Genomic DNA, 57,671 nt, shown 5'->3' with positions numbered 1-57,671 from the left:
ACGGACTGTTCCTGGTAGCCGCGCGTGTTCATCAGCGTGGTGAGCTCGTCGAAGGCGAACATGATGTCCGCGCCGAGCTTGTGCTGGATGCCCATGGAGATTTCGGCGGAGAAGCGATGCTGGTCACCGTTGAGCGGCGATTTGAACGTTACGCCGTCCTCATCCACCCAAGCCATGCGCTCCTTGCCTTTGGCGATCACATCGTCCGATTTCATGCCGGAGATATCCATGGCGAGCGTTTTCTTGAAGCCCACGCCCAGCGACATCACCTGAAAACCGCCGGAATCGGTGAAGGTCGGGCCATCCCAGTTCATGAATTTCGCCAGTCCACCGGCCGCGTCGAGCACGTCTTCGCCGGGACGTTCGAACAGGTGGAATGCGTTGGCGAGCAGGCATTGCGCGCCCAGATCGCGCATCTGTTCGGGCAGGACGGCTTTCATGGCGGCCTGGGTACCGACCGGCACGAAGGCGGGTGTACGGATATCGCCGTGCGGGGTGTGGATGATGCCGGTACGTCCGTAGCGTGCACCGTCGCGCCCCTTGCCGTCGGCCGCGTCGGGCAGGCGGGTGATGGTTTCGAAGGAGAATGCGCTGCGGTCGCCGGGCTTGCCGGGTTCAGCGCCCAGAGGGTGTTCCACGAGATCAGTCATGCGTTTCACTTTAGGCGAATGGGCGATACATTGGCGTGGCAGTGGGTTCGGGGGTATTGCCGTCGAGCTGCGATACGGTGCGTGACGGGTTGATTTTCCAGGGTTTTCGTGATGCGGTTCCGCGTTCGGAGAATGCCGTTGCGATTGTCGTAGGATATCGGCCGAGTTTTCGAACGTGGTTTACAACAAACGTTCAGGAAACATCCAGAACAGGTATCTTTACTCTTAGGTAGCAAACGCGTTGGCGATGAAACTGCTGAAGGTCAGCAGCGGCCAATCGCATCGTCAACCTTCTAAGGAGCGAACATGGCTGAAGAGCAGAACTCCCCGAACATGCAGGATGATCCTCAGGCCACGCAGCACATCGAACCTGCGGAGCCAACGCACGACGACGCATCCGTCGCACGTACCGAACCCATCGCGCCGGTGAGAGAGCCGGAAGGCGATATCGCACAGACGAAGACTTTCGAAACCACGCAGGAACCGGCCTCCGCCGCACCGGCCGCCGCATCCGCCGAAGCGCCGGCGCAGAGCACCGAACAGCCCGCCGCGCCGGCATACGGCCAGTACCGTCCGGCTCCGGAATACGGCGCCTACGGTCCCGCACCGACCCAGCCGATCCCGTCCCAGAACGCGCCGACCCAGCCGACTCAGCAGACTCAGCCGATCCAGCAGGGTCAGCCCGTGCAGCAGAACCCGAACAACGGCAACCCCTTCGGTATGCCGAACCCGTTCGCCGCGCGTTCCAACCAGCAGCAGGGCAATCAGGGCCAGCCCAACCAGCAGATGCCGAACGGCCAGCCCACGCAGCGTTTCGGCATCTTCGGCGGCCCGGTTCCGCCGGTTCCCCCGCAGAACGGCCAGAACGGTCAGAACGGCCAGCCGAACATGCCCGGCCAGCAGCCCAACGGCAAGAAGAACAACTCCACCACGACCACCGTGCTCACCGCGGTCATCGCAGCCGCCCTGTCCGCGGCATTGTGCCTCGGCCTCGGCTATGCGGCGATCACCAGCGGCGCGGTGAAGGTGCCGACGACCAGCTCCATGGCGAACATCAACTCCAGTGAATCCGGCTCCGGCTCCGCCACCGCGAAGACCGGTGAAGCGCCCGACTGGCAGGCCGTCGCCAAGGAAGTCTCCGGTTCCGTGGTCGCCATCCAGGCCACGCTGAGCAACGGTGTGGCCAAGGGGTCCGGCGCGATCCTCGACACCGAAGGCAACATCGTCACCAACAACCACGTGATCTCCGGCGCGCAGAAGATCCTCGTCACGCTGAGCAACGGCCAGATGTACTCCGCCAACGTCGTGGGCACCGACACCACCACCGATCTGGCGGTCATCAAGCTGGAGAACCCGCCGAGCGACCTGAAGGCCGTGAAGTTCGCCAACTCCGACAAGCTCGCCGTGGGCGAGAACGTGATGGCGGTCGGCAACCCGCTGGGCTACGACGATACGGCCACCACCGGCATCGTCTCCGCGCTGAACCGCCCCGTCACCGTGATGGACGACGATAACAACAACATCGTCACCAACGCCGTGCAGATCGACGCGGCCATCAACCCCGGCAACTCCGGCGGCCCGACCTTCAACGCGGCCGGCGAAGTGATCGGCATCAATTCCTCCATCGCGACCGCCGGATCCTCCGACTCGTCCAGCTCCAGCTCCGGATCCATCGGCATCGGCTTCGCCATCCCGTCGAACCTCGTGAAGCGTGTGGCGGATGAGATCGTCAAGGACGGTTCCGTCAAGCATGTGGCGCTCGGCGTCACCGTGAAGACCGACACGGTCGAAGCGGACGGCGTGACCCGCGCCGGCGCCCGCATCACCTCCAGCTCCACCGGCAACGCCGTGGTCAAGGGCGGCCCCGCCGATAAGGCAGGCCTCAAGTCGGGCGACACCATCGTGGCTTTCGACGGCCATGCGGTGAACAGCACGGCATCCCTGCTCGGCTTCGTCCGCGCCGCCGCCCTCGGCGACAAGGCGACGCTCACCATCGTGCGCGACGGCAAGACCATGGACGTGGACGTCACGCTCGACCAGCAGGAAGACAAGGTCAACGGTTCCAACCGCACCGAATCCAACAGCCAGAGGAACCAGAGCCAGAACGATCAGAACGATCAGAACCAGTACCAGTACCAGAACGGTGACGGTTCCGATGGCTCCGGCGACTCCGATGGTTCCAGCGGTTCCAACGGATTCCCGTTCAACCTGTGGTGAACACGCTAGCCTCGCAAGCCCGTAGCGCCCGGCCCCACCGAACCTGCGAAAGGCTTGCAGGAGAGCTGTAGAAGAGCCACGGAAGAGCCGGAAATACCGCTCGCACGCGCCCCGCACGACTTCCTCGGAAGTTGCGCGGGGCGCGTTGCGTTGGTACGCTGAAACGAACAAAACCAAAACTGAAGAACAACTGAATATGGCAATCTTTACGCCGTGTATCGGGAGCGCGCGGGCCATGTGCCGGCAATGCAGCCGATGGGTTAACAAGGCGTGACGCAAAACATTCGCGTTCGCGTACCGGTTTACCGATCGTCCCGCCGTCCGATTCGTACTGATTCGTACCGTTTCGTACCGGCTTCGGGTGATCGCATCCCAGCGAACAGCGGAACCGATGCAGCGTAAGGAGCAATGATGAAACGCATATCGTCATTCTTTACCAGACTCTTCCAGGCATGCAGACTCGTGCCGATGCTTCCCGTCACCGTCATCGCGGCCATTCCCATGGCATTGCTGTGGAACACGCGCCCGTGGAAGCATTTCTTCTGGAGCGCGAACCCCTCGCTCGGCCAGTGGATCGTGATCCTGCTGGTCGTCTACACCGTGTTCGATTCGCTGAAAGGCATGATCGAAGACATCCGCAAAGGCTACGTCGGCGTCGACGTGCTGGTGATCGTCGCGATCCTGTCGACCATCGCGGTGCACGAATATCTCGCTGGTTGGGCGATCGTGCTGATGGTGTATTCCGGTGAGGCGATCGAAGAATACGCGCAGGATAAGGCGAAAGGCAACCTGACCGCGCTTATGGAAGCCGCCCCGGTCATCGCCCACGTGGTCAACCTCCCCGGCATCGGCTCGAACGCCGAACACGTCGGCGGAAGCGCGAAACAAGGCGATTCGGCCGGCGAATTCCGCGCGGTGAGCGAATCCGAAATCCAGAAGATCCAGTCGTCCGGATCGCATTTCGAAACCGTGCCGGTCGAAAACGTACGCATGGGCGACGTGCTCGTCGTACTGCCGGGCGAAACCGTGCCGGTGGACGGCGAACTGCTGTCCGACTCCGCCACCCTCGATCTGAGCAACATCAACGGCGAACCGGTGCCGCGCGAAGTCTTCGCCGGCGCCCGCGTGCTGTCCGGCGCCATCAACGGCTCGTCCACGCTCACCATGCGCGCCACCCAGCTGGCACGCGACTCGCAATACCAGCGCATCCTGGAACTCGTCTCCTCCGCGCAGAACTCGCGCGCCACGGTCGTGCGCGTCGCAGACCTGCTGGCCGTGCCGTTCACCGTGGTCGCGTTCCTGATCGCCGGTTTCGCATGGATCTTCTCCGGCGTGCCGATGCGTTTCGCCCAGGTGCTCGTCATCGCCACCCCCTGCCCGCTGCTCATCGCGGCACCCGTCGCCTACATCGCCGGCACCGGGCGTCTCGCCAAATCCGGCATTCTGATCAAAGCGCAGGAAGTGCTGGAAACGCTGGGCCGCGTGAATCACATCTTCTTCGACAAGACCGGTACGCTCACCGTCAAGAAGCCGCAGGTCGTGCGCGTGGACATGCGCGGCGGCGTGCAGACCGACGGCGTGACCGGCGATTCCGGCCTTGACGAGGACGTGATCCTGCTGTCCGCAGGCGTGCTTGAAACGTATTCGGTGCATATTCTCGCCCAAGGCATCGTGCAGGCCGGCAAGGGCGCGATCAAGCGCCTGTCCGAACGCTACGCCGACAACGGAAAGCACCTGCCCGGCTCTGACTGGGACGGCCACGACATCGAACACCCGGTGGTCAAGGGTGTCAGCGAAGACTCCGGCAAGGGCCTGAGCGGCATGGTCAACGGCCGTATGATCCGCGTGGGACGCTACGCGTACGTGACCGACGGCGAACACGGCGTGCCGAGCAACCCCGCCGACGTGTTCACCACGCCGCTGGCCGCCGACGAAATGGCCACGTTCGTGTCCGTCAACGGCAAGCTGGCCGCGCGCATCGTGATGAAGGACATTCCGCGCGAGAACGCGAAGGAATCGCTCGAACGCCTGCGCGCCCTCGGCGTCAAGCGCCTGTCCATGCTGACGGGCGACAAGGCCGCATCCGCCAACATCATCGCCAAGGAAGTCGGCATCGACGACGTGCGCGCCGAACTGTTCCCCGAAGACAAGCTCGCCGCCGTCAAGAACGCCTCCGCCGAGGAACCGCCCGCACAGCCGTGGTGGGATCGCGTGATCCAGCGGCTGACCGGCGAATCCGTCACCCGTTCCATCACCATGATGGTGGGCGACGGCGTGAACGACGCCCCCGTGCTCGCCTCCGCCGACATCGGCATGGCGATCACCGACGGCACGTCCACTGCCGCATCCGAATCGGCGCAGGTGGTCATCATGAACGACGACATCGCCTGCGTGCCGCGCGCGATCGCGATCTCCCGCCGTACCAAGCGCATCATGCTGCAGTCCGTGATCGGTGGTCTGTCGCTGTCGATCATCGCCATGCTGTGCGCCGCATTCAACCTGATTCCGGTGGTGGTCGGTGCGTTCCTGCAGGAGGCGATTGACGTGGTCAGCATCCTGTGGGCGCTGACCGCACTGTTCGATAAGGACTGATGGCGGGGTTTGTTTGCCGGTGCCTGTTCGTTGCGGGTACCGGCTCGCAGGTGCAGCGGGCGCTGCGGACGCTCGCTCGCAGGCGTCTGATATGAACGCGCGGGGGCGCGGCCGTTTCGATGAACGGTCGCGCCCCCGCGCGTTTGCTACGAGTTGTGCCGGTAAGTTGTGCCGGTGAGCGGTATTGATGAACCGTGCCGGGCCGTCACAAAGCGGAAGCCGGCGAAATCTCACCTGCGATGGACCTGGTCATCCAATCCGCGAAATCACGCCCCTCCACGCCCTGCGACAGCAGGAACATGATCTTCGCATACGTGGCCTCCAACGTCATATCGCCCGAACCGATCGCACCCGCACGCGCAATCGCATCACCCGTCTCATAATGACCCAGCAGCACCTCCGCCTGCTGGCACTGCGACGCGATGATCACCGGCACGCCATCACGCAGCGTATCGGCGATCACATCCGTCAGACCCGGCTCATCGCTCGGCACATTGCCCACGCCATACGCGCGCAACAACACCGCTTCCGGGCGCGGCGTCAACATCGCCTCAAGACGCGCGGCGGTGATACCGGGAGCCATGTCGATCACGGCCACATCATGCCGCTGATACGGCTTCGGATCGCGCCAACCCTCACCATTCCCATCCGGTGCATACCAGTGCCACGGCGTGCCGGTGCGGGCCAGCGGGCCGGTCGACGGCGCGGAGAAACCCTCGAACGCCCACGACGACGACTTGCTCACACGATTGCCGGAAAACAGATGATGGCCGAAGAACAGTCCGACGCCATGCATGCGATCGCTCATCGCCGCATTCAACGCACCGGTCACATTGGCCGTCGCATCCGATTCGATCTTGCCCAACGGGTGCTGGGAGCCCGTGAAAATGACCGGCTTGCCGAAACCGGTGAGCGCATACGACAGGGCGGCGCTCGAATAGCTCATCGTGTCGGTGCCATGCAGAACCACGAACGCGTCCGCATCGTCACGGTGCGCGTTAAGATCGTCGATCATGGTCTGCCAGTTTTCGGGCGTGGCGTTCGACGAGTCGATCAGCGGATCGAGCTCGGTGAACGTGAACAGGCTGCTGTCCATATGCGCGTCCTCCAGCAGACGGAACAGCCAGCCCTTGGTGTCGGCGCCCGGCACCAGGCCGTTCGGCGAATCGATCATGCCGATGGTGCCGCCGGTGTACGTGATGTGAATGCGCAAAGGTCTACCTCCTTGAAGTCCTGATTCCGCGGTTGCTGGGCTGCGGGTTGTGATTGTGTTTGTGCTGGGTTTGGTGTGTTTGTGCTTGTGTGGGTTTCGCGGGTTCGCGTGGGTTTCGCGGGTTTGGTGGTTTCGGTTTCCGATGCCCACTGTACCGCCGATTCGGACGTTCCGTTTTCCGCGGCCAGTGTTTTACGACGCCTGTTTTCGGATGTTTCGACTCGTGCGGTGTGGCGTGGCGTGGGTGTTGCCGTGGGGCGTTGCCGTGGGCGTTCGGTGATGGCTTCTCCATATCGCTACGCTTGTGGCGCCCCCAGCGTGCACAGACGGCGGAACCGTCGCCAACCAGCTACGCTGAGCGCTCGCCAGCGTAGCCGAATGCGGACCCCTCTTCATCCGTCTACGCTGAGAGGCCGCGGTGCGGGGAACCGGGAAGAGGAAAGCCGAGACGCGGCTCAAAACAGAAACGAGTGTCCGATTCGGGCGAATCGGACACTCTGGCCAGTCAGGAAGAACCGTGAGTGTCCTTTTCTGGAGAATCGGACACACGGGCTGACTGGAGTGGGCTGGAGCGGGCTGGGATGTCTTTTTCTGGAGAATCGGACAACCTGGATGGGCCGGTAGAGCTGGGAGTGACCGATTCGGGAGAATCGGACACTCACGGTGATGGGGGTGGGTCGCGAATGACCGATTCGGGAGAATCGGACACTCGTGGGGCACACCGGCCTATCCCGGACCGTCTGTACAGCTCAGTCCTGCTTGCCGGGAACTTCCGTGGTCTCCAGCACGTCGGGCACGTCGTTGCCGTTATCGTCCAGCATTTCGTCCATCAGATTGCCGTTGATGCGACCGCGCACGCAGAACCAGCCGATCACCATCGCCACCGCGATCACCGCGAACATGGCCAGCGTCCAACGTCCGGACACGCTCGTGAGATTCGACAGCACGACCACGGCGAAGAACAGCAGGGAAATGTAGTTCGTGTACGGTGCGCCCGGCATACGGTACGCCGGACGGGTCTCCTCGCCGGCCTTGACCTTCTTGAGGAACGCCAGATGCGTCACCAGAATGGCCGCCCACGTTCCGGCGATGCCGATGCCGGCCAGGTTCATGACGATTTCGAACGCGTCGGCAGGTAGTACGGCGTTCAGCGCCACGCCGATCAGACCAAGCGAGGACGTGATGATGATGCCGCCGTACGGCACATGATGCTTGTTCATGCGCGAAGCGAACTTCGGGGCGGAACCGGCCACGGCGAGCGAGCGCAGCGTGCGGCCCGTCGAATACAGGCCGGCGTTCAGCGACGAGAGCGCGGCGGTGAGCACGACGACCTGGATCACGTCGCCGGCGTGCGGAATACCGATGCCGGAGAAGAAGGTGACGAACGGGGATTCGTTGGCGGAGTAGGCGGTGTACGGCAGCACGAGGGCCATGAGCACCACGGATCCGACATAGAACACGAAGATGCGGATGATCATCGAATTGATGGCCTTGGGCAGCACTTTGGCAGCATCCTTGGCCTCACCGGCGGCAACGCCGACCATTTCGGTGCCGCCGAACGCGAACACCACGCCGAGCGTCAGCGCGAACACGGTGGTCAGACCCTTCGGGAACAGTCCGCCATGTTCGGTGATGTTGGCGATGCCGGCATGGGAGGAGCCGACCGGTGCGCCGGTCACGATGGCCCAGATGGCGATGACCATGAACGCGATGATCGTGGCGACCTTAATGGCCGCGAACCAGAATTCGGCTTCGCCGAACATTTTCACGCTCATCATATTGAGCACGAACACGACCGCCAACGCGCACAGCGCGAGCAGCCATTGCGGCACGTTCTGGAACGCCTTCCAATAGTGGAAGTACACGGCGACGGCGGTGATATCGGCCATCACGGTGACGGACCAGTCCAGGAAGAACAGCCAGCCGGTGACATACGCGCCCTTTTCGCCCAGGAATTCGCGTGCGTAGGAGACGAACGCGCCGGAGGAGGGGCGGCGGATGGCCAATTCACCCAAGGCGCGGACCATCAGGAATGCGAAAATGCCGCATACCGCGTAGGCGAAGGCCAGGCCGGCGCCGCCCAACGACAGTCGGCCGCCCGCGCCCAGGAACAGGCCCGTGCCGATCGATCCGCCGATGGCGATCATCTGAATGTGGCGCGGCTTCAGATCCTTGGCGTATCCGGAGTCGCTCTTGTCGTGTTTGACCGCGTTGTGCGGTGTGGTTTCACTCACTGTGGGATGCTCTCTTTTCTCTATACTCTGCGTTTTGCGCTATGCGCTGGTGTTTTGCGCTTTGTGCATTTCTGGTGCGGTTGTTCGCGCCCCGTTCCGCGCGGTTGGTGTGCGCGTGGTGTGCGGTGTGCGCGTGGTGTGCGCGGTCGCATGGCTGCGCACCTGCTGATCTGCGGATTTGCTGATTTGCAGGTCGGCAGGTTGACGATGCGGGAGGGCGTCAAACGTTTGCACCATAGGTATGACAGGCACATTATAGGGAAGACGTGTAACCGGGCCGATTTTCCGCCTTAGGGGAGAACCGCGGCAGCGCGGGAGCAGGGTTGGGGTTGGGCTGGGATTGCACCATGAGTGTCCGATTCGGGTGAATCGGACAGTCTGGGTGTGTGGGTTGTGCCGTGAGTGTCCTTTTCGGGAGAATCGGACACTTGGGGTGGCGGCGCAACATATGTGGCGCTCGCTTGACAGCCGGGTGCGGGTCATGCTTACTGTCACTTGTTGCCTGAGTATGCGTTGGGCGTATCGGTATGCGTCAGGGTATGTCAGGGATGGAAGTCGGAGAAGGTTCGTGGCAGCGAGGATCTGGTAGAGGAGCTGGTATGGGAGCAGGGAAACCGGGCGACGGCATGGCCGTGGCGGGGGACGGTCGGTTCGTATGGCCGTTTGGGTTGAGATGGTCGGAACGGTCCGGCCGCATCAAACAGTCCGACCGTTCTGGTCAGCCTGATCATCCAGATCAGCCCAATCACCTCAATCACCTTAATCGGCCGGCCCACGCAACCCTCGCGGTCGCAACCGGAACCGAATCCGTCAGGCCCGCAACAGGCTCCGCAACCGGTCCGACGCGAACCGAATCGTCCCGCATCGCTAAAACCGTGTCGGCGCACCCGATCCGCCGCCATTGGCGCTTCATCGTATTCGCCTTGTATCTTGCGGTGACGGCGCTCCTGATGACGTTCCACGAACCGTGGTTCGACGAAGCGCAATCCTGGCTCATCGCACGCGACGCCTCGTTCCGCGACATGCTGCTCGTGCGCCCGCATTATGAGGGGCATCCGCCGCTATGGTGGCTGATGTTGTCGATTCCCGCGAAACTCGGCGTGCCGTACGAAATCGGGCTGAAAAGCGTGCAGTTCGTGTGCGCCGCGCTCATGGCGTGGATGCTGGTGTTCCGTTCGCCGTTCCCGCCGCTCGCCGCGGGTCTTCTGCCGTTCACGTATTTCATGTGCTTCCAATACGGCGTCACGTCGCGCCCGTACGCGTTGATGTGCGCGGCCATGTTCCTGACCGCCGAATGTTGGAACAGCCGGGATGAGAAGCCGTGGCGTCTGACATTGAGCTTGATCCTGCTGTGTTGCACCAGCAGTTACGGCATTGCCCTGGCGTGCGCGATGGCGTTGGTGTGGGTTGTGCGCGTGCTGCGGGAGTCGCGGTCCGTCCGATCGCTGATCGCGCGTCCCGAGCGATTCGTCGCATGGCTGCTGCTATTGGTCGTGGGTTTTGTGCTGACCGTGAGCATCCTGCCATACCCTGATACGTTCGGCATGACTCCGGGCTCCGGCGGCAATTCGGCCATCATGCAGTTCCTGATGTTCTGGCTGATCATGCCGTCCGAAGCGTTGTTCACCTCGTTCGCCGGCGACGTTTCGCTGCACGGTCTGCGCATGGGCGTCTTCCCGATTGTGCTGTGCGTCGTGCTGTCCGCGATGGTCTGGTATGCACTCGGCAGGCTGGCGCGCCGCCGCGGCGACCTTGACATTCTGCTGCTGCCGTACGTGCTGTTCGCCCTGTGCGCGACGAAATATTTCAGCCTGCATCATCTCGGCATCCTGTTCGCGCTGTTCGTCGCCGACCTGTGGATTCTTGTTCGTGATCGGCCGATCGAGGCGGATGATGCGCCGGAATGGTTGCGTCGATTCGTGCGGGCGTGCGTCGGGCGCGTTGCGGGAAAGCGGGTCGGGAAGTCCGGCCACTCCGGCGACTACCCTGCTGCTCAACCCGCTGCTCAACCTGCCGCTCGCCCCACCCAGAGTGTCCGATTCGGCCGAATCGGACACTCGTGCCGTGCCGCGACCGCATCCGACCCTGCGCATCCCCGCGGCGCGATTGTGCGCAACTGTGTGATCATCCTCCTGCTGCTGCCGAGCCTGTGGTGGAACATCGCCGCCGGCCTGTGCGATCTGCGGTACGACTATTCGGGGTCGCGTGCCGTGGCATCGTTCGCCGAACGCAACGATTTCACGCATAACCGCTGGGTGTCGGTCTGGCGGTATTTCCCCGAAACCACGTGGTCGGACGGGAGTCACACGCCGAGGCAGGAGGATACGCATCGGTACGCGTGGGCGGCGATCGCCGCGGACCCGTATCTCGGTCGCGGAGTGTGGAGCGTGACGGAACGCGGGTCGGCGCGTGCGGCGGAACGCGGACTGTTGGACTGCACATATCGCGGTCGATCCTTTGAGCCGAATCAGGTGCCGACCGCAGCGCAGATGAACCGGGAGATCGCGGCGTGCGCGGCCAAGGGCGAGCCGGCGTTCGTGACCGGTGAGACCGATTTTCCCGAATACTATTTCGGCAGGCTCGGGTATCGGATGCGCGATTATCGCAAGATTACGATCGCGACGAAGCGCACCCCTTGGAAGAACTGGATTACGACCACCGACATCACGGCGTATGTGCGTTCCGACGTGTTCCGCACGCTGCGGTAGCGGCGGATGCCGTGTGTTATGTTCCGTGCGGCCGGTCTGATGGTTTGACTTGATGCGGCTGGCTCAGCGTAGTCATCCGACGATGCCATCTCCATCCGTCTACGCTGACGAGCCGTTAGCGTAGCCGTTTGGCGGTACCGTCGCCGTTTGCCCACGCTGACCGGTTTCTCAGCGTAGCCAGTCGGCGATACCGCCTCCATCCGCCTCCTTCCGCCCACCTTCCGCCCGGTCATTCCAAGCCGGATTGCCTCTTTTGCGTTTCGACGGTTTGCGTTAGGCTAGAGCGCGTGACTGAGACTACTGAACTTCGTATTGCTGTTATCGGCGCCGGCCCCGCAGGCGTCTATTCCTCCGACATCTTCCTGCGCCAGCTGAAGAAGCTGGGCGAGGAACTCGGCCTGGGCACCAAGGCCCGCATCGACCTGTTCGAAAAGCTGCCGGTTCCGTTCGGCCTGGTGCGCTACGGCGTGGCCCCCGATCACCCGTCCATCAAGTTCATCGCCGACGCGCTCGAAAAGACGCTCGACAACCCCGACATCCACTTGTACTGCGACGTGGAATTCGGCAAGGACGTCACCCTGGACGAGCTGCTCGCCCGCTACGACGCCGTGCTGTTCGCCACCGGTGCCGTCGAAGACAAGCCGCTCGGCCTGCCGGGCGCCGACCTCGACGGCGTGTACGGCGCCGCCAAGTTCGTCGAATGGTATGACGGTTACCCGACCGGCGCTCGCGAATGGCCGCTGGACGCCGAAAACGTGGCCGTGATCGGCGGCGGCAACGTGGCCATGGACGTGGCTCGCGAACTCATGCGCAACGCCGACGACCTCAAAGCCAAAACCGATATTCCGGACAACGTGTACGAAGGCATCAAGGCCAACAAGGCCAAGACGCTGCACCTGTTCATCCGCCGCGGCGTGGCCCAGGCCAAGTTCAGCGTGCAGGAGCTTCGCGAAATGGAGAAGCTGCCGGGCGTGCAGCTCATCATCAACGAGGACGATTTCGACCTGGATGAGGAAACCATCGAAGTCGCCGGCGAAAACAAGCTGACCCGCCAGATGGTCGAAGAGCTGTTCGCGATCCGTGAGATGGCCGAAGATATGGAAGACGACGGCGACGTCGACTTCGAAGGCAACCCCGCCGACCGCAAGTACTACGTGCACTTCAACTCCGCGCCCACCGAAGTGCTGGGCGAAGACGGCAAAGTCAAGGCGATCCGCGTCGAAAAGACCGAAACCAGCGCCGACGGCAAGATGACCCGCACCGGCGAATTCGTCGACTACCCGGTCGAAGCCGTGTACCACGCCATCGGCTACAAGCCGGCCACCGCGCCCGGCATCGCCTACGACGAAAAGCACGCCCACCTCGCCAACGCGAACGAGGACGGACGCATCACCACCGAAGCGGACGGCGGCGAAGTGCGCGAACGCCTGTACGCCACCGGTTGGGCCAAGCGCGGACCGGTCGGTCTGATCGGTTCCACCAAGTCCGACGCGCTCGCCATCGTGACCAACATGCTTGAGGATCTCGCCAAGGCCGCCGAAGGCGGTCGCGTGGCCGAGGATCGCGACCCCGAATCCATTGACCGTTTGCTGGCCGAGCGTGGCGTCAAGCCGATCGACTTCGCCGGTTGGAAGAAGGTCGACGCGTACGAGCGTGCCGAAGGCGCGAAGGAAGGCCGCGAGCATAAGAAGGTCATCGAGCCCGAGCAGATGCGCGAGCTTGCACACGCCTGATCGTGCGGTTGATCGACCATATGACGCCTGATTGCGTGATCTGATTCGAGGGGGACGAGCGGAAGTTCGTCTCCCTCTTTCGTTTGCGCTCCGACGTTATGCTTGTGCGAGCTTCCGCTCCGATTCCGCGACTTTCCGTTCCGCCCATTTCCCGGATACATCCAGTAATCATTCAGGGTGGCATTTTAGGCTGAAGCCATGAATGCCAAAATGCGTGTACACGGCCATTGCAACGGCCTGAAAACAACGCTGCTCTTCGCGTTGATGTGGGCGATCATCATGCTCATCTGGCTGTGCACCGGTGCCAGCCGCAACACCCTCGGTATCTACATCTTCATCGGACTGGCGACCACATTCGGATCGTACTGGTTCTCCGACAAACTCGCCATCGCATCCATGGGCGCGCATGAAGTCAGCGAACAGGAAGCGCCCCAGATCTATCAGATCGTGCGCGAACTTTCCGCCAAAGCCGGCAAGCCGATGCCCCGCATCTACATCGCGCCCACCGAAAGCCCCAACGCCTTCGCCACCGGACGCAACGAACGTCACGCGGCGGTCTGCTGCACGCAAGGCATCCTGCGCATCCTCAACGGACGTGAACTGCGCGGCGTGCTCGGGCACGAACTGATGCACGTCTACAATCACGACATCCTCACCTCCGCCATCGCCTCGGCCATGGCATCCGTGATCTCCTACCTGGGGTATTCGCTCATGTACTTCGGCGGCGGCGATCGCGATCGCGAAGGCTCCTCCGGGCTGATCGGCATGATCGGCGTGATTCTCACCTCCATCCTTGCACCCATCGGAGCGTCGCTGGTGCAGCTGGCCATTTCGCGCACCCGCGAATACGACGCGGACGAAGACGGCAGCAGACTCACCGGGGACCCCGAGGCGCTCGCCTCCGCGCTGAACAAGATCTCCATGGGTGTGGAATCCACGCCGATGCAGGCTACGGCGGGCAACCAGTCGGTGGCGGCCATGATGATCGCCAATCCGTTCAAATCCGGCGGTTTCTCCCGCCTGTTCTCCACGCATCCGCCGACCGCCGACCGTATCGCGCGGCTGATGCAGATGTCGCAGGAGATGCGCGGCGCACAGATCGGCGGCGACGGGTGGCAGCGGACGCAGGTTCCGGCGTACTACTGATTGCTTGGTCGGCGGTTGGTGATTGGTGATTGGCGACAGGCGCGACGGGCGTGGTGACTGGCGGTTGGTGCCGTCGGATGCGCCAGTTGACGACGCGCGAAGGCTCCAGCTGCTTCAAGCCGGTTCAAGCCGGTTCGGACATGAGATTCATCTTTCGGGCGATGAGTCGCGTGGCATCCGTTTTGATGCTAGACTGACCACTTGTGCGCCAAAAGCGCCACCTGCGGATGTAGTTCATCGGTAGAACGACAGCTTCCCAAGCTGTAGAGGCGGGTTCGACTCCCGTCATCCGCTCCGGCAAGCTCCGAACCCCACGGTTCGGAGCTTTTCTTATACTCCAGGCTGTGTCTTGCTCTTCGCATATCCAGACATGAGTGGCAGAATCATCATGCAGCTCCAATGCCCCGCATCGCCGTGGATCTCGACCCGGCCTCCACGCGCCTCCACGCTGACACGGAGATGATCAATGCCGAAGCCCATGCCCAGACATTCGCAATCATCGTGCGCCGCATCTCTTTCGTTCCCGTCCCGTCGGGGAACGTCGGCGCAGGAGATGCATACCTCATCGATACTGACGGCGACGGCGAGGACATAGCCGGCAGCGGGTTCGGCATGTTTCATGATGTTCGCGAACATTTCCTGAATCACCGCGCGGATCAATCCTCCCAGCGCCGCATCTGCATGGTCCAGGATTCCACGAGAATCAGTCACCACCGTTTCACCGGTCATGCCGAGTGTCGCCGCATCCCGCTGGTATCGCTCGACCAGATACCGCACGGAATCTGTCCGATGCCTCGTCGGCATTGCCTCGGCACCTTCCTTGGAACTGGCATATGGCAGACTTCCACGCGGGGAATCATCGCACATCTCGGCCGTGCCGATGGAACCGTCGCGGAGCATCGCGATGACATCGTGGGTCTGCTTGAGTGCACGCCCAGCCGTAGCGCGCATCCGACGTAGAGTATCGGACGTCTGCGCTCCGAGCTCCGGCATCTGCAAAAAATGATCGATATCCATGATGAGATACGACAATTCGTTGGTTGTCGAATCGTGCAACCTGGCAGCCATGGCCATGGCCTCGGCGCGACGGCTGGCCTCTTCGGCACGCCGCCGCCGGATATGCCACCATCTGAGCAGCACTCCCGCCATCACGGGTATGACGAACGGCATCACCAACCACGGCGTCGCAGTCAGCACCCGCCACCACATCGGTCGATTAGTGAACGCGCCTTGAACGCGCAGCTGCACAATTCGCGACACCATAGCGGCGGCCATCAACGTGACACCCCATGCCGTACGCCGGTACGACAGCACGATTAACGGCAGCACAATTACCACGCTCAGGGACATCGACAGGCTTATCGGCATGGGGAATGCCACGCACCATGCAACGCCTAGCAGCACGCTGCCTGCTACCGGACAGGCGATGTTCACTGCCATCACGGTCAACAGCACTGCTTCGATGACGGGCGTATGCCAGTCGGGCACCGGTGCGGCGAACAGCTCGATTGCCGAATCGATGGCCGTCAACAGCGTGCAGACAAGCATGACGACGCGCAGATTCCCGTCATCTGCAGATTCACTCCCACGCCCGTCCGCCGGGAGGTTCTTCCAATCGTTCACGTCACAGCACATGGTATCGGTCGCAATAGTCGAGCAGTTCGTGACGATTCGCCGCTTTGACCTTGCGCATGGCACGTTTGACATGGCTGTACACGGTTTCAATGCCGATATCGAGCCGATCCGCGATCTGTGCCGTCGATAGCCGGCGGTCATACAAGCGGAGTATCGATAGCTCGCGTTCCGAGAACGGCGGGCACTCCGCCGACCGGCAGTCTGTATCCGCAGCCGCGGCCTGACAATTCGCCTCGTGCACATTCGGAAATCCACCATCGCCCGGATATGAGCGTCCGGAAGCGACGGCTCGAATCGCACGCCCCACATCGCGGGCGAAATCACGTTTCGCGATCATGCCCTGCGCCCCGCACGCAATAATATCGTCCTGATACGTGCATGGATTGTATGAGGTGACGATCAGCACCGCAATCGGCGACTCGTGGTGACGGAGCCGTGCAGTCAACCGTGTCCCGTCCAGTCCATCCATGATCAGATCGGCGATGAGAATGTCCGGTTTGACGGTGTCGAACAGGCACCGTTCCAATGCCAGCGCAGGGTTGTCCGTGGACCACAGCAGTTTGCTGCCGTGCAGCTCCCTGCCGATCAGCAGCGTCATCATATCGGCCGAGCAGCGGTCGTTATCCACCACGGCGATGCGCAATCCTGAACCATGGTCCTGTTCCATAGCCCCCCCTATCGCCTCGTCTTCCGCCCCCCACCATATCACTGTGCCGTTTCCCATCACACCGCTGTGCCGTTTCCCGTCACACCCGCTTTCCCGCGCAATCGCAGGTCGTTACGGTTAATAACTCCGAACCGTTTTGGTTTGGGCGCCCCCGTATCAGGCATAAGTAAGTAAGGTGCGTTGCCAATGCATTGGATATACAAGGTCGCCTCAGCGCTGGTTATGATTCTCACCGTTGCGGCGGGAGGATTATATGCTCTGAACTGCGAGGACACCTACCCGTCCGGCCCCGAGCAAGACGTTAAAATTTCCGATGCCCATGGGCATACGTTGTCCGACATGCTGGGCATAGCGGACAAACACCACGTCATGCTCGCCAAGGTCACGTCGGAATCCAATGCGAAACATGGTTTCGAACGGCAGATAACCGTGTTCGGATCATCCGATGCATATGCCCCATTTGTCAAAACCTCTCCATATCCGGATTACGGATTCAACGCCTGCACCGTGGTGCGTCAAGGGGATGAGCTTACCAATCCGCTCGGTCGTTGGCTTATCTACGGTCATGCGGATGACGCGCAACAGGCTGCTGCTGCGATACAAGCCAAGGGTTTTGAGCTCAATGGTCTTGACGCCATCAGCGTTCCTGGACTGGTCGGCGATTTCTTCTCGAATAGCATCGCCTCTATCATTACCGCTGGGATTGTTATAACATTCATCGCCGCGGCCGTGTCGGCATCAGCCTCCTCCAGAATCAGCGCGGTCCAAGAACTCCACGGCACGCGACGTGTCAGCGTCATTGCCCGTCAAGGGTTGCAGCATATGCTGTTCGTTCTTGGAACCATGGGTGCCGGATGGCTGATCTGGATTGCTATCGGGCTTATCTGCTGGCCGCACGCCTCACCATTCGTTTTTGCCGGGCAAGTGTTCCTAGGCATCATGTCGGTAACCGCCATCGTCGCGATGCTTGCGGCACTTGCAGCCATCATTATCATCCGACTCGCCGTGCCCGGCATCATTGCCCAAATCAAAGGAAAACGACCATTGCGTTTTCTCATGGTGGCGAGTTGTCTGGCCACCATAGTGGTACTGAACCTGACCATGGTCGGCATGAACAATGCCATTATGCAGCGCAACAGTACCGAGGCGATGTCAACATCCTTAACACGGCATACATCACAGCCAGGGTTCCGATTACTGCTGTGGTTTTCCAACGATCGAACAAGGGCGCAATATATGCCTAATTGGAACGCATTCGTCGACAGGGCCGCCAATGCTGGACGGATACGATTCTTCTTTTCCCAAGAGAATTGCACATGGGTCGATGGAGGACAAGCGCCGAATTCAACGTGTATCATCATGGATCCGAAGACCGCGGAGCAGCAGCATCTCCTCGCGTCGTCAAGCAGAACGGCAGTCACCGTGCTCATGCCTGCGGACGACACCTACGATCCCTCATCCATCATCGCCAATGTGCTGTCCTCATATGCGTTTGAACAGGATATCGCAGCAAGCAACCATCAATCTCTGCCGGATATCACCGCACAGGACGTGACCGTCACAACCATATCCAAGAAAGCAGCGCCTTGGACCTTCAACACGATGACGGACAATAGCCGACTGCACACTCCCGTCATTATCCTGGATGCTCAATTACTCAGCGGCGACACCACAACGGCGATGGCCAGCGCCGGCGGCATGATGTTCACCTACCAATCCCGTCGGGCCGTCATCACGGCGTTGCGCGATGCCGGTGCGCTTCCGCTGGTGTCGTCGGCGATCAGGCCTTGCGATGAAATCGCCAACCAGTTGGCCGTTAGTCGACAGGAAACGATTTTCTTCACCATCGTCGCGGTGATCGCGTTCGCCTGCTCCCTTGGCATCGGCGTCATGTTGGCGTTAATCATGTGCACGCTGAGACGTCAGGTTATGTTCGTCGAGTTCATTCACGGAGCCACATCGCGGCTACGGTTCGGTACCGTCGCACTGCTGGTACTGGCGCTTTGTGCGATGGTAGTGCTGCCATGTGCGCTGATGCGGCTCAACATCATCTGTCTGGCGGCCCCGATGGCCTTCGCAATCACGACGATGGCCACCACCGCGGTCTACGATTCGCAGCTCCGGGCGGACAGCATCAAACACCCGTGACGTTGAAGAACCGGTCGGTCGGATTCGGAGCGGCCGGACACGTCTGCCCAGCGGCAGTCCAGCCAATTCGCCTCACCATATTCAGAAGATATTCAGAAGGAACATCATCATGTCAGCAACATCACAGATTTCCGACAAACCACTGACCGTACACGGTCTGACCAAACGCATGGGCGAATGCGTCCTGTGGTCCGATCTCAACCTGGAATTCCTTCCCGGGCAGATGACAGCCCTCACCGGTCAAAGCGGTTGCGGGAAAACCACGCTGCTCAACGTGCTCGGCTTGCTGGAACGGCCGACCAGCGGCATCGTAGCCTATGGCGCGCGCGACCTGACCGACGGGAGTTCACGGACGCGACGGCTCATGCACCGCAACGTCATGGGGTTCATGTTCCAGAACTACGCGTTGGTCGAGCAATGGACCGTTGCGCGGAATCTGCAACTGGCCTTACGTTGCGTCGGCGTGCCGGCATCCGAACGGCGTCGGCTCATACGGTGGGCGCTGCACGTCGTCCATCTGGACGGGTATGACAAGCGGCTGGTGTACACGCTGAGCGGCGGCGAACAGCAACGCGTCGCCATCGCGCGGATTGTCATTCGTTCGCCGCGCATCGTGTTGGCCGACGAGCCGACCGCCGCGCTGGATGCGGGCAACCGTGCCGTGGTCATGCAGCATCTTCGGCATTTCGCCGACGACGGGGCAATCGTGATCTATACGACGCACAACGAGAAGGATGCTGCAGACGCCGACCGCATCATCAAGCTGTGACGGATTCGAACCGGCTGATTTGGTGGCCCGAATCCGTCACCGTCTTGGTACGAATCCGTCACTGTTCCGGTACGATTCGACGAACTAGCGCCAACTTTTCAGCTGTTGGCCACCATTACGCCGGCGGTGCGGTCGTACTCGGCAGCGAGCTTGGCCTCCTTCGCGGCCAGACGCTGTGCCGCGGCCTCGCGGCGGACGGCCAGTTCAGGCTCGAAACGTGCCAGCTCTCACCCCCTCCCTACGGTTCGGAGCTTATTCGCATCTCTATCTCATGTCGTACTCTTCCCGACTTTTTCTCCCCGCTGCGCAACACAACGGATGTCCGATTCTCCCGAATCGGTCACGCGGAGTGCAGTGAGGCATACCAGAGTGTCCGATTCCCCAGAAAAGGACATGCGAGGTGAGGGTGTGGGGGCTAGAGTGTCCGTTTCTCCAGAAAAGGACATGCGTGGGGACCAATATGTTCGGGTGCCTCGAAGTTTTTCAGAGGTGGAAGTGAATGCTATAGGACCCGGATGGGGGATAGGGGTCGCATATGACATTCCAAGGAGAGAGCTGGAAGAGAGTCCAAAGAAAGGGGTGAAAGAGAGGCAGGGTGAAGAGAAATGGTTGGGAAAAAGATGGTTGATTTTGGTACGCCATTGTGATTCACTGCTATCAAATGGGAAATGTAGTTCCCGCGCTAAGCCGTCAATGGTGATCGGCTCATTGGTATCAACGGCTGTGAAGGCCATGCCGTGTGGCCATGTTCAATGGAGAAAATACGAAGGAGTATTCATGAATCAAAACAAGAATTTGGCGGCGGATAAGGTGCTCCCTACGTTGGTATGAACGTGACTGACATGGCGTTCTACAGCGGAACAGCATGTGTTGTGAGCACGAAGATCTGACAATGGACTCCACAAAGGCCAAACGTGGGTTTGCCGTTTTCATGACTGCCGTTCTGCTCGTTGTATTGGGCTGTGCGGCAGTCATGGCGGTGCAGTTCTGCCGAGCCGACTTGCAGGCTTTGGCGCAGCGGGGTGTATCGCGGCAAGCGCGTGACGATTTCGGGAAACTCGAACTGCCGGATGGGCTTTTCGACCTACCTGAGATGGGGACCCGGAATACCGAGGAATCCCGAGTCAACGCGACATTCATGGTGTCACAGATGGCAGGTGAAAACTATCCTAAAGTGGGCACATGGCGAACGTTGAATTCCTTGTACGATTACGCCCAAAATGAGCGGAAACCGCTTGCGATGAGGCTCAAAGCCTATGTGGCTTTGAAAAACTTCAAGGATCAGCGGTGGGAAGCCAGCAGCGAGATCGTGCGACAGATCGAAAGGTCCTTCCCCGAAGTCGTTACAAAAGACAATCTTGCGGAGTATCTTTCGCTTGCGGAACCGGTGATGATCCTGGACCTCGACTTCACTCCAATCACCGAGCTGACCCCATTCGATCCGCTTGCCGACGAACAAGCCGAACGACTTGCGACTTCGGCGCTAATCTCCAAACATCTCTTCAGTAACAAAGACAAGATATCTGGGTATTTCTCAGAACTTCGCCCCAAACTTTGCGCGTGGGCTGGAGGCGACTCCACATACATCCAGCAGACGCTGCTCGCCGCGGACGCGCTGACGGGAACGAGCCAAAGCACCTGCACGTCGCGCCCGAGGATTGAGAAGCTTCTCGGCTGCAGGAATGCATCGCGAATGATCGCGGTGGATGGCAGTCGAACCGGAACCTGCAGTCTGACGCTCACGTATTACGCCTTCAAATCAGGAGCAGTGCCCCTATGACGCAAGACACGGAAAACAGCGTTCTCGTCTTCGATCACGTGTCAAAACGCTACCTGCGGAACGATGATGATCCGTTTACTCTCGATGGAATCTCCTTCACACTCAGGAACGGCGAAATGCTCAGAATCCGGGGAAGCTCCGGATCAGGCAAGACAACGTTGCTCAGAATCGCAGGTCTCCTTACGGTGCCGGACCATGGCAGCGTGCGCGTCTGCGGTGAGGAGACATCCAGTGAGCGAGCACGTGACAGGCTCCGCGCCACATACATCGGAATCGTGTTTCAAAACGCGAACCTGCTCGATCACCTCACGGTGCTGCAGAACCTCCTTGTTGCAGACCGGGGAAGTGGAGGTGCCAGGAAATGTCTGAAAATGCTTGCTCGGTTCGGCATTCGACGTTTGGCGAACGTGAAAGCAGGCAGGATATCCGGCGGCGAACTTCAGCGTGCCGGAATATGCCGCGCTTTGATCAACGAGCCACGGCTCCTTTTGCTGGACGAGCCCACCTCTTCACTTGATGATGCGGCCACCAGCGAGGTTGCTGCCATCATTCGCGCGATGAAGGAACAAGGAGTGGCGATTCTGCTCGCCAGCCATGATTCCCGCTTGGATGGGCTGGAAACCCGGTCATTGCGTCTTGAATCCGGGAAGGTGGTTACGGAACAGTGAAAAGGGTTTTCCGTCTCGTCTGGTTCGAACGGGCATATACTTTCCGAACCTCGCGCGCGTTGGTCGTTCTGCTGGCAATCGTCATCTCCATCTGTTACTGCCTTCAGGGATTTGTGGTCAGCGTGGTCCAGGCACATGCGAGCAATGTCGAGAAGCACTCCAACATTTCCACCATTGAGCTGAACACACTTCGACCGGATTCGCGCATCCTGGACAGGGAATCGCTTGCCGAAGTGTCTCAGCTGGAGCATGTCGTTTCCGTGACTCCTTGGATGCAGCATGATTTGGATTTGGCGGATGAGGCGGACTGGCCGTCACGAACCGTCGCGCCCGGGGCTTTATGGGCCACCACGTATTTCGAGCCCAAGCTTCCGAAAATGATCAAGGGCGACAGGCCTTCAAGTTTGCGGTCCAATGAGATACTCCTGCCTCATTCCGTTTCCGGGGGCAATCTCGATGGTTTGTATGGCAAAACCGTGTCATTCGGATACACGCACGTAGACGGCCGGTATCAGGGGTCCTACAGGGTCATCGGACTCAAGGTGGTTGGGATATACGACAATTCCGTGCCTGATCGGGATGGGGGTGCGCCTTCCTATGTTTCCGAGGATACGATGAGCACCCTGTTCGACGGGAAGCCTCCGGAATCCTATACATTCGTATATGTGAAGGTCGATTCGGGAGAACAAGCCCAGGGAGTCCAGAAGAAGCTCTCGGATCTCGGATTCGGCGTGACCGGCGCCGCGGGACAGCTGGAAACCATGGGTATTCTTTCCACGCTGATGAATATAGGCAGGTTCGTATTTCCAATCGTTCTTCTCTGTTCTCTCGCGTTCGGTTTCTTCCTGAGTGTGATGTGGATGCGGCCGCGTAAACGTTCGCTGGCTTTGCTGAGGTGCCTTGGGTACACGGCCGGACAGTTGAGCGCCCTCGCCCTTGTTCAGGTCCTTCAATTGGTTATCACATCCGGAATGGTAGGCATCGTTGTGGGCACGCTGGCGAATCTGGCTCTGACCCACTACATCGGCTCCGGCGGCCTGCTGAATCTATCAAGTTTGGGACCGGTGGTTTTCGATCCGATGCTGACGGCCGAGATACTTGGCATCACTGGTTTCGGGGCGATTGTTGGAGCGCTTCCCATGAGCGTGCTGATTTCACGCACGCAACCGGATGCGTTGATGAGGGACTGAGCTGTTTGCGCGCATGGGTGAGTTGGCTGTGCTGGCTGTACCAGAGCAGCGTTGTCTCAGAGCAGCGGTGTACCAGAGCAGCGCCGTCTTGGCCAACGTTGATTCGGCTACACGTATGCCACGCTGGTTGTGCTGATGGACGTGAGTGTGACGTTGGGATGTCCGATTCCCCCGAATCGGCCACGCGGAGTGCGGCGAGGTATACCAGAGTGTCCGATTCCCCAGAAAAGGACGTGCAGGGTGAGAGTGCGGGGGCTAGGGTGTCCGTTTCTCCCGAATCGGTCATGCGGAGTGTGGTGAGGTGTACCAGAGTGTCCGTTTCTCCAGAAAAGGACATGCGAAGTGGGGGCGTGGGAGTGGGAATGTCCGTTTCTCCCGAATCGGACACTCGGGGGGCAATGTGGATATGCCTGTGGATGACACGCCGGGCTGTGGATAACTGCCTACCTTCTGTCCACAACCCCCGTTTCGGCTGGCGTATCGGATGGAACGTCCCGTATCTTGTGCGCATGACTAAGCAAACGAATACGCAGACAAGCACGCAAGCAAGCGCGCCGACAGCCGCATTCGCGAATGCGCGAACGGAAGCCCAGCGGAGGCTGGACGCGATGTTCAGGGAATGCCATAAACGGCGTCAACTCGCGCATCCTACGGATCCGAAGGACCGGCGTGCGCTTCAACGTCGTGTGCGCAAAGGCACCGTTATCATGCCGCACAAAGGCCTGTACTTGGACGTGGAAAAATGGGAGGCGCTATCGTACCCCGAACGCATCATCTGGACGCTGCGTTCCGTATGCCAGCTGTACCCCGGCGCGGTGCTGTGCGGTCCGTCGGCCGCCGCCGCATACGGTCTGACCAGCGTGTGGAAAATCCAGAAATACGTCCACATCGCGGTCTCGGACCGGTCCAAAGCGGGACGTCACGGTTTCATCATCGCGCGCTACTACAAGAATCCGCCCGCAACATGCAAAATCGACGGCATGATCGTCACCGACCTGTTCCAAACCCTGATGGACAGCGCGCGAACACTGGATTTCATCAACGCGTTCGAAATCTGCTCGATGGGATTGCGAAGATTCAAATCCACGGTCAAAACCCTGAAGGACTACGTCGGCGGCAAGACGCGACTGTGGGGCATCATCCGCGCAAGATACCTTGCGGAACGTGCGGAACCGTTATGCGAGAACGGGGGAGAAGCGGTGGCGTTGGCGACGATTCTGGAATTGGGGTACGCGCGTCCGCGAGCGCAGGTCGTGTTCATAAGCCCGTTGGACGGTGGTGAGATTCGCGGCGATTTCTGTTGGGAGCGTGCCGATGGAACACTGGTCGTGGGCGAATTGGATGGGCGGTGGAAATACACGGATCCCGCCATGATGGACGGCGGTGATGCGTGCGATGTGATTTTGGATGAGAAGGATCGTGAAAGCGAACTGAATATGCTGCGTATCAGCGTCGTGCGCTTCCAGATGAAGCATGTGTGGGCGAAGGAGCCGTTGAAGGAGCGTCTGGAAGCGGCGCAGGTGCCGCATGATCCCGATGCCTGGCGCTCGCCGTTCGTGGGTTTCCGTTGCGTCGCCTACTGAGTTCCGTTGCGGATTCGGGCGAAGCGTCCGCTTGCCGGTCGAAATCCCGAAAGGACGGCCGGGCGCGGCTGCAGGTAGCGTAGAGCTTGTGAATCAGGAGAAGGAAACGCAATCGCAATCGCACTCGCACTCGCATGACGCGGTCGGCAGTCAGGCGGTCGACCATTCGACCGCACGCACAATCCCATCCAAAGGCAACATCATCGGCCTGTGCGCAATCCTGCTATGGGGATTCATGGCCGGATTGGTGCGCATCGTAGCCGACGATTTCGGTGCCACGCTCGGCTCCGCCCTGATATACACCGTTGGTGGCGCGATGCTGCTCATCGTGCGCAAACCCGCGCCGATCCGCCGGTATCCGCGCCGATACCTGCTCATCGGCGGACTGATGTTCGTATTCTACGAAGCCTCCATCTCCCTGGCCATCGGACTGGCGTCCACATCCGCCCAATCCATCGAAGTGAGTCTCATCAACTACCTGTGGCCTTCATTGCTGGTACTCATGACAGCCGCATTCTCGCGCAGAAAAGGCGCGGTTTGGCGGGCGCTGCCGGGTGTCATCATCGTGACGATCGGCATCGCCCTGGCAGTCGGCGGTGACGGATTGGATATCAACGGCGCTCTGGCGAACATCGCCGCGAACCCGCTGCCGTATCTGCTGGCTTTGCTCGGCGCGTTCGTCTGGTCGTTGTACGCCACGGTGACGCCGGCGATGTCGGACGGATACGATGGGACGACGATTTTCATCTGTTTCGTGGCCGTCACACTGTGGATCATCCACTTCGCCTCCGGCCAGGGAATGCCCGACCGAATGCCGTCGTTCTGGGGATTCGTGGCGGTGGTCGCCTGCGCGATTTCGATTGCGGGAGGATACGCGTGCTGGGGGTACGGCATGCTGCACGGCGACATGGAAGTGCTGTCGCTCGGATCCTACGCGACACCCGTACTGTCGACCGCATCCAGCACGGTGCTGCTGGGCGTTGCGCTCGGAGCGTCGTTCTGGATTGGCGTGGCGCTCGTGGTGGGCGGCACGCTCGTCAACGTGTGGCTCGGCAAGCCTGCCCCTCGAGTGTCCGATTCTGGTGAATCTGACATCTGAGGTGTAGCGTGCCCACGTTGGTTGTCCGTTTCTCCCGAATCGGGCATTCGAACTGTGTGTTACCCACTCTCTGTATCCCCTCTCCGCTGAAGTGGGCATACGGGTGTGCGCGACTGCACTTCGCGTGTCCTTTTCTGGTGAATCGGACGCTCAGGGCGTGTGGGGGTGGGCGTGAGTGTCCGTTTCTGGAGAATCGGACAACCTGGGGTGCCCGGATGACGTGTGGGTGGCTGATTCGGGGGAATCGGACACTCGTGGGTGCATGGGGAGGTGGCATGTGGGGTAGTGGCGGCGCAGAGGAGTGCCGGGATGGCAGCGTACAGAGGAGTGATGGGGCAGCGGTACGCAGGGGAAGTGGTGGAGCAGCGTACAGGGGAAGTGATGGGGGTAGCGGTACACAGGGGGAAGTAATGGGACAGCGGAACGTGGGGCAGCGGGCAATGCCCTACGCGTCTGCGTTATCCCAAGTTTTTGCCAGTTGGTCGATGGTGACGAATTCGTAGCCTTGGGCTTTCAGGTCGTCGATGATGCCGGGCAGCGCCTCCACGTCCTGCGAACGGTCGCCGCCGCCGTCATGCATGAGCACGACCGCGCCGTTGCGCGCATTACTGACCACGGCATTGTGGATGGCTCGCGATCCGGGCCTGGTCCAATCCAGCGTATCGATGTCCCACAGCACGTTCATGTCCACGAAATCGGCCACGCTTTTCCACTGTTCCACGCCGAACGCGCCGTAGGGCGCTCGCATGATCCGCGTCTCCACGCCGGAAGCCACTTTGATGTTTTCGAACCCTTTCCACAGTTCGGTGCGCAGATTTTGGATCGACAGTTTCGGCAGGTATACGTGCGTGTTGGAATGGCTTGCCACCTGGTGCCCTTCGGCGAGCGCGCGTTTTTCCACGCTCGCGTAGTCGATGGCGTTCTGCCCCACGTTGAAGAAGGTTGCCTTCACCCCTTTGGCTTTGAGAATGTCGAGGATCGCGTTGCTGTGGGCGCTGGGGCCGTCGTCGAAGGTGAGCGCCATCACTTTGCGTCCGGCGGGTTGCGGCGCGAACGCTTTGATGATCAGGTTTTTCACGTCGCGTGTCACGCCCCGGTCGGCTTCTTTTTTCGAGCGTTTTCCGGTCCAGATTTCGCGCTCGCCGTTCGCCCCGCGCTGCACGACTTTCTGCAATGGCCCGCCTTCGAGGTTGATTTCGGCCTGGTAGGGGATGATTTCCTTGCGTACGGTGTGGTCTTCGAACAGGTTTTTGCCGGAGGTCACGTTGACCAGCGCGTCGTCGGGGAATGTGGTGCGGTTGAGGTTGGCGTTGTCGACGGGCGTGCCGTTGATGGTGACGCGAATCGGCTCGCCTCCGGTCGCTTCGAGCATGGTGTTGTCGACGGCGAGCAGTTGGCCGGGTTTGGTGCCGAAATCGCCGTTGTCGTCCAGTAGTTTGGCGGTGGTGGTGTCGACCGGTATTTGGTGCGTGTCGCCGTTGACGGTGATGGTGATGCGACGCCAATGATGCGCCCACATGTACCATCCGCCGCCCGTGCCGCCGATGATGAGGGTGGTGCATAGCAGTGCGACCAGGACCCGTATGGCGGAGGATGTGCGGCGTCGGTGTCGTGCGCCGTCGACGTGCATGGGGGATTTGCCGTTGATGGTTGTCGGGTTGGTGCTGTTCTCGGCCATGAGCTTCCTCGCTGTACATATTAAATAGGCAAAGAATTGCGATTAGTCTATTATATGCAAGCGTTTGAGGATTCTTGCGAGGGATCTGTGCCGACTTCCATCGCAGCGGGGATCGGGCCGTTTCGCGCCAAACCGCCGAAACCGGCCCGTCTCGTCACATCACCTTGGTGGACTCCAGATTGCGGCTCACCCAGTTGTTCAACCGGATCACCGGCTTGCGCAACACCAATCCCAGCAGCAGCGAAGGAATCAGGAACAAGGCGAGATACACCATGTCAAGCAGGTACTCGTTGCCGTACGATCCGGCCATCGCGGCGTGCATGGCGTCGATGGCGTGCGGGAACGGCAGGAACGGGTAGAGCATCTGGAAGAACTTCGGCAGCGTCTCGATCGGGAACGTACCGCCCGAACCGGCGACCTGCATCACCAGCAGCACCACGGCCACGGCCTTGCCGATGTCGCCGAACGACACGGTCAGCGTGTACACGATATTCGAGAACACCAGCGCGGCAAGCCATCCCACGGCAAGGAACTGCAGCGCATGATTCGCCTGCACGCCAAGGAAATACATGTCGCCCAGGCAGACCAGCGTGCCCTGCAACAGCGCCAGCAGCGCGAAGATCGCATAGCGTCCGAAATACTCGTGGTCGAGTCGCAGACCCCAACGCGAGGCGTTCCCCGGACCGGGCGGTCCGGCGATACGCGGCAACGTGTCGCCCAAACCCAGCACATGCGCCTTCTCACGGTCCGAAATCGTCACCTTCAGCATGGCGCACAGGATGATCGCACCCACCCAGATCGACAGGATCGTATAGAACGGCGCCATGGCCGAACCGTAGTTCGCGATCGGGTACACCGAGACGCGATGCAGCGCGACGGGCGCGGAAATCAGCGTGGATAGCGTGGACGCGTTGGCGGTGGTCAGTGCACGCAGTTCGTCCGATTCACCCGAATCGGACACATTGGCGTCGCTGTTGCTGTTGCCATCGCTGCTGCTGCCGCCATCACCATCACCGCTGCCACTATCGCTCCCGCCGGAATTCAGCTTGACGATCAGCTCCTTCACCGTGGCGGCCGACGAGTCGAGCTTCTTCGCGATCGCGTCGAGCGTGGAACGGATGGACGTTACGTTCGTTCCCACATCGCCCGTCACATCATCCAAGTCGCCGGCGGTACCGCTCAGCTGGGTGATCATGCTGTCGGTTTGGGAGATCAGCGTGCTGACCGTGGAGGCGAGCGCGTCGATCTTCGGCTTGACGTTCGTGGCGTAATCGTCGCGCACGTCGCTGATCGACTGTTTCGCGGAGGTGATGCGGTTCAGGATCTCCTTGCGGGAGCGTTCCGCGGCCGCGGCGTCCTGGGTGACCTGCGTGGAGGCGTCCTTCAGCTGTTGCGCGAGCTTCTGCGAATCGCCTTTGGCGGATTCCAGCAGTGCGGTCTCCCGGTCGATGGCGTCCAGCAGCGCCTGTTTCGCGGAATCGCTGTCCGGCAGCTGTTCCACTGATTCGCGCATGTGCTGCAGGCTCGTGATGTACGTGTCGTACAGCGATTCGCCGCTGGAAACCTGATCGCTCAACGTTTTCAGCTGGCTGGCGGCGGTATCCGAATCCTTGCCGAGCGCGTCGAACGCCTTGTTCACCTTGGTGGCCATCTTGTCGAGCGCGTTCGTCACCTGGTCGAGCGCCGTGTTCACCGAGGATGTGACGTTCGCGCCCGCCGAAGTGAGCGACGTGGCGCCCGATTTGCCTTGCTTCAACGCGTTCCGGGCCTGCTTGCCCGCCTTGGTCGCCGAGGCGAGCAGCTTGCCCGTGGAATCCACGATGTCGTTCGCCGAGCCGAGCAGCTGCGAATACGCCGTCACCTGCTGCGAGGCGCCGCTCAGCGAATCGGCCACGGTGTTGAGATTGCCGTTGAGGTTCTGCATGTATTCGGCCATCTGCGGACTTTGCGAATAGCGTAGGATGCTTGAGGCCAGGTCGAGCCCGACCTGCGCGATCGTTTTGGCGAAGGTCTTGTCGATCGTGTTGACCACGGTCGTCGCGCCCTGATCGGTGATATGCGGGGCGATCGGGTTGATTTTCTCGTTCAGATAGTACTTGAGCTGCGCGTGTTTGATGTCGGGGGAGAACAGTGTCATCATGTCGGCGCTGAAGCTCTTCGGGATCACGATCGCCGCATAGTATTCGCCGGATTTCACGCCGTCGATCGCCTTGTCGCTTTTCACGAACTGCCAGTCCAGCTGGTCGTTGGCGCGTAGCGTGCTGATGATGGTTTCGCCCACGTTGACGCGCACCGGTATGAGATCCGACTTGTAACCCTTGTCGTTATTGGCCACGGCGACTTTCAGCGCCTTGGTGTTGCCGTAGGGGTCCCAGCTGGCCGCGATGTTGAACCAGGCGTACAGTGCCGGCACCACCACCAGGCCCATCGAGACGATCACGGCGATCACGTTGCGGGTGGCGTGGCACATGTCCCGCTTGAAGATGCCCCAGATCATGTTCACTGTTCGCTCCCTTCCTCACGCAGATTCCTGCCAGCATTGCCAGACGTGTTGCCAGCCGCATACTCAGCCGTATGCCCGGCCGAATCACCGTGCGCATCCTCATGCAACCGCGCGCGCACGGCCCGTATCGGCTTGTAATGCATGCCAGGCCGGAACAGCAGATTCTCATGCAGGATCGCGCTGCGGAACTCCTCCGCGCTCATCGCTTCCTCACCCAGATAATTCGCATACCGTTCGCGCAGATACTCCACCACGATGAGATACGTGTCGATGACGATGATCGAAATGATCCAACCGAGCAGCATGGCGAGTTTCATGCGCGTGATGAACAGCAGCAGGAGGAACACGAACGGCAGCACCGCCAGGGCGAGGAAGCCCCAGCGCACCAGACGCGGGTACAGGCGGAAGAAGTGGATCGCCCGTCTGCGGGTGAGTTCGGGGAACTCTTCGGCGATCTGCTGCGCGGCCTCGGTGAAACGCAGCGGTTCCACCGTGCCCTCGTTATGTTCGGTGATCATCAGATCGGTGTCCGCCAGACGGTTGTCGAACAGACGGTTGAGGTTCAACGCCAGCTTGCGCACCACCAGGCCGATGAACAGCGCCACGGGCAGATACCAGAACAGCGACAGCATGTCGACCCAATAATGGTTGGCATACATGCCGCCGATCGGCCCGCGCATCGCGTTGATGCCGTAAGTGAACGGCAGGAACGGTTTCAGACGGCGGAAGAATTCCGGCATCATCTCGATGGGGTAAAGGCCGGCCGCGCCTGGAATCTGGATGATCACCAGGATCACCGCGACGGCCTTGCCGATATGCCGGAACGCCACGGCGAGCGCGTAGATGATGTTCACGTAGACGAACGAGGCGAATACGCCGGCGAGAATGAACAGGAACGGATGCTCGCATTGGATGCCCAGCGCGAGATCGCCGACCGTGGCGATGATCGCCTGCAGGAATCCGACCGTGACGAACAGCAGCCAACGGCCCATATAGCCTTGGCGCGGCGTGTACATGCGGATCTTCCTGTCACGGTCCACTTCGAGCTTGTAGATCGCGACGAGCACGAATCCGCCGACCCACAGCGCGAGGTTCGTGTAGAACGGCGTGACTGCGGAACCATAGTTCTTGACGGGGTAGAGGACCTGTTCGTCCAAATGCACCGGTTCGCCCACGAACGAGCCGACCTCGCTTGCGTCAAGTCCGAGCGCTTCGGAAAGCTGCTGGAACATCGCCGAACTGCTCAACGCGGCCACATCGGTGCGCGTGGTGTCGAGCTGCTTGGCGAGATTGGCGAGCTGCGTCTGCGTGCCGACGATGGTGGTGTTCGTCTGGTTCACGGTGCGCGACAGCTGGTCGAGCAGCCCGTCGCCCTGTTTCAGCGTGCTTTGCAGCGTGGTGAGCGTGCCGGACAGCGACCCGTTGGCCAGGGCGAGCGTATCGAGCCCGGTGTTGAGATTCGGCATGACCGTGCCGGTGATGTTCGTGCGCGCGCTCGCCATCGACGCAGTGCCGTTTTTCGCCAGCGTGGTGATGTCGTTGTTGAACCCGTTCGCGGTGCTCTTCCCCGCGTTGATCGCGGCCGTGGTGTCCTGATCGAAGGCGTCGATGCGCTGCTGTTGGAACGTCAGTTGTTTGCGGGCTTCGGCGAGCTGCGCGGAAAGATCCTTGTACGTTTGGCTGTTCGGATCCAGCTGGCTGGCCTGCAACGCCTTCTCCACGCCGTCGAGCACATTGCCGGTGGTGGTGTTGACGTGATGCATGGTGCTAGACACTTGGTCGAGCGCGTCCTGCGTGGTGTTCAGGCCGTTGAGCACGGTACCGGTGGCGTTGCCTACGTTGACCTGCAGGCCCGACAGCTGCGTGCTGCCGTTGTCGAGCGCGCCGATCAGCGTGTTCGAGAATCGTTCGGTTTGCGTGCGCGTCTCGCTCAGTAGGTTGGATGCTTTGCCGACGGTGTCAAGCGAATTGGTGATTTCCGAGGCGAGCGCGACGTTGGACTGTTTGGCCGAATCGATGGTGGTGAGGGCCTTGTCGAGCGTGGAACGGGTGTCGCGCAGCTGCTGTTGGACGGTTTCGAGCTGGTTGATGGTGTCGGTCAGATCGTTGACGACGTCGCTTTGCGCGCTTTTCACGCTGCCGGTGGTTTCTCCCGCCGCTTCCTTCACTTCCTTCGCCACGGCGTCGGCCACGCTGGAAACGAAGGTGGTGTTGATCTGCTCGTCGATCGTGGTCGCGCCCGTATCGGTGATCTTCGGCGCGATCGCATTGAGTTTTTCGTTGATGTAATACGTGATCGACGGCCGGTCGCCTTTGCCGGTGACGGTGCCGATCAGGCTGGAACTGAAGTCCTTCGGCAGTACGATCGCCGCATAGTATTTGCCGGATTCCACGCCTTCGATGGCCTGCTGCTTGGAAACGAAACGCCAGCCGAGCTGATCGTTCTTCTTCAGCTGGTTGACGGTCTGCTGGCCCGCGTCGAGATGGCCGACCAGCGTGGAGGTCGTGCCCTTGTCCTCGTTCGCCACGGCGACCTGGATGTTGCCCGTGTTCGCGTACGGGTCCCAGTTGGCGAGGATGTTGCACCACGCGTACAGCGACGGGATGATGGCCACACCCAGTGTGACGACGAGCGCCACGGGGTTCTTCAGAATGCGTTTCACGTCTCGAAGGAAGATGGCGAAAACCTGGTGCATCAAGCCTCCTCGCGGGTATTGGTCGCAACGTCTGCGTGCGGCGGCGCACCCGCGCGGGCATGGCCCGGGTGGGCTCTTCGTCGCGCGATCCGGTGGTCATTCTATGACCTGCACTGGGACGAACGCAATGGTTTTTTTTACCATGTTTAGCGGTCGGCTCCGCAAGTGTCGGGATACGAGACGAAAACGCTCGGCATATGGCCTGGAGAATGGGGGCGGGGCGTAACCCGGGTGCTGGGAATGGTCGGAAGGACGTTGCCCGCTACTTAGTAAGTTCCTGGTGGATTCCTGCCGTGAGCGCTATCTATAATGAGCGGGACATGCGCATCCTGGGTTCCGTCCCGGGTCCTACGGCAAGAAGGGGAGTATTCATTGGCTTCACATGGTGCACACGCGCAATCCCATTCAACGCACACCGTGCGCAAAATCGTTCTCATTGTTTTGGGCGTCATTGTCGTTGCAGCCGGCATTCTGGCCGTTTGCGGTCTGACGTTCTACAAGCAGGCGCAATCCGTGAAAGACCACGAGAATCAAGCCGTTTCGGCGATTTCCGCTATGGCCAATTCGGATGTGCTCAAGAGTACCGGCATTTCACCCGACACTATCGCGCAGGCGCAGCGGCATACGGCCGAAGCAAAGCGCATCGCGCATGGTTCCCTGTGGAATATATTCAGCGTGACACCCGTAGTGGGCAATGATGTCAAGACGCTGCAAGGCATGACGGAAGTCCTCGACGATCTCACGCAGCAGACGCTTCCGGAAATCAACACCATCGCACAGAAATTCGATGCCACACAACTGGAAGGTGGGAACGGCAACCTCAACCTGAAGCCGATCTGCGACATCCAATCGGATTTCGCATCTTTGAGCACGCAGTTGAAGCAGCAGCAGAATAAATACGATAGTCTTCCGAAACCTAAGATCGGCATGATCAGCAAGGCATATCAGCAAGGTGGGGAGCGTCTCGCCTCGATCACGGATACGGTGTCGCATCTCAATAGTGCCATGCAGATGATGCCCGCAATCCTTGGCCAGAACGGTGCAAGAACCTATCTGATCGCCGTACAGACCACCTCCGAACAACGGTCCGGCGGTGGATTGGTTGGTTCCCTCGGCACGTTGCACACCGATCAGGGAACCATCAGCGTCGGCGATTTTCATGCAGACAAGGAGTTCCTGAATGGCAGTAACGGAAACAACGAGGAGCTGTCGGTATTCAACGGGCCGCTGCGATTCTCGCTCGACGTCCGCGACACCTTCGCCATTCCCGATCTTTCCCGTAATGCGGAAATGCTGACGGCAACCTGGCAACGTTCCCCCTACGCAAGCGATGTCGACGGTTTCATCGCGATCGACCCCGTATTCATCCAGAAAATGGTTGAAATCAGCGGCAATGTCACACTGCAGGACGGTACGGTGCTTACCGGCAAGAACACCGCGGAATATCTGCTGAACACCATTTACAAAGACGTTCCCGTAGCCCAGCAGGACGCCTATTTCGAATACATCGCGCAAACGGCGATGAACCAGGCGTTCGGCAACCTGAACGCCACGAAGATGATGGCCATAGCCAACAGCATCGGTAGCATGATCGCGGAACGTCACTTCTACGCGTACACCACGCACGCGGATGAGACCACATACTTCCAGGACGCCGGTATCTCCAGCAGGGAAGACACTCCGCAGATCGGCATCTACCTGAATGAGCAGAACCCGTCGAAGATGGGATGGTACATCAAGCGCAAGGCCGAAGTGAGCAAAACCGGAACGAACAAGGACGGCTCGAAGACCTACCACGTGCGATACACGTTGACCAACACCCTGACCGCCGAAGAGAAGGCATCCGTCAACAATTACATTCTCGGCGGCGTGCAGAAAGGCGTCGAGAACAAGCCGGTGGCGGCAAGCGGAACCTCAGTGCAGCGCATGCTCTTCTATGCTCCGGCAAGCGGTTCGATCGGCAAGATCTCCTCAAAAGGGGATGTGCGCGACCAGCGTGAAGCCACGATGGACGGCAAGCAGCTCACAACCAACGTCGCCTATCTCGCCCCCGGCAAAAGCGTGATCTTCGAATTCGACGTGATCACCTCCCCCAAGGCGACCAGCGAACTGACCATCGACCAGACGCCGTGCGGTGAAGAACACAACGAGGTCGATTACCGGTATTAATCGCCGCGTCATCGCGAACATCATGAAGCCAAACGCCCGGCAGCCGTACCATACGGTTGCCGGGCGTTTAACGTCGATGAGTGTTATCACATGGCCGGTGGGATAGGGTCGGGCGATAATGGAAACATGACTATTGCAACGCCGGAACGCTATGCGCAAATGCTGGACGCCGCACGCAGCGGCGGTTACGCCTACCCCGCAATCAATGTGACCAGCACGCAGACCCTGAACGCCGCACTCCAGGGTTTCGCCGAGGCGGAATCCGATGGCATCATCCAAGTCTCCGTAGGCGGCGCCGCCTACCTCTCCGGGCAACGCGTGAACGATCGCGTCACCGGCTCGCTCGCCTTCGCAGCCTTCGCGCACGAAGTCGCGGCGAAATACCCCAACATCACCATCGCCCTGCACACCGATCACTGCGCCAAACAGTATCTGGACGAATGGGTGCGCCCCCTGCTCGACCATGAAGCCGAACAGGTGAAGCACGGTCAGGAACCGACCTTCCAGTCGCACATGTGGGACGGATCCACAGTGCCGTTGGGCGAAAACCTCGACATCGCCGAAGAACTGCTCGACAAATCCCAAGCCGCCCACACCATACTGGAAATCGAAATCGGCGCGGTCGGCGGCGAAGAAGACGGCCACAGCGCCGAAATCAACGACAAGCTGTACTCCACGCCGGCACAAGGCATCGCGGTCGCGCAACGACTCGGCCTCGGCGAGCGCGGACGCTACATGGCCGCCTTCACCTTCGGCAACGTGCACGGCGCATACAAGCCGGGCGTGGTGAAACTGCGCCCCGAACTGCTCGACGAAATCCAGACCACGGTCGCGCTCGCGATCAAAGCCGGCGAAATGCCCGATCCCGCGCACGCGCTGGACGTCGCCCCCGGCAAGCCGTTCTCCCTGGTGTTCCACGGCGGTTCCGGCTCCGCGCCGGAAGAAATCGCGCAGGCCGTGAGCTACGGCGTGGTGAAGATGAACATCGACACCGATACGCAGTACGCGTTCAGTCGCGCGGTGGCCGGCCACATGTTCTCCAACTACGATTCGGTGCTCAAGATCGACGGCGAAGTGGGCAACAAGAAGCTGTACGATCCGCGATCCTGGGGTCGCGAAGCCGAATCCGCGATGGCCGCGCGCGTGGTCGAAGCGTGCAAGCAGCTCGGCAGCGCCGGGCGTGCGTTGAAATAGCCGACGGTCTTTCGGCTCGGTTTCCGTCTCGGTTTTCGGCCCGGTTACGGTCCGATTACGGTCGGCCTCGATCCCGTGGACATCCCCAAGGCCCGGTAGAGGGCGAAGAGTAACCTTTGTAAGGCTTAAGCGCAAGGCTTAAGGCAGAATCGCGTACGCACGGAGGTGCAACAACATGCCTGGAATTGTTTTGATCGGTGCCCAGTGGGGAGACGAGGGCAAAGGCAAGGCAACGGATCTGATCGGCACGAAAGTCGACTACGTCGCCCGTTTCAACGGCGGCAACAACGCGGGTCATACCGTGGTGGTCGGCGACGAATCGTATGCACTGCACCTGCTGCCCTCCGGCATCATCAGCCCGAACGTGACCCCCGTGATCGGCAACGGCGTCGTCGTCGACCCCGAAGTGCTGTTCGAGGAGATCGACGGCCTTGAAAGCCGTGGCGTGGACTGCTCCCGACTGCTGGTGAGCGAAGCCGCGCACGTGATCGCGCCATACCATCGCACGCTCGACAAGGTGACCGAACGCTTCCTCGGCAAGCATAAGATCGGCACCACCGGCCGCGGCATCGGCCCGGCCTACGCGGACAAGATCAACCGCGTCGGCATCCGCGTGCACGACCTGTTCAACGCCGAGCACCTGCACGACAAGGTCGAAGCGAGCCTGCACCAGAAGAACCTCATGCTGGTCAAGCTGTACAACCGTCGCGCCGTCGACGTGGACCAGATCACCGACGAGCTGCTCGCGCTGGGCGAGCGTCTGAAGCCCTACGTGGCCAACACCTCCCTGGTGCTGAACAAGGCCCTCGACGAAGGCAAGAACGTGCTGTTCGAAGGCGGCCAGGCCACCATGCTCGACGTGGATCACGGCACCTACCCGTTCGTGACCTCCTCCAATCCGACCGCCGGCGGCGCCTGCACGGGCACTGGCGTCGGCCCGACGCGCATCAACCGCGTGATCGGCGTCTCCAAGGCGTACGTCACCCGCGTGGGCGAAGGTCCGTTCCCGACCGAACTGTTCGACGAATCCGGCGAATGGCTGCGCGCGCAGGGCCACGAATACGGTGTGACCACCGGCCGTCCGCGTCGCTGCGGTTGGGCCGACGCCGTAGTGAACCGTTACGCCGCACGCGTCAACGGTCTGACCGACATCGTGCTCACCAAGCTCGACGTGCTCACCGGTCTGAAGGAAATCCCGATCTGCGTGGCATACGACGTCGACGGCGAGCGCCACGACGAAATGCCGACCGATCAGGCCGCGTTCAGCGCCGCCAAGCCAATCTACGAGACCATGCCGGGCTGGACCGAGGACATCTCCACCTGCCACAGCTTCGACGAGCTGCCGGCCAACTGCCAGGCATATGTGAAGCACCTGGAAGAGCTGAGCGGTTGCCGTATCTCCGCGATCGGCACCGGCCCGCAGCGCGACCACATCATCCAGATCAACTCGCTGATCGACTGAGCTTCACGCTTCTAACGCTTCTCACGACATGCGTGCATACGAAAGGTGCCGGCTTGCCCCAAGGCTTGCCGGCACCTTTCGGCGTTTGTGCGGGTGCTTGCGCGGGTGCGTGCGTTCACCCCAGAGTGTCCGATTCTCCCGAATCGGTCACGCGTGGTTGACTGGGGCGCCCGTGAGTGTCCGATTCTCCCGAATCAGACGTTCGTGAGTGGCTCGGGTACGTGCGAGTGTCCGTTTCTCCCGAATCGGACATTCAAGAGGAGACAGGGCGTTCGCGAATGTCCGTTTCTCCAGAATCGGTCATGTGTGGCTGACTAGGGTGTGCGTGTGTGTCCGTTTCTCCCGAATCAGACGTTCGTGAGCGGTTCGGGTACGTACGAGTGTCCGATTCTCCAGAATCGGACATGCGAAGAGGGTTTGGATATTAGTGAGTGTCCGTTTCTCCCGAATCGGACACGTGAGAGTGGAGGAAGGTGACAGGGAATGAAGGATAGGGCCGGCAAAACCGGCAAAACCAGTGAAACCAGCGGCACCGGCGAAGCAAACGGCGTGGATATCGTGCGCAATATCGAACGGCTGATCCCGCTGTTCAACCGCATGAAGTGGAAGATGGCGGCGGTCGGCATTGGCGTCGGCCTTGTCTCCGGCCTCTTGGTGGTCCTGTACCGTCTCGGCATCGAGCACTGCACACGGTTCGCGCGTTGGATGTACGGCTGTATCCGATTGAACCCGTGGCTGATAGCGCCGTGGGCGGCTGGCGCGGTGCTGGTCGGACTGCTGGTGTTCTGGATGGTTCGCAAGGAGCCGATGGCGTCGGGCAGTGGCATTCCGCAAACCGACGGTGTGGTGTTGAACGGGTTGCGTATGCGCTGGCAGACGATTCTGCCGGTCCGTTTCATCGGCGGCCTGTTGTGCGCGATGTTCGGCTTATCGCTGGGACGTGAGGGGCCGTCGATTCAGATCGGCGCGTCGGGTGCGCAATTCCTGTCGCATCGTTTGCGTGGCAAGCGTCGCGAGGATGTGCAGGAGCATTATGTGGTGACCGCCGGCGCCGCAGCCGGCCTGTCCGCGGCGTTCAGTGCCCCGCTGTCCGGCATGATGTTCGCTTTGGAAGGCATTCACCGCAATTTCTCGCCCGTGATCCTGATGGGCGCCACCGCGGCCTCCCTCACCGCCGATTTCGTGTCGAAATACTGTTTCGGTTTGCGTCCGGTGCTTGATTTCGGCACGATCAGCCAGCTGCCGCTCGGCGAATACGTGTGGCTGATCCCGCTGGGACTGATCGCCGGCCTGATCGGCTCGCTGATGAACCGTTCACTGCTCGGCTTCCAGACGTTGTACGGCAAACTGCCGGCGTGGAGTCGTCCGCTGATCGCACTGGCGATCGCGCTGCCGGTCGGCATATGGTTGCCGGACGCGCTGGGCGGCGGCTCGAATCTCATCAACATGGCCGAACATGCGAGCGTGGGATTGGGCATGCTGTGCATCCTGTTCGCCGTGAAGATCCTGTTCACCAGTACGAGTTTCGGGTCCGGCGCTCCCGGTGGCATCTTCATGCCGATCCTGGCGGTCGGCTCGCTCGGAGGCGGCATTTGCGGCGTGGCCGCGGAACAGCTGTTCGGGTTGAGTCATGAGTCCGTGGCGGTGTTCGCGGTGTGCATGATGACCGGCGTGCTGGCCGCGTCGGTGAAAACGCCGATCACATCGATTCTGCTGGCTGTTGAAATGTCCGGCACGTTGACGCATATGCTGCCGGTTGCGGCGGTCGTGTTCGTCTCCATGCTGGTTTCCGACGTGCTGCACACCAGGCCGATCTACGATGCGCTGCTGGAACGGTATATGCGTGCGCAGAAACTGGATGCGAAATTGCCGGGCGCGATCGGCAACGGTGTGATGGAAATGCCGTTGGAGATGGGTGCGGTTGCGGACGGCAAGCGTATCCGCGATGTCGAATGGCCGGCTGGTTGCATGGTGATCGGTCTTCGTCGCGGCGACCGGGAGATCGTGCCGCGCAGGGATATGACGTTGCGTGGCGGGGATTACCTGTTCGTACTGTTCAGCGGCGAGGAGGAGCGGATCGTGCGGCAGGGCTTGCATCGGCTGTGCGATCTGGAATCGTAGTTGCGCGCGTGCCGTTCGGAACCGCCGCGCGTGACGGGCATGTGCGGAATCATTGACGGCGGATGTGACCGGGGATATGGTCGGATGCGACCGGATATTGCCGGATGTGACCGGATATGGTCGGAACCTGTGCCCGAGACGGCGAACCGTGTACACTCGGAACGGAACAAAGGCGAATACATGGGTTGCGCGGGTTGGCGCGTGACGGCATGAACGGCGTGGTTCGATGCATTCGACCGGGTCCGGGGCGCGTATTCTTGCGCTGTCCCGTTTCGTTGAATTCGCCGTGGAGCAGAGAGACGGAAGCAAACAATCAGATGGAACCGCAATCGAGTAACGGGCGGGACGGCGCGGGTGACGTCGCTGCCCGACAAGACGCGCAGCAACATGCCATGCCGACTATGCCGATCATGCCGGACTTGGACGTGCCCAGCCTGGACGTGCCCAATCTTGGTGAAATCACGTCGACGTTCGAGCCGATAACCGACGTGCCGCCATCCGGCGCAGTCGCTGCATCCTCCCCGGCCGTCCCACAACATGTGTCCGTTTCTCCCGAATCGGACGTTCGTGGTGGTGCTCAGGATGCGTATGTGTCCATTTCTCCCGAATCGGTCACTCACGGAACTGCCGACAGCGCACGAGTGTCCTTTTCTGGTGAATCGGACAACCGTGGGGAAGCCTGGGATGCAGGAGTGTCCGATTCTCCCGAATCGGACAGTCAGGGGGCTGCCGGTGGCGTAGGGATGTCCGATTCTCCCGAATCGGACACTCTGGGTGAGCAGGAGGCGGGCCTAGGGGCTGCCGCATCCGTCACGCCTGCCGCATCCGCCGCTTCTGCCGCTTCCGCCGCCGACCCTGAATCCCTGCCGAAGGCGAAGCCGGCCTTGTTCACCGCCGAGCCGAAGGAGCCGGGCCTGTCTACGCAGGAGATGAGCGAGGTACATGCCAGCGCGTACGCCCGGTCCATTCCGCATCCCACGGGCGCGGCGGCGGCCGAGCGTCCGCCTCAGATTCCGCTCGCCCCGGTGAAGCGTGTGCGCGCGCAGTTCAATCCGCTTGCGGACGGCTTGTTGTATTTGGTGGTGTTCGTCGGCGGTTTTCTCGGCACGGCGATGCGTTACGGCTTGTCGTTGGCGTTCCCTGCGCCGGAGGATGCGAGTGGTTTTCTTGGCGCGTTCCGCTGGCCTACGTTCGGCGCGAACATGCTGGCGTGTTTCCTGCTCGCCGTCATAACCGTGTGCGTTTCCCAGGCGTCGTGGCTGACGAGGCGTGTGAAGCAGGTTATTTCGAATGGTGCCGGGTTGGGTTTGTGTGGCGGGTGTTCCACGCTGTCCACGTTGGGTATCGAGGAGCTGACGTCGTTCCATGATGGCGAGATCGGCGGCGCGTTGACGTATGTGTTGGTGACGTTTGCCTGCGGCGTGCTGTGTTCGATCATCGGCGTCAAAGTGGGTTTGCTGTTGACGGCTCGTCGTAAGTCGCAGGTGTTGCGTGAGGCGGTGCGGAATGCCGCGCTCAGCAAGGATGGTTCGGTTCCTGTGGTTGAGGGTAGGGCGTTCGGCGCGAATGGTGGGTCGGATGCGGCTGAGGCGTTGATCGCCGCGGATGCGCCGATTGTGGTCGATAAGCCGGTTGCCGTACCGAGTGGCGATCCTGATGCTCAGGATGCGCGTGATACCGCCGTCGTTTCCGTCAGTGAGGAGACGGCTACGGGGATTCCGGCGTTCGAGCCGGCGCCTATTACGGATGAGATTCCGCTGGTTGGCGATCTGATGACCGGTGAAGTGCGGGTGGTGACCGAGGCGGAGCGTGATGCCAACATCGGTGCCGTTTCCACGGGCGAATTCCCTGCGGTACCAGCCGTGACCGATGCTGCGTCGCCTGATGCCGCAACGTCTGACGCCGTATCAAACATCGTGCCGAATGCTGCGCTCGCCGAACAGCAGGGGGAGGGGGTCGAACGATGATGCTGACGTCATTCCTTGTGGTTTGCGTGTTCGGCGGCCTTGGTGCGGTGACCCGTTTCATCGTGAACATTTCCGTACGCCGCTGGTGGACCAACCGTTTGTTCCCGCTCGCCACGTTCATGGTCAACTGTCTTGCCGCGTTCTGCGCGGGTATTGCGGCGGCCGGGTATGTGAACGGCGAAGTGGATTACGATACGCGCACGCTGTTCGTGGCCGGTTTCCTTGGTGGCTTCTCCACGTTCTCCACGATGATCAACGAGACGATGGCTTTGCTGCGTGGCAAACAGTTCGGTATGGCCGGATTGTATTGTCTGCTGTCGATGGTGGTTCCCGTGCTGTGTACGGTCGCCGGTTGGGGTGTCGCCAGTCTCGCGCACTAGGCGCACGTGGGAGCGTGTTCAGCCGTTCAATGTCACTGTTCGGCGGGCCACCGTTCGAACCATTCGAGCAGCCGGTCGACGTTTTCGTCGCTCCAATTCGTCATGCGCGGTCCGTCGAGCTCACGGTTGTACGGCTGATCGAAGACCACCACATGTTGGCCGACTTCGCGCAGCACGTTGACGTTGGATGGCGAATCGTCGATGTGCACGGTTGCTTGGATGCTGTCTTTGAGCCCGGCGAAGCATAGCGACATGTAGGGGATGTCGTTGTCGTCGAGCCATTTCGCGGTGTCGGAAACGACGATGCGATGCTGGCCGGATACGAACAGCCGATGCGTGACGATGCGAATGTATACGTGTTCGTCGGCCAGTCGTTGCAGGGCGTGCGCGACGCCCGGAATCGGGCGCATGGTCGCGTACAGGTGTTCCTCTTCGGCGGCTTTGTGCGCGGCGATGTAATCGGCGGTGTTGGCGAACGGCCAGCCGTCGTTGTCGGTGAGCGCGTATCGTGTGCTTGCGGGAACGGTATTCGGATCCATCTGCCCATGTCGGACCAGATAGTCGCGCATCGCTCCGGTATAGTCGGCGCACACGCCGTCCAGATCCAGGTTGAGCACCCGGTAGCCGATCGCGCCTACCTGCTGGTTCGCGTATTGTTCCGGAATCGCGGGATTCGCCCCCATATTCACCCCTCCATCATTATGTTTCACGAGATGTTTCACGGTTCGCGGTTTTCCACGGCGTGTGGGCCATGGCCGTGCGTCATGGCCGTGCGTCACGCCCACACATCGTATTAACCGGACAACCGTTCGCCATGCAAACACGCCTGCGTGTATGCCCTACGTGCCAAGGGTATTCGCGAACGGCCCGAAATCCAAGCCGGTACGCACACTGTGCACAGTACCTCTGTCATCCGGTTCCAAGCCCGGTGCGCGAATGCTTTGGCGCATACCGACTACTGCAGATCCGACGCGGAGATGCCGAATGTCGGAACCACCTGTTCCACGATGCGATCGCACTGATCGCGGTGCGAAGCCGGGTAGTCGAAACGCAGCGTGCGCAGCGTGTCGGCGGAATACAGTTCGCGTATGTAGGTGATGGTGCCGTTTTCCTCCCAAGTGGCCGTGAATTCGGTGCTGAGCTTCTGCTGGTAGGAGACCGGGTGGCCGGCGGTCGCGGAGTCGAACGCGCTGTCCAACGTCTCGTTCGCCGCGTTCGATATGCCGGAGACGGTGATGATCATGCCCAAGCTGTCGTTGGTGAACTGGCGGCCATCGCCGTTATCCGATTCCCGCTGCCAGGTGAAACCATCCGGCACGGTGACCGTGTAGCCGAACCGCGCGTTGAGATATGGGCCGCCCTGCGTCTGTTTCGCTTCGGTCTGCTTGTCGGATTGCTTGCTGGACTGTTTGTCGGACTGTTTGCTGGACTGTTTGGAAGCCTGATCGTCGGCCTTCTTGCTGGTGCTCCCGGTTGCCGACTGTGCGGACTTCCCGCTTTGCTTGGTGCCATCGGCCTTCGTCGCGCCGGTGGTTTTCCCGCTTGATTGTGAGGTGCCGCTCGCGGTGCCGGATGCCGAGCCGTTCTGCCCGGACGAAAACATGCGCGTCACGCTCACGCCGATCAGGATCGCGATGACGCAGATTGCCGCCGCGACCGCGATGACCCTGCTTGTGTGACGGCGGGACGCGGCTGATGAAGCCTTGCTTTTGCCCGTCGTGCCTTTGCCGGTCTTGCCCTTGGCGGAAGCGGGTTTGCGGGGTGCGGGTTGGGGTGCGGGCGGCTGCGAGGCGCCTGCGCCGTCGAAAGGCTGATTCGTTTGGCCGGAACCGTTGAAGTCGGAACCGTTGAGACCGGAACCGTTCTGATCGGCGCCGCTCTGCCAGGCGGCGTCCGTATAGGCGGGAACGTTGATATAGGAGCCGTTGGGATTGCCGTCGTTGGATGCGGCTGCGGTTGCGGGCATGGTTGCGGTTACGGCTGCCTGCATGGCTGTCGCGTCGCCCGTCGCGTCGTCTGTGTGCTTGGAAGGTGGTATGTTCCCGGATGCGGGTCTGCCGTTCGGTCCGCGGACGATGACGCTGGCGGTGATGTCGGCGTCATCCGTGTTCGCGCTCGCGGCGGCGCTTGCTGCGTCGTTCGTTTCAGGGGCGTACGTTCCGGGTGTTCCGGAGGTTTCGGTGGTTTCGGGAGTTTCGGGGGCGTAGGAGACGGGCGCGTACGGATCGTATTCGCTGCCGTACTGGTCGTAGGTGTCGTACCCGCCGTACTGGCTGAGCATATCGACGCCGTCGCTTTCCGGAACCGGCTGCGTGAGCCCGTACGATGATGCGGAACCGTTGATCTGCGCGGTCGTTTGGTCCATGCTGGACACGCCCGTGCGCAGCTGGCCTTGGGGGATCCGCATCGTCGCTTCAACGTCGACGGGCTCGCCGCAATTGATGCAGAACCTGGCATTAGGGGGCAGTGGCTGTCCACATTGATCGCAGTGCTTTTCCGGCATCGGTTTCCCCTTTCACGCGATCGCCTGGCGGGAGCGAGGCGAGCTCTCTCATGGCTTGGAACGTTCCACCATTCAGCTTAGCGAAAACCGCGCCATCTCGCCGCACCCTAGGCAATCCCCGATACACCCCGAACGCCATCCCTCACCCCGTTAGCGGGAAGTAGCGGGAAGTAGCGGGAAGTAGCGGGAAGTAGCGGGAAGTAGCGGGAAGTAGCGGGAAGTAGCGGGAAGTAGCGGGAAGTAGCGGGAAGTAGCGGGAAGTAGCGGGAACTAGCGGGAAGTGTCAAGATTCAACGAATAGTACTGGTGGGCGTCTGATGGCGCAGAGCCGTGCGTCTGCTTTGCTTAGATGCGGAAGTCTTCCGGGGACGCGCATTCCCATACCTCGGATGCGTCACTGGCGTCGACGTCGTAGATCATCATGCTGCTATCGCCCAACGGGCGGTATAGGCTGTCGACGCTGAACGTATCCAAGTACCAGTTGCCGTGCTCGTCCTGCATGGCCTTGGGGACGGGTGAATGCCCCACAATCTGAATGACGCCTGCCAAGGGGTCGTGCGCGAGTTCGCGTCTGTCGGCCCAGACCGGTGATGGTGGCATTTGCGGGTCCAAACCGCCACGTCCCGTGCCAACCATGCAACCGAACGGTCCTGGATGCCGTTCGAAGAATTTTTGCAGGTCTTCCGCCAGATCGCCGGACGATTTTTCGCCCAGTTCCTCCATGTGCTTGACCCACTAGTCATGCCATCCTTGAGTGACGCCGGCATGCGTGGCAAGCACCTGCTCGCCGTTGCCGTTCCGGAATCCATAGCAGATGCGCGCATCCAAATCATGCAGAAGCGGATGAACATCCTTCCAGGATGCGGGGCCGAATCCCGGGCAGGTGCGGCGGAAGAGCCGGAATTCGTTGCTTTCCTGATTCATCCAGTAGGTCAGATCATGGTTGCCGAGCAGAACGATGACGTTCAGTCCCTTGCTGCGACGGGCTTTGACCCAATGGTGAAACAGCTGGAACGCCTCGGTCTGGTCCTTGGCGGATATCCTCCACTCGTCGAGCAGATCGCCCAGGATCACAACCGTGTCGATGGCGTATTTGTCGACTGTGACATCGATTCGCGGGCAGATCATGGTCGTTTTGTCGTGAATGTCGCCGCAGAATAGGATCCGTTTCGGCGTCGTGGTTTGGCTCATCCGTGTCCCCCTCAGTGGAATCGTCATATATCAGTTGTGCTCATTGTAGGTTCGGTTGGACGGTAACGCCATCGGGCTTCGGGGGAGGGGCGGGCATTATCCGCCGCGTATTACGATTGGGACATGCGATACTTCACTTCCGACACTCATTTCGGGCATCCGCTGGTCAGCGTGCTGCGCGGATACCTGAACAACGGTAGGCTTCGCGCCGAATACGCGCAGGTTCGCGCGGAGCAGGGCGACGAGAAAGCCCATGAGTGGATCAAATCGTATGTGAAGGAGAATCAGACTTCGTTCAAGGCCATCAGCGACGTGGAGGCGCATGAGAACGCCGCCATCGAGGGAATCAACGCAACGGTTGGCCGGGATGACGAACTGTGGCTGCTGGGCGATATTTCGTTCCGTTGCACGGTCGCGCACACGCTTGACTGCCTGCGTCGCATCAACTGCAAGCATCTGCACATGATCATCGGCAACCATGACCGCAATTTCCGTCTGCGATTCAACGATGCCTTGTACGAGGACGTGTTCGAGACCATCGACGACTACCGTGAGATCGACATGGAACTGCCTGTGCCGGGGAATGCCGATGGCGCTACCGCCGTGCAGAACGTGGGGTTGAGCCATTTCCCGCGTCTTGCGGCGATGATCGACGGGCATGGTGTCTGGCCGGATGATCTGGCCAAGTTCGCCGACGATGCGCCCACTACGGAAAGCTGGCTGATTTACGGGCATACGCATCAGCCCACGCCGGATGGCACCGATCCGCTGTGCGTCAATATCGGTATGGACGCGTGGGATATGAAGCCTGTGAGCGAGACACAGGTCGTCGAATGGCTCACTGAAGCGAACCGCAAAGCCGCGCAAGCGAACTAGCTCGAATTTTTAATGGCACGTTCATCGCCTATCACGCGATGAAGCTTATCAAGAAGATGGCTAGGGAGCTCAATCTCTAGAAAGGAGACGCGACATGGAATACAAGCTCAAGGGCGGGGTTACGCTCGGCGACGACGATTTTGAACGCATGTCTGATCAGGCCGCGAAGGGCGATTATCCCGGCGCACCCGGCGAATGGGTCGTGCGGCCGCAGGGAAGGCCTGCGCTTAGCGATGAGGAATTGGTGAGTATCACATTCAAGGTGCCTCGTTCCCAGCGCGACGCGCTCGACGCAAAAGCTGAAAGCTGCGGCAAGACCCGCAGTCAGTTCATGCGTGAAGCTTTGAATAAGGAACTTGCCTTCGCCTAGCCTCGCAAATCCCGTTTCCGATATGAAAAAGGGCTTCCGGTTTTCCGGAAGCCCTACTGGCGGAGAATACGAGATTCGAATTACATAGTACCGGATTCTCGATAAATCGGGAGAAACGGCGACACGCCGGGGAAAACAGTGTGATTACAACGGTTCCGGGCGTTGTGCAAAAGCGGATGCTGCGTAGTTTTCCTGCCGGAACGTACCCAACGGAGGGTACTAGGAGGGAACCGAGATATGCTGTCGTCAACAACGGCAGGAGCCGGAGAACGGACGGCCGTCCGGAATTTCATGAAAGGTCGCAGGCGATGAGTGGAACGAGTGGATCGCGCAGGAGCTGGGGCAAGATCAGGGTGAAGAAGGTGCGTGGCGGCACCTCCTATTACGCCGAATATCCCGATCCCAGACCCGACAGGAAGGGCGATGACGGGAGGCGCAAGCGCATCCGTGCGCCCTTCGCATTCAGCAGCAGGCAGGCCGCCGAGGGGTGGCTCGCCCAGCAGAGGAACCGCATCGACGGCGGCATCTGGGTCGATCCCCGCGATGAGTATGAGGATTCGGCTTCCGCGAGGAAGGCCGAGGAGCGGCGTTCGGAGTCCTTCCGTGATTATGCCGAACGCTGGTTCGGCGGCAAGATCGCCCGTGGGGAGATCCGTCCCTCCACGGTGCGCACGTACCGGCAGCGGTTGGACAGCGTGCTGTATCCCGCGTTCGGGGACAAGGCCATGCGTGACATCACCGTGGAGGACGTCGAGCGCTGGTACGAGGAGATGGGCAGACCGCGCAAGGTGGACGGCAGGCCGTCGACCAAGGAGAGGCCGCGTCTGAGCACCCGTGGCAACGCCTACGGGCTGCTCAGGCAGATCATGCAGTCCGCCTGCACCGCGCCCAACGCGATACTGGACTTCAATCCCTGCCAGATCAAGGGCGGCTCCGCCCACAAGGGCAGGGAACGCGCGGTCATAGGGCCGGAGAAGGTGCGGGAGATCGCCGACAACATGCCGGGCAAATACCGGCTGGTGGTGCTTCTGGGATTCTGGCTGTCGCTGCGTATAGGCGAGATCCTCGCCCTGCGGCGCAGGGACATAGACCTTGACGGCAAGGTGGTCCGCATCACGCACGCCGTGACCTATTCCAAGGAATACGGTTTCGTCGACGGCGATCCCAAAACCGAGGCCGGCGTACGCTCGATACCCATTCCGGACGGTCTCGTGGCCGAGATCAGGAAGCACATCGACGAATACGCCGATCCCGGCGATGACGGCAAGCTGTTCCACACCGCCACCGGCAACTTCGTCCATCATTCGGAGGTCGAGAAGGCGTTCATCAAGGCGCGCAGGAAGGCCGGCTGCGAGGACGTGGTGCTGCATGGCCTGAGGCACAGCGGCAACACCTACTTCGCGCAGAACACCGATGCCACCATCGCCGACCTGCAAGCGCGCGGCGGCTGGTCCACCTCCTCGATGGCCGCCCACTACATGCACAGCTCCCAAGACCGGTTGAGGCGGCTGACCGAGGAGATGGACGCCGCCCGCGGCGATGGCGGCGGGGACGCGGGCGACGCGGGCGAGCTCGAATCGCTGCGCAGGCAGCTCGAGGAATCCAACAGGAGGAACGCCGAGCTGATCCGATTCCTCACGGAAAGCTACGGCGCACAGGACAAGTAGCGGGAAAAGGACGATTTACCCCGTATGGCGTGATGGGCTGTACGGGGCTTTTCGTGTTTGAGGGGAAAATTACGGCTTCCGGATATAAATGCGTATGGTCGAACTGCTTTCCGTTATAGGAAAAATCTATAGCTCGGTCATTCGCGACATTGCACGGCAAGGCAAACCGACATCGAAAAGGGCCTCAAAAGGGGGATCTAGAGGCCAAAAGGACGAAAATCGTCGATTTTCATCTGTATTCGGCTTTTCAAAACTGCGCACTTACCCCCTGAACACGCGACGTTCCGCAACCGGTGCGGACGTGCAGCGGTCAGGAAAGAGGAATTGCCATGCAAGAGTCATGGTTAACGTCATATACCCGGCTTGCCGCTTATCTAGGACTAACCGCCGACGGAATCCGCCGCATCATGAAGAACGAAGAGCTTCTCCTTCATCTTGTGCGCTGCAACGCGCAGGAAGCCGGTGCGGACTGGCACCGGGAATGCTCCGAATACCGGGCGCGGCTCCGGCATCCGGCGGGGCGCGGTTGCGTGGACGTGCGGATGTTCTTCCGCGCGTTCGCCCCCGATCTCGTGGACGATGCGGAGGAGTTGCGGCGGGCCGTGTCCGGACAACCCACGTGGATGAAGGCCGCTGATGCCGGGCGCACGTATCTGGTCAGCGCGAGGACGCTCAGCAAGAAGACCGTTGAGAGCGGTTTCGAACTGGGCGGCCTCAGCTCCATACGAATCCGGCGAACTTTACTGGTGCGGCGCGAGGAGATCGCCAGCCGCTGGCCGCGACGCGACCTGTTGATGCGGTCGGGTCTGGGAATCTCGCGGAAATTCGAGAACCCGGCTTCCAGTGGGCCGCGAACGGGCGCGTATGCGGCGGCGGACGCCACTACTTCGGGAATGACGATGACTGATAGTGCTCTAGGCAATCTTCGCGGGTCTGGGGCGGTGCGGGCGACGGATTGGCCTCATCGGAATCACACTGGCGATTTTCCGCGAAATCCTTCACGGCGGTTCCTGCGCCGGGCTGACGCTGGCATCGACGCCGTCGTGAACGAGGGGCGGTGATCGGCGATGGTGGCAGTTTTCCCGAAACATCAAACCAAGGCCGCCGAGCCGAAGAGGGGCGCGTACGTCGATGTGCCGCTATTCGGCGATCCTGAGCCTGATACGACGAAAGCGGCGGCATCCTCGGATGCGGAATACCCGACCCGGTGCCTGCATCCCCACCGCCGTTCCAATGGCATGAAGGTGCGCTGCGGTCATTGCAGCGGCTGCCGATTGCGCAGACAGCTCGACGTTCTGAGCATAGGCAAGGCGGGTCTGGAAAAATCCGGCACGTTCGTGTTCGTGACCCTGACGGCACCCTCGTTCAGTCGACCCGGTGTGCCCGTGCATAGGGTGGGGAAGGGTTGCCCGTTGTGCGGCAGGGAGCATGGGGAAGGGTATCCCCTGAGCGGTGTGCCCCGGAACTTCGACCGTGATGTGAACTTCGCCGCGATGGCGACGTTCAACGTGCAACTGGGGGGTCTGCTGAACGCGACCATGACCAAGCTGAGGAAGAAATACCCGCGCTTGGCGTACTTCTATACAATCGAATTGCAATCCCGTATGGCTGCGCACGTGCATCTGCTGCTGCGATTCCCCGGCGAAAAGACCTACGTCAACACCGACAATCTTGCCAAGCTCATCGGCGGCACTCGTCTGAAGGGCTCGTGTGTGCAATGGGGCCCGGTCATCGATATCCAACAGGTCGGCGACGATATGAACAGGCAGATCGTCGACCTGCCGACCAGCAAGGTCGCCCCGCTTGGTGATGGCGAACGGCTGCTGCGCTACATGACCAAAAGCATCCGCGATGGCTTGGTGCAGGATGTCGCGGACATCGACGGTCTGACCGAAAGCGAACGAAAGAAGGCCGGACTTTACCGGATGTGGGTGCAGCGGACGGTTGACGGGCTTCCGCTCTTCGACGAGGTCAATCCCTCGGAATGCTGCCCGGTTCATGGCGCAATCGCCAATGTGCGGTTTGTCGAACCCTTCAAGGTGTTCCGGCCTTCCGAAAAAGAACGGCAGCGTAAGGGAGAACGGCTGAGGCAACAGGCTCTTCTGAGACTGATGCTGGCCAACTCCTCATATGGCGGGAACGCCGATGAATCCGCCAAGCCGGAGCCGCGAACCGTTGCCCATCAAGGGAAAGCATGGGAACGTGGCGCGGTGGTGTGGAGCGAGCGTTGCGTATGCGAGCGAATCCAGCCGAAAGTCACCAGAAGACACAGACGGAATTACGGCCTCGGCGCACGATTGTGGGGCGACTCACGTAATTGGTGCGAGCTAACCATGACCGGGCTCAAGAAGGAACGTCGGGACCGTTTCGCCGAAGCGGGCAATGATGCGACCCCAGACAGGGGGGGGCGCAGGATAACGAATCGGCCCCTGAGGACGAGACCGTCCCTCGATCGACTGCGGGAAACGAATCTGATGATATTAGCGCCGAGGAAGGAGAGCGGTGCGTTCGGCTCGATTTGAATGCCGATAACGGCCCTGTCGAGATCACTCTGCGGATAAAGGTCGACGCTAGCGGTGTCGAAATCCGCTGCGAGTAAGTATGCGGCACAGTGCGGGAACCGAGCAATCCGCACTGTGCCTCCTCTTCTTGTGGCCAAGAGGGCAGTTGAAGAAAACTTCGTTTTCCTGAATCACTGGAATTACAGGTTCTTATAAATATAGGAAGACCGGTTGAAATGAAAGTGGGTGTAGCGAAGAGGCGGGTTGAAATTCCCTTATATTGAACAAGGGATGGCGGATTCGCGAAAGCGGTCGAGGCGGCGGCAGAGGCGGAGGCGCCCCGCGCCGAGCTACCCAAAGAAACGGGACGTCGTATCCGACCCCAAAGGAAAAACCCAGTCGGCGGAACGCATATCGGGCTCCAAAAGGGCGTAGGGCGGAAAAACGGGGCAGGCGGGCTACCCAAGATTCCTGCCACCGCCTACCCAACGGGGCCAAGGGCCGCGACGGCGGAGAGCCTACCTGGCGTGCAGGTCGGGCCATGGCCGCGGCAGGAGTTCGTCGAGGGTGACGCCGAGCACTTGGGCGATGGCCATGACGTTGCGCAGACTCGGGTTGGCCGGGGTGCCGGGCATGGACTCGCCCTTCTCGAACTTCTGGTAGGTGTACCGGCTCATTCCCGAATCGTATGCCACCCGCTCCTGCGACAGCCCGCGCGCCTCGCGCAGTCGCTGCATGCTCAGGCCCAGCTCTTTCGCGTAAGGGGCCCATCTGCCGCCCGGAGTAATCTTTGGCATAACGACACGCTATGGCCGCGACCCATTGCGCATGGCCTCCCTTATATGGCAATATTTGGGTGGCCTCATAGAAATTCAGAAAGAAAGAGTGGAAAATGGCCGAGGAGAACGAATCCGAGCAGTCCGGGACGCCTGGCAGGCCCGCAGTGAAGCTCGGCGTCAAGAAGCTCACCGCCATCATCGTCGCGGTGGTGGTCGTGGCGCTGGCGGGTATCGGCGGCGGCTACGCCTACTGGACGCACCACGAGGGCAACGCCTACCATGAGGCGGCAGCCCAAGCCGAGAACGCCGACAAGGCGCTCTCGAAGGCCGTGGACGAGGCCACCGCCACCACATACAAGGCGGATCAGCTCAAGGAGCCGAAGCTGCTGGACAAGCTCGACACCGCCATCAGGAAGGCCAAGGCGCTCAAGGGCGTCCCCAACGACGCCCCCAGCGAATGGCTGGCGTGGCAGCTCGCTTCCGCGAGGAAGGCCAGCGCCACGGATGCGGACGAGGCCAACGCCCAGGCGAAGGCGCTCAATGCCGCGCTCAAGGCCGTCAGGGACAGCAAGCTGGCGAAGGAGCTGGACGGCGCGAAGGACCAGCTCAAGCGGGGTATTGACGGCGCGAGCAAGACCCTCAAGGACACGGACGGGAAGGTGGCGGACAACGCCACCCGCGACAGCCTTAAGAAGGCCATCGCCGAGGCGAACAGCGCCCTTTCCAAGAAGGGCGTGACCGACCCGAAGGCCTACACCGGCCAGAAGGCGAAGCTGGACGCCGCCGTCAAGCGGGTGACCGATTCGAAGGCCGCGAAGGACAAGGCCGACGCCGAGGCAGCAGCCCAAGCACAGGCAGCGCAGGCAGCAGCCCAAGCGCAGGCCGCGCAAGCAGCCACGCAGTCGCAGCGCTCCTACTCCCAGTCCTACAACCGTTACGGCGGCTCCACCAGCGGGTATTCCTCCAACCGTGGGTATTCCGCCCCGCAGCAGTCCTACACCGCCCCGCAGCAGTCCTACACGCCCTCCAACAACGGCGGCGGCAGCCATAGGACTTTCGACTTCTCCAATTCAGGCTCCAACGGAGGACCAAACACGTGTGGAAGCACTTGCGGTCTTATCGAACATTAGCATCCTTTTTGCTTTCCTCTTCTCTCTGATAAACCCCACCTCTTCATTGAGGTGGGGTTTTCATATGCATTGCAGTTCTGTTAATAGTGTGGTTGCCCTCAGCACCTCACTCTCCTTGCGTAATACCCGTTTCCTGATTGCCTGTTTGAGGGTAGGCAGGCCGCTCGTGCGGCCTTGTCTATGTAGTCAATATTAAGGAGCGTTATGCAGTTGAAGAAGCATAATTCTAAGACTCCGCCCGAGGAGAGGCCGAAGTGGTTGAGGAGGGGTATTGCCCTCCTTGCGGCCATTGCCACTCTTGCCACGGGCGGCATCGTTGCTTCCACGGCCTATGCCGGCGGTGGGCGAATACCCGTGGGTGGCCGGGGTGGGGGTGCGGTACGGGCTTATCGGGCCGGATCCGGCCCGTGGGTGCGTGATGGCGACACAAACGCTTCAAGGGCGGGGCGGAAGTGGGGACGGCGGCCGGCCGGACGTGTGCGACCGGGGCGAAGGGGTGGGCCGCCTGAATGCCACTTCGCGCCTTTGCCTATCGCCTATTGCTTATCGCCGGTAGAACCTGGACTTGTACGCGGGCAGGACGGCTTTGTGGTCTTTTTCCGCTCCGTGGGCCAGGAGGATTGTCGCCTTTCCCGTTTTCAGTCGCGTCTCGTTCAAGGCCAGCAGTATCCGGGCTCCCTTGCCTCGGAGGTCTTTCCTGCCGACAAGCAGGATCGCCGTATCCGCGCTTAAGATCTCAAGCATTCTTTCATACTCGTCAAGGTTGGTTACGCGGGTGTCCCTCAGCAGTCCCCGCAGGGACGGAATACCCGCCTGCGGGGTTCGCTGCTCCGCGTTTTTGATGGCCCGCAGCTTGCGGAAGAATGATTCGACGATGCTTATGTATTCCTTGGCCGTCTGTATGCGCGACACCGATTTGCCGCCAGCCCACGCCGCCGCCGTCAATTCGTCCCGGATGTCGCGCGCCTCCTTCTTGGTGGGCAGTCCGATGATGCGCGACCTGTCCGGGGCCTCTTCCGGGTCGGATAGGGAATCGTATACCTTGGCGAGTGTTTTCCTGCCTTTGCGGCGGATGGGTTCTGGGCGCATGTCTTCTCCTTGGCCGGTCATGGTGGAGCCGGTGCCGTTCGCTGGCGAATACCCGGGGGAGGGTGCTGGCGGTAGGGTTTGCCGGTTTCTCCTCGAACCCATCCGACCGACGAACGTTCCTTGACTTCCTGTCTATGTATCAAGGAGTTGATTGACGGTTCGAATGGACTTTCATGGCACCCGTATGCGTTCGTGTGGCGTTTATCGGAGGGGGTCAGGGGGAACCTTCGCGCTGGGCCGACCGGTATTCGCTGCGATGCGCTTGCGATACGGAGGCTGGGATTGTTGCGAACCAAAACGAAAAAAACTGCGCGGAGAACATGAAGGGATTCGAATCGGCCCACTGACGGGACACATGGGGCGCGGTCGGACTTCGATGACGAACACACGGCAGGCGAAGGCTCGAAGGCGTTTTCGGAATCGTCGGTTCCGATATGTGACACGCGCGGCAGGTCGGGGCCAAAGGCGTCGAAACGGAGGGAACCTGGAGGGAACCGACAATCGGAAGGAACCAAAGCAAAACCCCGGAAACCGAATGATTCCAACGGTTTCCGGGGTTCCAATCCGGGCGGAGAATACGAGATTCGAACTCGTGAGGCTGTTACACCAACACGCTTTCCAAGCGTGCGCCATAGACCACTAGGCGAATTCTCCATGCACTTCTTGCCGAAGCATGAAACGCAACTCGAATAGAATACCGCACATTCCGCTGATGTGCACGTTCGGCGTGTCTCGTTGCGGCGCAAGGCTTATCGACTGTGGGCTGCCGCGCTCGCCACTCGCTCGTCACTCGCGCACTGCCCGCACGCTCCCGTGAGGCCTCTGTGCATAACCGTGCAAAGCGCGGCACCCTGCCCAGAGGTAGTGGGACAATGTGCCCTATGACGAATGGGAACGTTTTGAAGAGGACTGCGGCCGAATCCGGTCGACATGCGAAGCCGGCGACGATCGACAAGCTCGCCATGGTCATCACCACCTACAAGCGCCAGAATCTGCTGGCCACACTGTTCGACTCGATCCTCGCGCTTGAGCAGGCGCCGTGGCGCATCGTCGTGGTCGACAACGAGCATTCCAGCGAAACCAAAGGCATGGTCGACGAGTTCGAAGCCAAGGTCACGGGCCGTTGGGGCAAGACCATCGTCGACGGCAACGGCGGCCAGTCCCGCGTGGTGTACGCGCCGCAGACCGAGAATCTCGGCGGTGCCGGCGGTTTCTCCGCAGGCGTGAAGAAGGCCTACGAGCTGGGTGCCGAATGGTTCTGGGTGATGGACGATGATGTGGCGGTGCTGCCGGACGCCATCGCCAAGCTGGCGCCGTGGACGAAGCGCCACGAGGTCATCCAGGGCAGCCGTTTCGATTATGACGGCGGCCCGTTCTACTGGCAGTACGATTTCCGCATTGGCATGGGCATTCCGAACCCCATCGCCCCCGCCGCGTTCGGCCCGGCAGGCTACCGCGTCATGAACACGCTGTGCTTCGAGGGCGGCCTGTTCAGCCGTCGCGTGGTCAAGGAGATCGGCCTGCCCGATCCGCGCTTCTTCATCTACTGGGACGATACCATTTACGGCTACCGCGCCAGCAAGGTCACGCAGCCTATCGTCGTTCCCGACGTCATCCTGCGCCGCACGCGCGAAATCGGCAACTGGGATATCGCTGGCGTGCGCCAGCTGAACTCCACGTCCGACATGAACCGGTACCACATCATGCGTAATCGCGGCTATATGGCCCGCTACTTCATGGTGTACGGCGATTACCGTCCGTTCCTGTTCGCGCTCGGCACCGCCGCCACTGCGGCCAAGGAGATCATCAGACTCGTCGCCGTCGACCGTGAGCATCTGCGTACCGGCCTGGTGCAGATCGCCAAGGGCTGGTGGGATTCCCGCAAGCTGCTGCACGACACCGATTGGCGCCCGATGCCGGCGCCGCTGGACGACTGAACGGCCGAACAGCCGAAAACTGGACGGCTGAAAACTGAACGGCTGAACATTCGGGAACGTGCGCGGGCCTTGCAATGAGTTGAGTTTGTAGAGCCCGACGCATGTTCCGTATGTTCCCATGTTCCACGAATAGCATCGGCCGATCCGGCCGGATACGCCCGTACGGGAATGCCCATCCGTATGCCGCGCCCGCGCTCACCGTCGAGCGCGGAGCGTTGGCGGAAGCGATGGGACCATGCCGTGCGGGCGAACGTTACACACATCACACGCGATAGAAGATAGGTTTCTGCAATCCATGTGCGCAATGCCGAACGCCAATGACCAGCAGCGCGGCCGTCAGGACGATGACAGCCGTTTCATGCCGCCATCCATGAGGTCCGTGATGACGGGCGACGTGCGGAATCCGGAACGTGGCACCGGTTCGGATTCCGGTTCGGATTCCGGTTCGGCTACCGGTCAGGCTACCGGGCTGAACGCCGGTCTGACCGCCGAACGGTCGGCCAATCGTACCGTCGATCAGTCCGTCGACCGGGATGCCGACCGAGCCGCTCCCCGCGACGACCGCGATCTTGAGGACACGTTCGTGGATCTCGGCACGGTACTGGGAACCGTTGCGGACATGGAATCGGACGCGGGGGAGAAACCCGATACGCCTGATACGCCCGACGCACGCGCCCAGCAGACCACGCCCGACGCGCACGCGGACATCAACGAATCGCAGCCCGAAGAGCTTGATCTCAAAGCGCTCGGTACGGTAAGCAAACAGCTGCCGGCACCCAAGCGCCCGGGCCGACTGGTCGTTCCGGTGTGCATGGTGCTGGGCGTGCTTTCCGCGCTCGCCATTGTGATCGCCTGGTTCCCCAAAGGCTACGCCGCATGGAACTACCCGCTGCACGAGATCGATGCGCCGGCGCACTACTATTTCATCCGCAAGATTCTCGACGAAGGCATTGGCGCGTCAACCCACCTGTGGCCGAACGACGCGTTCTACCCGCCCATGTTCCACCTGCTCGCGGCGGGTCTGATCAAACTCGCCGCACTGTTCGGCATAACCGTCAACGTATACACCGCGCTGAACGTGGTGTGGATCGCGGGCGCGGGACTGATCTGGCCTGCCAGCATGCAACTGCTCGCCTCCTACTGGACCTGCCGTTCGCGCCGTCGCGCGGTGTGTGCCGACCTGCCCGGCAACGACTCCGACGGTCTGGGGGAACGGGACATGAACGCCCTGCGTTGCGTGATATTCCCCTGCATCATGGCGTTCGTGGTACCGCTGCTGGCCATCGCATCCTCCTGCTACCCCTTCCAAAGCCTCGCCACGGGTCCGCTGCTCGCATACGGTTTGGCGACGGCCATCCTCCCGTTCTGGATCTACGCGACCCTGCGCTTCTTCGACGCCATCGCCAACCGGCATACCGCGCCGAGA

Annotated in this window: 40 protein-coding genes, 2 tRNA genes and 1 pseudogene (1 of these 43 running past the window's edge); 27 read left to right on the top strand and 16 right to left on the bottom strand. The window is 61.0% G+C overall.

The features are described from left to right. A protein-coding gene (tgt, locus tag KIH75_RS03295) for a tRNA guanosine(34) transglycosylase Tgt (protein ID WP_219055379.1) crosses the window boundary here: on the bottom strand, positions 1 to 650 show its 5' end (the start). The gene continues 652 nt to the left of window position 1, outside the view; 650 of the gene's 1,302 nt are visible here — the first part of the coding sequence; it begins with the start codon at positions 648 to 650; its stop codon lies beyond the left edge, outside the window. Between the two features lie 306 nt (positions 651 to 956). On the opposite strand from tgt, the gene KIH75_RS03290 reads away from it, so the two are divergent. Beyond that, the gene (locus KIH75_RS03290) at positions 957 to 2,867 is read left to right on the top strand and encodes a S1C family serine protease (protein ID WP_219055378.1); all 1,911 of its coding nucleotides are present in this window, start codon (positions 957 to 959) and stop codon (positions 2,865 to 2,867) included. A 411-nt stretch (positions 2,868 to 3,278) separates the two neighbouring features. After that, positions 3,279 to 5,459, top strand: a complete 2,181-nt coding sequence (locus KIH75_RS03285; RefSeq protein WP_219055395.1) for a heavy metal translocating P-type ATPase — start codon at positions 3,279 to 3,281, stop codon at positions 5,457 to 5,459. Positions 5,460 to 5,664: 205 nt separating this feature from the next. Here the strand turns inward: KIH75_RS03285 and KIH75_RS03280 are convergent, their stop codons facing one another. Both KIH75_RS03280 and KIH75_RS03275 read right to left on the bottom strand, forming a co-directional pair. Then, positions 5,665 to 6,672, bottom strand: coding sequence for an asparaginase (locus KIH75_RS03280; RefSeq protein WP_219055377.1), 1,008 nt, complete (start codon positions 6,670 to 6,672; stop codon positions 5,665 to 5,667). A gap of 749 nt (positions 6,673 to 7,421) precedes the next feature. Beyond that, positions 7,422 to 8,906: an amino acid permease gene (locus KIH75_RS03275; protein ID WP_219055376.1), complete on the bottom strand. Its 1,485-nt coding sequence runs from the start codon at positions 8,904 to 8,906 to the stop codon at positions 7,422 to 7,424. A 950-nt stretch (positions 8,907 to 9,856) separates the two neighbouring features. Here KIH75_RS03275 and KIH75_RS10075 point away from each other — a divergent pair. From KIH75_RS10075 to KIH75_RS03250, 4 genes are all read left to right on the top strand, one after another. Then, complete coding sequence (locus KIH75_RS10075) at positions 9,857 to 11,614, top strand: ABC transporter permease (protein WP_236028004.1); 1,758 nt, start codon at positions 9,857 to 9,859, stop codon at positions 11,612 to 11,614. Positions 11,615 to 11,901: 287 nt separating this feature from the next. Then, the gene (locus KIH75_RS03260) at positions 11,902 to 13,347 is read left to right on the top strand and encodes an FAD-dependent oxidoreductase (RefSeq protein WP_219055375.1); all 1,446 of its coding nucleotides are present in this window, start codon (positions 11,902 to 11,904) and stop codon (positions 13,345 to 13,347) included. A 198-nt stretch (positions 13,348 to 13,545) separates the two neighbouring features. After that, positions 13,546 to 14,493, top strand: a complete 948-nt coding sequence (gene htpX, locus KIH75_RS03255) for a zinc metalloprotease HtpX (protein ID WP_219055374.1) — start codon at positions 13,546 to 13,548, stop codon at positions 14,491 to 14,493. A 223-nt stretch (positions 14,494 to 14,716) separates the two neighbouring features. Further along, positions 14,717 to 14,787: transfer RNA gene (locus KIH75_RS03250), tRNA-Gly, on the top strand. Between the two features lie 36 nt (positions 14,788 to 14,823). Here KIH75_RS03250 and KIH75_RS03245 read toward each other — a convergent pair. After that, the gene (locus tag KIH75_RS03245; RefSeq protein ID WP_219055373.1) at positions 14,824 to 16,116 is read right to left on the bottom strand and encodes a sensor histidine kinase; all 1,293 of its coding nucleotides are present in this window, start codon (positions 16,114 to 16,116) and stop codon (positions 14,824 to 14,826) included. Position 16,117: 1 nt separating this feature from the next. Continuing rightward, positions 16,118 to 16,852, bottom strand: a complete 735-nt coding sequence (locus KIH75_RS03240) for a response regulator transcription factor (protein ID WP_236028003.1) — start codon at positions 16,850 to 16,852, stop codon at positions 16,118 to 16,120. Positions 16,853 to 16,981: 129 nt separating this feature from the next. Here KIH75_RS03240 and KIH75_RS03235 point away from each other — a divergent pair, with 129 nt between their 5' ends. From KIH75_RS03235 to yddG, 7 genes are all read left to right on the top strand, one after another. Further along, positions 16,982 to 18,943: a hypothetical protein gene (locus KIH75_RS03235; RefSeq protein ID WP_219055372.1), complete on the top strand. Its 1,962-nt coding sequence runs from the start codon at positions 16,982 to 16,984 to the stop codon at positions 18,941 to 18,943. 109 nt (positions 18,944 to 19,052) lie between these two features. Beyond that, the gene (locus KIH75_RS03230) at positions 19,053 to 19,712 is read left to right on the top strand and encodes an ATP-binding cassette domain-containing protein (protein ID WP_219055371.1); all 660 of its coding nucleotides are present in this window, start codon (positions 19,053 to 19,055) and stop codon (positions 19,710 to 19,712) included. A gap of 892 nt (positions 19,713 to 20,604) precedes the next feature. Continuing rightward, positions 20,605 to 21,492, top strand: a complete 888-nt coding sequence (locus KIH75_RS03225; RefSeq protein WP_219055370.1) for a hypothetical protein — start codon at positions 20,605 to 20,607, stop codon at positions 21,490 to 21,492. Beyond that, entirely contained in the window at positions 21,489 to 22,160 is a 672-nt protein-coding gene (locus KIH75_RS03220) for an ABC transporter ATP-binding protein (RefSeq protein ID WP_219055369.1), read from the top strand. The genes KIH75_RS03225 and KIH75_RS03220 overlap by 4 nt, the downstream gene beginning before the upstream one ends. Continuing rightward, the gene (locus KIH75_RS03215) at positions 22,157 to 23,350 is read left to right on the top strand and encodes an ABC transporter permease (RefSeq protein ID WP_338024278.1); all 1,194 of its coding nucleotides are present in this window, start codon (positions 22,157 to 22,159) and stop codon (positions 23,348 to 23,350) included. Before KIH75_RS03220 ends, KIH75_RS03215 begins: the two co-directional genes overlap by 4 nt. Before the next feature lie 707 nt (positions 23,351 to 24,057). Continuing rightward, complete coding sequence (locus KIH75_RS03210; protein WP_236028002.1) at positions 24,058 to 24,933, top strand: hypothetical protein; 876 nt, start codon at positions 24,058 to 24,060, stop codon at positions 24,931 to 24,933. Between the two features lie 181 nt (positions 24,934 to 25,114). Next, a complete protein-coding gene (gene yddG, locus KIH75_RS03205) occupies positions 25,115 to 26,032 on the top strand; it encodes an aromatic amino acid DMT transporter YddG (protein ID WP_338024279.1) in 918 nt (305 codons plus the stop codon). A gap of 445 nt (positions 26,033 to 26,477) precedes the next feature. Here the strand turns inward: yddG and KIH75_RS03200 are convergent, their stop codons facing one another. The 3 genes from KIH75_RS03200 to KIH75_RS03190 all read right to left on the bottom strand — a co-directional run bounded on the left by KIH75_RS03200 (position 26,478) and on the right by KIH75_RS03190 (position 32,909). Continuing rightward, positions 26,478 to 27,710, bottom strand: a complete 1,233-nt coding sequence (locus KIH75_RS03200; protein WP_236028000.1) for a polysaccharide deacetylase family protein — start codon at positions 27,708 to 27,710, stop codon at positions 26,478 to 26,480. 154 nt (positions 27,711 to 27,864) lie between these two features. Next, a complete protein-coding gene (locus tag KIH75_RS03195; protein WP_236028007.1) occupies positions 27,865 to 30,207 on the bottom strand; it encodes a YhgE/Pip domain-containing protein in 2,343 nt (780 codons plus the stop codon). 2 nt (positions 30,208 to 30,209) lie between these two features. Next, entirely contained in the window at positions 30,210 to 32,909 is a 2,700-nt protein-coding gene (locus KIH75_RS03190; RefSeq protein ID WP_219055366.1) for a YhgE/Pip domain-containing protein, read from the bottom strand. A gap of 441 nt (positions 32,910 to 33,350) precedes the next feature. On the opposite strand from KIH75_RS03190, the gene KIH75_RS03185 reads away from it, so the two are divergent. The 6 genes from KIH75_RS03185 (at position 33,351) to KIH75_RS03160 (ending at position 42,202) form a co-directional block, all read left to right on the top strand. Beyond that, a complete protein-coding gene (locus KIH75_RS03185; RefSeq protein ID WP_236027999.1) occupies positions 33,351 to 35,078 on the top strand; it encodes a DUF4012 domain-containing protein in 1,728 nt (575 codons plus the stop codon). Positions 35,079 to 35,204: 126 nt separating this feature from the next. Next, positions 35,205 to 36,272: a class II fructose-bisphosphate aldolase gene (gene fbaA, locus KIH75_RS03180; RefSeq protein WP_219055365.1), complete on the top strand. Its 1,068-nt coding sequence runs from the start codon at positions 35,205 to 35,207 to the stop codon at positions 36,270 to 36,272. 175 nt (positions 36,273 to 36,447) lie between these two features. After that, a complete protein-coding gene (locus tag KIH75_RS03175) occupies positions 36,448 to 37,734 on the top strand; it encodes an adenylosuccinate synthase (RefSeq protein WP_219055364.1) in 1,287 nt (428 codons plus the stop codon). A 609-nt stretch (positions 37,735 to 38,343) separates the two neighbouring features. Then, the gene (locus KIH75_RS03170) at positions 38,344 to 39,855 is read left to right on the top strand and encodes a ClC family H(+)/Cl(-) exchange transporter (protein ID WP_219055389.1); all 1,512 of its coding nucleotides are present in this window, start codon (positions 38,344 to 38,346) and stop codon (positions 39,853 to 39,855) included. Between the two features lie 317 nt (positions 39,856 to 40,172). Continuing rightward, a complete protein-coding gene (locus tag KIH75_RS03165; RefSeq protein ID WP_219055363.1) occupies positions 40,173 to 41,822 on the top strand; it encodes a fluoride efflux transporter FluC in 1,650 nt (549 codons plus the stop codon). Beyond that, positions 41,819 to 42,202 carry a fluoride efflux transporter FluC gene (locus tag KIH75_RS03160; RefSeq protein ID WP_236027998.1) on the top strand — a complete coding sequence of 128 codons (384 nt, stop codon included), beginning with the start codon at positions 41,819 to 41,821 and terminating at the stop codon, positions 42,200 to 42,202. Before KIH75_RS03165 ends, KIH75_RS03160 begins: the two co-directional genes overlap by 4 nt. Positions 42,203 to 42,234: 32 nt before the next feature. Here KIH75_RS03160 and KIH75_RS03155 read toward each other — a convergent pair whose 3' ends face one another. From KIH75_RS03155 to KIH75_RS03140, 5 genes and pseudogenes are all read right to left on the bottom strand, one after another. After that, positions 42,235 to 42,885, bottom strand: a complete 651-nt coding sequence (locus tag KIH75_RS03155; RefSeq protein WP_219055362.1) for a 5' nucleotidase, NT5C type — start codon at positions 42,883 to 42,885, stop codon at positions 42,235 to 42,237. A gap of 272 nt (positions 42,886 to 43,157) precedes the next feature. Then, positions 43,158 to 44,567: a hypothetical protein gene (locus KIH75_RS03150; protein ID WP_236027997.1), complete on the bottom strand. Its 1,410-nt coding sequence runs from the start codon at positions 44,565 to 44,567 to the stop codon at positions 43,158 to 43,160. Between the two features lie 63 nt (positions 44,568 to 44,630). After that, a pseudogene (locus tag KIH75_RS10360) lies at positions 44,631 to 44,705 on the bottom strand (zinc-ribbon domain-containing protein); the annotation flags it as partial. Between the two features lie 345 nt (positions 44,706 to 45,050). Then, entirely contained in the window at positions 45,051 to 45,428 is a 378-nt protein-coding gene (locus tag KIH75_RS03145; protein ID WP_219055360.1) for a hypothetical protein, read from the bottom strand. Positions 45,429 to 45,440: 12 nt separating this feature from the next. After that, on the bottom strand, positions 45,441 to 45,896 hold the full coding sequence (locus KIH75_RS03140) for a metallophosphoesterase (protein WP_219055359.1): 456 nt from the start codon (positions 45,894 to 45,896) through the stop codon (positions 45,441 to 45,443). A 123-nt stretch (positions 45,897 to 46,019) separates the two neighbouring features. Here KIH75_RS03140 and KIH75_RS03135 point away from each other — a divergent pair, with 123 nt between their 5' ends. From KIH75_RS03135 to KIH75_RS03115, 5 genes are all read left to right on the top strand, one after another. Beyond that, positions 46,020 to 46,772, top strand: coding sequence for a metallophosphoesterase family protein (locus KIH75_RS03135; protein ID WP_219055358.1), 753 nt, complete (start codon positions 46,020 to 46,022; stop codon positions 46,770 to 46,772). A gap of 94 nt (positions 46,773 to 46,866) precedes the next feature. Further along, complete coding sequence (locus KIH75_RS03130) at positions 46,867 to 47,142, top strand: ribbon-helix-helix domain-containing protein (protein ID WP_219055357.1); 276 nt, start codon at positions 46,867 to 46,869, stop codon at positions 47,140 to 47,142. Positions 47,143 to 47,450: 308 nt separating this feature from the next. Further along, positions 47,451 to 48,809: a tyrosine-type recombinase/integrase gene (locus tag KIH75_RS03125; protein WP_169080797.1), complete on the top strand. Its 1,359-nt coding sequence runs from the start codon at positions 47,451 to 47,453 to the stop codon at positions 48,807 to 48,809. 407 nt (positions 48,810 to 49,216) lie between these two features. Beyond that, a complete protein-coding gene (locus KIH75_RS03120) occupies positions 49,217 to 49,870 on the top strand; it encodes a hypothetical protein (protein ID WP_219055356.1) in 654 nt (217 codons plus the stop codon). 6 nt (positions 49,871 to 49,876) lie between these two features. After that, positions 49,877 to 51,331 (top strand): hypothetical protein, encoded by a 1,455-nt coding sequence (locus KIH75_RS03115; protein ID WP_219055355.1) that lies wholly within the window; start codon positions 49,877 to 49,879, stop codon positions 51,329 to 51,331. A gap of 497 nt (positions 51,332 to 51,828) precedes the next feature. Here the strand turns inward: KIH75_RS03115 and KIH75_RS03110 are convergent, their stop codons facing one another. After that, positions 51,829 to 52,107 (bottom strand): helix-turn-helix domain-containing protein, encoded by a 279-nt coding sequence (locus KIH75_RS03110; RefSeq protein WP_219055354.1) that lies wholly within the window; start codon positions 52,105 to 52,107, stop codon positions 51,829 to 51,831. Positions 52,108 to 52,202: 95 nt separating this feature from the next. Here KIH75_RS03110 and KIH75_RS03105 point away from each other — a divergent pair, with 95 nt between their 5' ends. After that, positions 52,203 to 53,219 carry a BAR domain-containing protein gene (locus KIH75_RS03105; protein WP_236027996.1) on the top strand — a complete coding sequence of 339 codons (1,017 nt, stop codon included), beginning with the start codon at positions 52,203 to 52,205 and terminating at the stop codon, positions 53,217 to 53,219. Between the two features lie 543 nt (positions 53,220 to 53,762). Here the strand turns inward: KIH75_RS03105 and KIH75_RS03100 are convergent. Both KIH75_RS03100 and KIH75_RS03095 read right to left on the bottom strand, forming a co-directional pair. After that, positions 53,763 to 54,308 carry a hypothetical protein gene (locus KIH75_RS03100; protein ID WP_219055353.1) on the bottom strand — a complete coding sequence of 182 codons (546 nt, stop codon included), beginning with the start codon at positions 54,306 to 54,308 and terminating at the stop codon, positions 53,763 to 53,765. A gap of 569 nt (positions 54,309 to 54,877) precedes the next feature. Next, positions 54,878 to 54,962, bottom strand: a tRNA-Ser gene (locus KIH75_RS03095). A gap of 308 nt (positions 54,963 to 55,270) precedes the next feature. Between KIH75_RS03095 and KIH75_RS03090 the strand changes: the two genes are divergently transcribed. Together KIH75_RS03090 and KIH75_RS03085 are read left to right on the top strand one after the other, a co-directional pair. Continuing rightward, the gene (locus tag KIH75_RS03090) at positions 55,271 to 56,245 is read left to right on the top strand and encodes a glycosyltransferase family 2 protein (protein WP_236028006.1); all 975 of its coding nucleotides are present in this window, start codon (positions 55,271 to 55,273) and stop codon (positions 56,243 to 56,245) included. Between the two features lie 304 nt (positions 56,246 to 56,549). Continuing rightward, positions 56,550 to 57,671, top strand: a 1,122-nt coding sequence (locus tag KIH75_RS03085; protein ID WP_338024275.1) for a DUF6541 family protein, incomplete at its 3' end; no start/stop codon positions are given.

This window comes from Bifidobacterium pongonis, assembly GCF_019331805.1.
In the GTDB taxonomy this organism is placed as follows: Bacteria; Actinomycetota; Actinomycetes; order Actinomycetales; family Bifidobacteriaceae; genus Bifidobacterium; species Bifidobacterium pongonis.
Note: the sequence above shows the minus strand (reverse complement) of the source record. Positions and strands in the feature narration are given on the sequence as shown.

Coding starts and splice junctions, on each gene's coding strand:
- KIH75_RS03290 (WP_219055378.1), top strand. CDS start 957: ATGGCTGAAGAGCAGAACTCCCCGAACATGCAGGATGATCCTCAGGCC.
- KIH75_RS03285 (WP_219055395.1), top strand. CDS start 3,279: ATGAAACGCATATCGTCATTCTTTACCAGACTCTTCCAGGCATGCAGA.
- KIH75_RS10075 (WP_236028004.1), top strand. CDS start 9,857: ATGACGTTCCACGAACCGTGGTTCGACGAAGCGCAATCCTGGCTCATC.
- htpX (WP_219055374.1), top strand. CDS start 13,546: ATGAATGCCAAAATGCGTGTACACGGCCATTGCAACGGCCTGAAAACA.
- KIH75_RS03240 (WP_236028003.1), bottom strand. CDS start 16,852: ATGGGAAACGGCACAGTGATATGGTGGGGGGCGGAAGACGAGGCGATA.
- KIH75_RS03235 (WP_219055372.1), top strand. CDS start 16,982: ATGCATTGGATATACAAGGTCGCCTCAGCGCTGGTTATGATTCTCACC.
- KIH75_RS03230 (WP_219055371.1), top strand. CDS start 19,053: ATGTCAGCAACATCACAGATTTCCGACAAACCACTGACCGTACACGGT.
- KIH75_RS03225 (WP_219055370.1), top strand. CDS start 20,605: ATGGACTCCACAAAGGCCAAACGTGGGTTTGCCGTTTTCATGACTGCC.
- KIH75_RS03220 (WP_219055369.1), top strand. CDS start 21,489: ATGACGCAAGACACGGAAAACAGCGTTCTCGTCTTCGATCACGTGTCA.
- KIH75_RS03210 (WP_236028002.1), top strand. CDS start 24,058: ATGCCGCACAAAGGCCTGTACTTGGACGTGGAAAAATGGGAGGCGCTA.
- KIH75_RS03200 (WP_236028000.1), bottom strand. CDS start 27,710: ATGGCCGAGAACAGCACCAACCCGACAACCATCAACGGCAAATCCCCC.
- KIH75_RS03195 (WP_236028007.1), bottom strand. CDS start 30,207: ATGATCTGGGGCATCTTCAAGCGGGACATGTGCCACGCCACCCGCAAC.
- KIH75_RS03190 (WP_219055366.1), bottom strand. CDS start 32,909: ATGCACCAGGTTTTCGCCATCTTCCTTCGAGACGTGAAACGCATTCTG.
- fbaA (WP_219055365.1), top strand. CDS start 35,205: ATGACTATTGCAACGCCGGAACGCTATGCGCAAATGCTGGACGCCGCA.
- KIH75_RS03175 (WP_219055364.1), top strand. CDS start 36,448: ATGCCTGGAATTGTTTTGATCGGTGCCCAGTGGGGAGACGAGGGCAAA.
- KIH75_RS03170 (WP_219055389.1), top strand. CDS start 38,344: ATGGCGGCGGTCGGCATTGGCGTCGGCCTTGTCTCCGGCCTCTTGGTG.
- KIH75_RS03165 (WP_219055363.1), top strand. CDS start 40,173: ATGGAACCGCAATCGAGTAACGGGCGGGACGGCGCGGGTGACGTCGCT.
- KIH75_RS03160 (WP_236027998.1), top strand. CDS start 41,819: ATGATGCTGACGTCATTCCTTGTGGTTTGCGTGTTCGGCGGCCTTGGT.
- KIH75_RS03155 (WP_219055362.1), bottom strand. CDS start 42,885: ATGGGGGCGAATCCCGCGATTCCGGAACAATACGCGAACCAGCAGGTA.
- KIH75_RS03150 (WP_236027997.1), bottom strand. CDS start 44,567: ATGGACCAAACGACCGCGCAGATCAACGGTTCCGCATCATCGTACGGG.
- KIH75_RS03145 (WP_219055360.1), bottom strand. CDS start 45,428: ATGGAGGAACTGGGCGAAAAATCGTCCGGCGATCTGGCGGAAGACCTG.
- KIH75_RS03140 (WP_219055359.1), bottom strand. CDS start 45,896: ATGAGCCAAACCACGACGCCGAAACGGATCCTATTCTGCGGCGACATT.
- KIH75_RS03135 (WP_219055358.1), top strand. CDS start 46,020: ATGCGATACTTCACTTCCGACACTCATTTCGGGCATCCGCTGGTCAGC.
- KIH75_RS03130 (WP_219055357.1), top strand. CDS start 46,867: ATGGAATACAAGCTCAAGGGCGGGGTTACGCTCGGCGACGACGATTTT.
- KIH75_RS03125 (WP_169080797.1), top strand. CDS start 47,451: ATGAGTGGAACGAGTGGATCGCGCAGGAGCTGGGGCAAGATCAGGGTG.
- KIH75_RS03120 (WP_219055356.1), top strand. CDS start 49,217: ATGAAGAACGAAGAGCTTCTCCTTCATCTTGTGCGCTGCAACGCGCAG.
- KIH75_RS03115 (WP_219055355.1), top strand. CDS start 49,877: ATGGTGGCAGTTTTCCCGAAACATCAAACCAAGGCCGCCGAGCCGAAG.
- KIH75_RS03110 (WP_219055354.1), bottom strand. CDS start 52,107: ATGCCAAAGATTACTCCGGGCGGCAGATGGGCCCCTTACGCGAAAGAG.
- KIH75_RS03105 (WP_236027996.1), top strand. CDS start 52,203: ATGGCCGAGGAGAACGAATCCGAGCAGTCCGGGACGCCTGGCAGGCCC.
- KIH75_RS03100 (WP_219055353.1), bottom strand. CDS start 54,308: ATGCGCCCAGAACCCATCCGCCGCAAAGGCAGGAAAACACTCGCCAAG.
- KIH75_RS03090 (WP_236028006.1), top strand. CDS start 55,271: ATGGTCATCACCACCTACAAGCGCCAGAATCTGCTGGCCACACTGTTC.